54 protein-coding genes (2 of these 54 only partly in view) are annotated in these 56918 nt (G+C 71.6%); 40 read left to right on the forward strand and 14 right to left on the reverse strand.

Annotated elements, in window-relative coordinates; genetic code table 11:
* On the reverse strand, window positions 1–100 hold the 5' portion of the coding sequence (locus AAH979_RS15155) for an ATP-binding protein (protein ID WP_346258737.1). Its footprint begins 1118 nt before the window's first position; 100 of the gene's 1218 nt are visible here — the first part of the coding sequence; it begins with the start codon at window positions 98–100; the stop codon falls past the left edge of the window.
* Window positions 100–759, reverse strand: coding sequence for a response regulator transcription factor (locus AAH979_RS15160; RefSeq protein ID WP_346258738.1), 660 nt, complete (start codon window positions 757–759; stop codon window positions 100–102). Before AAH979_RS15160 ends, AAH979_RS15155 begins: the two co-directional genes overlap by 1 nt.
* 116 nt (window positions 760–875) lie before the next feature.
* Between AAH979_RS15160 and AAH979_RS15165 the strand changes: the two genes are divergently transcribed.
* The 7 genes from AAH979_RS15165 (at window position 876) to AAH979_RS15195 (ending at window position 8760) form a co-directional block, all read left to right on the forward strand.
* Window positions 876–1457, forward strand: coding sequence for a hypothetical protein (locus AAH979_RS15165; protein WP_346258739.1), 582 nt, complete (start codon window positions 876–878; stop codon window positions 1455–1457).
* Between the two features lie 113 nt (window positions 1458–1570).
* Window positions 1571–2746: a peptidoglycan-binding protein gene (locus tag AAH979_RS15170; RefSeq protein WP_346258740.1), complete on the forward strand. Its 1176-nt coding sequence runs from the start codon at window positions 1571–1573 to the stop codon at window positions 2744–2746.
* Window positions 2743–3477: an ABC transporter ATP-binding protein gene (locus tag AAH979_RS15175; RefSeq protein WP_346258741.1), complete on the forward strand. Its 735-nt coding sequence runs from the start codon at window positions 2743–2745 to the stop codon at window positions 3475–3477. The genes AAH979_RS15170 and AAH979_RS15175 overlap by 4 nt, the downstream gene beginning before the upstream one ends.
* Window positions 3474–4688, forward strand: coding sequence for an ABC transporter permease (locus tag AAH979_RS15180; protein WP_346258742.1), 1215 nt, complete (start codon window positions 3474–3476; stop codon window positions 4686–4688). The genes AAH979_RS15175 and AAH979_RS15180 overlap by 4 nt, the downstream gene beginning before the upstream one ends.
* Window positions 4689–4828: 140 nt before the next feature.
* Complete coding sequence (locus AAH979_RS15185) at window positions 4829–5257, forward strand: hypothetical protein (protein ID WP_346258743.1); 429 nt, start codon at window positions 4829–4831, stop codon at window positions 5255–5257.
* A 15-nt stretch (window positions 5258–5272) separates the two neighbouring features.
* Complete coding sequence (locus tag AAH979_RS15190) at window positions 5273–5569, forward strand: DUF4229 domain-containing protein (RefSeq protein WP_346258744.1); 297 nt, start codon at window positions 5273–5275, stop codon at window positions 5567–5569.
* Window positions 5570–6180: 611 nt separating this feature from the next.
* Entirely contained in the window at window positions 6181–8760 is a 2580-nt protein-coding gene (locus AAH979_RS15195; protein ID WP_346258745.1) for a PEP/pyruvate-binding domain-containing protein, read from the forward strand.
* A 53-nt stretch (window positions 8761–8813) separates the two neighbouring features.
* On the opposite strand, the gene AAH979_RS15200 is transcribed toward AAH979_RS15195, so the two are convergent.
* On the reverse strand, window positions 8814–10172 hold the full coding sequence (locus AAH979_RS15200; protein WP_346258746.1) for a C39 family peptidase: 1359 nt from the start codon (window positions 10170–10172) through the stop codon (window positions 8814–8816).
* 211 nt (window positions 10173–10383) lie between these two features.
* On the opposite strand from AAH979_RS15200, the gene AAH979_RS15205 reads away from it, so the two are divergent.
* Complete coding sequence (locus AAH979_RS15205) at window positions 10384–12294, forward strand: M14 family zinc carboxypeptidase (protein WP_346258747.1); 1911 nt, start codon at window positions 10384–10386, stop codon at window positions 12292–12294.
* A 45-nt stretch (window positions 12295–12339) separates the two neighbouring features.
* On the opposite strand, the gene recQ is transcribed toward AAH979_RS15205, so the two are convergent.
* On the reverse strand, window positions 12340–14178 hold the full coding sequence (gene recQ, locus AAH979_RS15210) for a DNA helicase RecQ (RefSeq protein ID WP_346258748.1): 1839 nt from the start codon (window positions 14176–14178) through the stop codon (window positions 12340–12342).
* A 396-nt stretch (window positions 14179–14574) separates the two neighbouring features.
* Here recQ and AAH979_RS15215 point away from each other — a divergent pair, with 396 nt between their 5' ends.
* Genes AAH979_RS15215 through AAH979_RS15225 form a run of 3 tightly spaced genes read left to right on the forward strand, consistent with a single transcriptional unit; the run spans window position 14575 to window position 17458 of the window.
* A complete protein-coding gene (locus AAH979_RS15215) occupies window positions 14575–15507 on the forward strand; it encodes an ABC transporter substrate-binding protein (RefSeq protein WP_346258749.1) in 933 nt (310 codons plus the stop codon).
* A gap of 35 nt (window positions 15508–15542) precedes the next feature.
* Window positions 15543–16628 (forward strand): iron ABC transporter permease, encoded by a 1086-nt coding sequence (locus tag AAH979_RS15220; RefSeq protein WP_346258841.1) that lies wholly within the window; start codon window positions 15543–15545, stop codon window positions 16626–16628.
* On the forward strand, window positions 16625–17458 hold the full coding sequence (locus AAH979_RS15225) for an ABC transporter ATP-binding protein (protein ID WP_346258750.1): 834 nt from the start codon (window positions 16625–16627) through the stop codon (window positions 17456–17458). The genes AAH979_RS15220 and AAH979_RS15225 overlap by 4 nt, the downstream gene beginning before the upstream one ends.
* Window positions 17459–17717: 259 nt before the next feature.
* Here the strand turns inward: AAH979_RS15225 and AAH979_RS15230 are convergent, their stop codons facing one another.
* The 6 genes from AAH979_RS15230 to AAH979_RS15255 all read right to left on the reverse strand — a co-directional run bounded on the left by AAH979_RS15230 (window position 17718) and on the right by AAH979_RS15255 (window position 24156).
* The gene (locus AAH979_RS15230) at window positions 17718–18455 is read right to left on the reverse strand and encodes an ABC transporter permease (protein ID WP_346258751.1); all 738 of its coding nucleotides are present in this window, start codon (window positions 18453–18455) and stop codon (window positions 17718–17720) included.
* Between the two features lie 14 nt (window positions 18456–18469).
* Window positions 18470–19396, reverse strand: coding sequence for an ABC transporter ATP-binding protein (locus tag AAH979_RS15235; protein WP_346258752.1), 927 nt, complete (start codon window positions 19394–19396; stop codon window positions 18470–18472).
* On the reverse strand, window positions 19393–19713 hold the full coding sequence (locus tag AAH979_RS15240; protein ID WP_318400914.1) for a transcriptional regulator: 321 nt from the start codon (window positions 19711–19713) through the stop codon (window positions 19393–19395). Before AAH979_RS15240 ends, AAH979_RS15235 begins: the two co-directional genes overlap by 4 nt.
* A complete protein-coding gene (locus AAH979_RS15245; RefSeq protein WP_346258753.1) occupies window positions 19710–20444 on the reverse strand; it encodes a transporter in 735 nt (244 codons plus the stop codon). Before AAH979_RS15245 ends, AAH979_RS15240 begins: the two co-directional genes overlap by 4 nt.
* Window positions 20445–20580: 136 nt before the next feature.
* On the reverse strand, window positions 20581–22578 hold the full coding sequence (locus AAH979_RS15250; protein WP_346258754.1) for an AAA family ATPase: 1998 nt from the start codon (window positions 22576–22578) through the stop codon (window positions 20581–20583).
* A gap of 162 nt (window positions 22579–22740) precedes the next feature.
* On the reverse strand, window positions 22741–24156 hold the full coding sequence (locus AAH979_RS15255) for an ATP-binding protein (protein ID WP_346258755.1): 1416 nt from the start codon (window positions 24154–24156) through the stop codon (window positions 22741–22743).
* A 128-nt stretch (window positions 24157–24284) separates the two neighbouring features.
* On the opposite strand from AAH979_RS15255, the gene AAH979_RS15260 reads away from it, so the two are divergent.
* The 3 genes from AAH979_RS15260 to AAH979_RS15270 all read left to right on the forward strand — a co-directional run bounded on the left by AAH979_RS15260 (window position 24285) and on the right by AAH979_RS15270 (window position 27099).
* On the forward strand, window positions 24285–24866 hold the full coding sequence (locus AAH979_RS15260; protein WP_346258756.1) for a helix-turn-helix domain-containing protein: 582 nt from the start codon (window positions 24285–24287) through the stop codon (window positions 24864–24866).
* Window positions 24867–24928: 62 nt separating this feature from the next.
* Entirely contained in the window at window positions 24929–26254 is a 1326-nt protein-coding gene (locus AAH979_RS15265; protein WP_346258757.1) for an MFS transporter, read from the forward strand.
* A complete protein-coding gene (locus AAH979_RS15270) occupies window positions 26248–27099 on the forward strand; it encodes a menaquinone biosynthesis protein (RefSeq protein WP_346258842.1) in 852 nt (283 codons plus the stop codon). The genes AAH979_RS15265 and AAH979_RS15270 overlap by 7 nt, the downstream gene beginning before the upstream one ends.
* Before the next feature lie 22 nt (window positions 27100–27121).
* On the opposite strand, the gene AAH979_RS15275 is transcribed toward AAH979_RS15270, so the two are convergent.
* The gene (locus AAH979_RS15275; protein WP_346258758.1) at window positions 27122–28078 is read right to left on the reverse strand and encodes a hypothetical protein; all 957 of its coding nucleotides are present in this window, start codon (window positions 28076–28078) and stop codon (window positions 27122–27124) included.
* Complete coding sequence (locus AAH979_RS15280; protein WP_346258759.1) at window positions 28078–29037, reverse strand: hypothetical protein; 960 nt, start codon at window positions 29035–29037, stop codon at window positions 28078–28080. The genes AAH979_RS15275 and AAH979_RS15280 overlap by 1 nt, the downstream gene beginning before the upstream one ends.
* A 392-nt stretch (window positions 29038–29429) precedes the next feature.
* Between AAH979_RS15280 and paaA the strand changes: the two genes are divergently transcribed.
* The 7 genes from paaA to AAH979_RS15315 all read left to right on the forward strand — a co-directional run bounded on the left by paaA (window position 29430) and on the right by AAH979_RS15315 (window position 35036).
* Window positions 29430–30500 (forward strand): 1,2-phenylacetyl-CoA epoxidase subunit PaaA, encoded by a 1071-nt coding sequence (gene paaA, locus AAH979_RS15285; RefSeq protein WP_346258760.1) that lies wholly within the window; start codon window positions 29430–29432, stop codon window positions 30498–30500.
* Window positions 30497–30799 (forward strand): 1,2-phenylacetyl-CoA epoxidase subunit PaaB, encoded by a 303-nt coding sequence (gene paaB, locus AAH979_RS15290; protein ID WP_346258761.1) that lies wholly within the window; start codon window positions 30497–30499, stop codon window positions 30797–30799. The genes paaA and paaB overlap by 4 nt, the downstream gene beginning before the upstream one ends.
* The gene (gene paaC / locus AAH979_RS15295) at window positions 30796–31542 is read left to right on the forward strand and encodes a 1,2-phenylacetyl-CoA epoxidase subunit PaaC (RefSeq protein ID WP_346258762.1); all 747 of its coding nucleotides are present in this window, start codon (window positions 30796–30798) and stop codon (window positions 31540–31542) included. Before paaB ends, paaC begins: the two co-directional genes overlap by 4 nt.
* A complete protein-coding gene (paaD, locus tag AAH979_RS15300) occupies window positions 31539–32027 on the forward strand; it encodes a 1,2-phenylacetyl-CoA epoxidase subunit PaaD (RefSeq protein ID WP_346258763.1) in 489 nt (162 codons plus the stop codon). Before paaC ends, paaD begins: the two co-directional genes overlap by 4 nt.
* Window positions 32024–33136: a 1,2-phenylacetyl-CoA epoxidase subunit PaaE gene (paaE, locus tag AAH979_RS15305; protein WP_346258764.1), complete on the forward strand. Its 1113-nt coding sequence runs from the start codon at window positions 32024–32026 to the stop codon at window positions 33134–33136. The genes paaD and paaE overlap by 4 nt, the downstream gene beginning before the upstream one ends.
* Window positions 33137–33317: 181 nt before the next feature.
* Window positions 33318–33593, forward strand: coding sequence for a hypothetical protein (locus AAH979_RS15310; RefSeq protein ID WP_346258765.1), 276 nt, complete (start codon window positions 33318–33320; stop codon window positions 33591–33593).
* 177 nt (window positions 33594–33770) lie between these two features.
* Window positions 33771–35036 (forward strand): phospholipase D-like domain-containing protein, encoded by a 1266-nt coding sequence (locus AAH979_RS15315; RefSeq protein WP_346258766.1) that lies wholly within the window; start codon window positions 33771–33773, stop codon window positions 35034–35036.
* A 44-nt stretch (window positions 35037–35080) separates the two neighbouring features.
* On the opposite strand, the gene AAH979_RS15320 is transcribed toward AAH979_RS15315, so the two are convergent.
* Window positions 35081–35215, reverse strand: a complete 135-nt coding sequence (locus tag AAH979_RS15320) for a hypothetical protein (RefSeq protein ID WP_346258767.1) — start codon at window positions 35213–35215, stop codon at window positions 35081–35083.
* 21 nt (window positions 35216–35236) lie between these two features.
* On the reverse strand, window positions 35237–36001 hold the full coding sequence (locus AAH979_RS15325; protein WP_346258768.1) for a GNAT family N-acetyltransferase: 765 nt from the start codon (window positions 35999–36001) through the stop codon (window positions 35237–35239).
* A gap of 198 nt (window positions 36002–36199) precedes the next feature.
* Between AAH979_RS15325 and AAH979_RS15330 the strand changes: the two genes are divergently transcribed.
* The 19 genes from AAH979_RS15330 to nuoN all read left to right on the forward strand — a co-directional run.
* Entirely contained in the window at window positions 36200–36346 is a 147-nt protein-coding gene (locus tag AAH979_RS15330; protein WP_346258769.1) for a hypothetical protein, read from the forward strand.
* Window positions 36343–37533 (forward strand): cyclic dehypoxanthinyl futalosine synthase, encoded by a 1191-nt coding sequence (gene mqnC, locus AAH979_RS15335; protein WP_346258770.1) that lies wholly within the window; start codon window positions 36343–36345, stop codon window positions 37531–37533. Before AAH979_RS15330 ends, mqnC begins: the two co-directional genes overlap by 4 nt.
* Window positions 37534–37993: 460 nt before the next feature.
* Window positions 37994–38704, forward strand: coding sequence for a demethylmenaquinone methyltransferase (locus AAH979_RS15340; RefSeq protein WP_346258771.1), 711 nt, complete (start codon window positions 37994–37996; stop codon window positions 38702–38704).
* A gap of 67 nt (window positions 38705–38771) precedes the next feature.
* Window positions 38772–39599 carry a hypothetical protein gene (locus AAH979_RS15345; protein WP_346258772.1) on the forward strand — a complete coding sequence of 276 codons (828 nt, stop codon included), beginning with the start codon at window positions 38772–38774 and terminating at the stop codon, window positions 39597–39599.
* A gap of 191 nt (window positions 39600–39790) precedes the next feature.
* Complete coding sequence (locus tag AAH979_RS15350) at window positions 39791–41068, forward strand: geranylgeranyl reductase family protein (protein WP_346258773.1); 1278 nt, start codon at window positions 39791–39793, stop codon at window positions 41066–41068.
* Window positions 41069–41188: 120 nt separating this feature from the next.
* Window positions 41189–41554, forward strand: a complete 366-nt coding sequence (locus tag AAH979_RS15355) for an NADH-quinone oxidoreductase subunit A (protein WP_346258774.1) — start codon at window positions 41189–41191, stop codon at window positions 41552–41554.
* 13 nt (window positions 41555–41567) lie between these two features.
* Window positions 41568–42242: an NADH-quinone oxidoreductase subunit B family protein gene (locus tag AAH979_RS15360; RefSeq protein WP_346258775.1), complete on the forward strand. Its 675-nt coding sequence runs from the start codon at window positions 41568–41570 to the stop codon at window positions 42240–42242.
* A 76-nt stretch (window positions 42243–42318) separates the two neighbouring features.
* The gene (locus AAH979_RS15365; protein WP_346258776.1) at window positions 42319–43062 is read left to right on the forward strand and encodes an NADH-quinone oxidoreductase subunit C; all 744 of its coding nucleotides are present in this window, start codon (window positions 42319–42321) and stop codon (window positions 43060–43062) included.
* Window positions 43059–44393 carry an NADH-quinone oxidoreductase subunit D gene (locus AAH979_RS15370; protein WP_346258777.1) on the forward strand — a complete coding sequence of 445 codons (1335 nt, stop codon included), beginning with the start codon at window positions 43059–43061 and terminating at the stop codon, window positions 44391–44393. The genes AAH979_RS15365 and AAH979_RS15370 overlap by 4 nt, the downstream gene beginning before the upstream one ends.
* Window positions 44393–45505, forward strand: coding sequence for an NADH-quinone oxidoreductase subunit NuoE (gene nuoE, locus AAH979_RS15375; RefSeq protein WP_346258778.1), 1113 nt, complete (start codon window positions 44393–44395; stop codon window positions 45503–45505). Before AAH979_RS15370 ends, nuoE begins: the two co-directional genes overlap by 1 nt.
* Complete coding sequence (gene nuoF, locus AAH979_RS15380) at window positions 45502–46821, forward strand: NADH-quinone oxidoreductase subunit NuoF (protein WP_346258779.1); 1320 nt, start codon at window positions 45502–45504, stop codon at window positions 46819–46821. The genes nuoE and nuoF overlap by 4 nt, the downstream gene beginning before the upstream one ends.
* A gap of 111 nt (window positions 46822–46932) precedes the next feature.
* A complete protein-coding gene (locus tag AAH979_RS15385) occupies window positions 46933–49425 on the forward strand; it encodes an NADH-quinone oxidoreductase subunit G (RefSeq protein WP_346258780.1) in 2493 nt (830 codons plus the stop codon).
* Window positions 49426–49427: 2 nt separating this feature from the next.
* Window positions 49428–50807 (forward strand): NADH-quinone oxidoreductase subunit NuoH, encoded by a 1380-nt coding sequence (gene nuoH, locus AAH979_RS15390; protein WP_346258843.1) that lies wholly within the window; start codon window positions 49428–49430, stop codon window positions 50805–50807.
* Between the two features lies 1 nt (window position 50808).
* Window positions 50809–51399 carry an NADH-quinone oxidoreductase subunit NuoI gene (gene nuoI, locus AAH979_RS15395; RefSeq protein WP_346258781.1) on the forward strand — a complete coding sequence of 197 codons (591 nt, stop codon included), beginning with the start codon at window positions 50809–50811 and terminating at the stop codon, window positions 51397–51399.
* Window positions 51396–52166, forward strand: a complete 771-nt coding sequence (locus tag AAH979_RS15400) for an NADH-quinone oxidoreductase subunit J (protein ID WP_346258782.1) — start codon at window positions 51396–51398, stop codon at window positions 52164–52166. The genes nuoI and AAH979_RS15400 overlap by 4 nt, the downstream gene beginning before the upstream one ends.
* Before the next feature lies 1 nt (window position 52167).
* Window positions 52168–52485 (forward strand): NADH-quinone oxidoreductase subunit NuoK, encoded by a 318-nt coding sequence (gene nuoK / locus AAH979_RS15405; RefSeq protein WP_199187664.1) that lies wholly within the window; start codon window positions 52168–52170, stop codon window positions 52483–52485.
* Between the two features lie 13 nt (window positions 52486–52498).
* On the forward strand, window positions 52499–54415 hold the full coding sequence (gene nuoL / locus AAH979_RS15410) for an NADH-quinone oxidoreductase subunit L (RefSeq protein WP_346258783.1): 1917 nt from the start codon (window positions 52499–52501) through the stop codon (window positions 54413–54415).
* A 46-nt stretch (window positions 54416–54461) separates the two neighbouring features.
* Window positions 54462–55997 carry an NADH-quinone oxidoreductase subunit M gene (locus AAH979_RS15415; protein WP_346258784.1) on the forward strand — a complete coding sequence of 512 codons (1536 nt, stop codon included), beginning with the start codon at window positions 54462–54464 and terminating at the stop codon, window positions 55995–55997.
* 37 nt (window positions 55998–56034) lie between these two features.
* On the forward strand, window positions 56035–56918 hold the 5' portion of the coding sequence (gene nuoN / locus AAH979_RS15420) for an NADH-quinone oxidoreductase subunit NuoN (protein WP_346258785.1). 673 nt of this gene lie beyond the right edge of the window; only the first 884 of its 1557 coding nucleotides appear in the window; its start codon is at window positions 56035–56037; its stop codon lies beyond the right edge, outside the window.

A 56918-nucleotide genomic window follows, 5' to 3' on the forward strand; every position in this document is an offset into this window, starting at 1 on the left:
CCCGCACGGTGAGCCGGAGCCGCCACCCCCGGCCGGCCACCTCGGGCCGGGCCGTGCTCCGGGCGCCCACGATGCGCCGGGCCGCGCTTCGGCCGGCCATCACGGAATCCGGTAGCCGGCGCCGACCACGGTGTCGATCACACCGGGTTGGCCCAGTTTCTTGCGCAGCGTCCCGATGGTGGTCCGCATGGTGTTGGTGAACGGGTCCGCGTTCTCGTCCCAGGCCCGCTCCAGCAACTCCTCGGCGCTCACCACCGCACCCTCGGCGGAGAGCAGGACGTAGAGCACCGCGAACTCCTTCGGAGCCAGCCGGACGTAGCGGGAGTCCCGGGTCACCACCCGCTGCGCGGGGTCGAGCCGGATGCCGGCCCGCTCGATCACCGGCGGCCGGGCCGGAGCGACCCGGCGGAGCAGCGCGTGCACCCGGGCGACCAGCTCGGCGAAGGCGAACGGCTTCGGCAGGTAGTCGTCGGCGCCGAGGTTCAACCCCTCGACCCGGTCGGCCAGCGTCGACGCGGCGGTGAGCATCAGGATCCGGGTCTGCTGGCCGCCGTCGTGCACCAGCCGCCGGCACACCTCGTCGCCGAGGACCTCCGGCAGGTCCCGGTCGAGCACCACCACGTCGTACCGGGTGGTGCCGGCCCGCTCCAGCGCCTGCGCCCCGTCCAGGGCCACGTCCACGCTCATCGCGTGCTGCCGCAGCCCTCGGGCGATCGCGTCGGCCAGTATCTCGTCATCCTCGGCAACCAGAACCCGCATGTCGTCGAGTAAACGCCCCCTGGCTTAAAGACGACCTCAAGAATTCCGCGCATCTCCTGTTGACACCCCGGTCCCGATGCTGGCCCGGACGGATCTCGAACGGAAGGAACCAGCGGATGCGGACCAGAATCGGCGGCGTACCGGCCGCCGCGCTCGCCCTGCTGATCGGGCTGGCACTGCCCGGCTGCGGCGGCGGCGACGGGCCGGACCCGGGTGGCGGCGCGGGTACGGGCACCTCGGCGGCGTCCGGCGGAGCCGACCCGGCCGGCGAGCTGCGGGCCGCCGCGCTCCAGTTCAGCTCGTGCATGCGCGAGCGTGGCTACGACGTACCCGATCCGGTCTTCGACGAGCGGGGCTTTCCCGGCTTCGCGGAGCCGGAGCTGCGCGGCGACCAGCGGTACGAGGCGGCCCGTGCCGAGTGCCGGGTGGCGCTGGACTCGGCGGCGGTGGCGGCCGGCGCACCGACGAAGGACGAGATGGCCGAGCAGTTGCTCGCGTTCGCCCGGTGCATGCGGGAGCGGGGCGTCGACATGCCCGACCCGCCGGCCGACGGCGGACTCCGGTTGGACGGCGACCTGCTCTCCGCGCCGAACTGGCGGCCGGCCGCGCATGCCTGCCGGGAACACCTGCCGGCCAAGTACGCCGACCTGGTCAACGGAATGCCGGCCGGGCCGAAGGGAACGGGGCAGACGAAGTGACCGCACCTGTGCCGGCCACGCCCCACCGACGCGCGGCGGCGGTCCCCGCCGAGCCGGCGCCCGTCCCCGGCGCGGTAGCTCCTGACGAACCGTTCCCGGCGCCCGTCCCCGGCGTGGTAGCCCCTGACGAGCCGGGCCCGCCGCCTGGCTCCGGGCGGCGCTGGCCGCGCCGGTTGGCCGGCGCCGCCGCGATACTGCTGCTGGCCGCCACCGGACTGGTCGGCTACCGGTACGTCGGCCGCCAGCCCACCGAACCCCGCCCGGCGGCGGCGACCCTGCCGACCCGGCCGGTGACCCGGTCCGATCTGGTCTCCTCGGTGCAGGCGACCGGCCGGCTCGGCTTCGCCGGCGCGTACCAGCTCGTCGGGCAGGTGGCCGGGACGGTGACCTGGGTGCCCCGGCCCGGCCAGGTGGTCGAGCGCGGGCAGCGCATCCTCGGCGTCGACCTGCGCCCGATCCCGCTGCTGTACGGCTCGGTGCCGTTCTACCGGCCGCTCGCCCCGGGCAGCAGCGGCGCCGACGTACGGCAACTGGAGCGGAACCTGGTCGACCTCGGGCACGCCGATCCTGACCGGCTGACCGTCGACGACTCCTACACGGCGGCGACCGCCCGGGCGGTGCGGCGCTGGCAGGACGACCTGGGAGTGGACGAGACCGGCGAGCTGGCCCCGGGAGACGTACTGGTGACACCCGGGGCGGTCCGGGTCGGGGCGGTGCAGCCGCTGATCGGCCAGCGGATCCAGCCGGGCGAGACGGTGCTGACCGGGACAGGCACCGGGCACAGTGTCCAGCTCGACCTGCGGCTGTCGTACCGGGCGCTGGTCCGGGTCGGTCAGGCGGTCCGGGTGCAACTGCCGACCGGCCGTACCGTCGACGGCACGGTGGCCACGCTGGGCAGCGCCGCGCAGACCTCGTCCAGCCAGGGTCAGAGCCTGCCCGGCGGTACGGCGGCACAGGCCGGTGGGCAGCCGACCGGGTGCCAGGGGAACTCCTGCCCGCAGACGGTGCCGGTCGAGGTGCGGATCACCGCACCGGAGAGCCAACTCGGCGGGGTCTCCGAGGGGACGGCCACGGTCACCTTCCCGGCCGAGACCCGGCGCGGCGTACTCAGCGTGCCGGTGGAGGCGCTGACCGTCGGACCCGACGGGGCGTACGCGGTGGTCGTGGTGGGCCCGGAGAGCGGCCGGCGGAGCGTACCGGTGCGGACCGGGATGTTCACCTCCGGCCGGGTCGAGGTCTCTGGGGCGGGACTCGCCGAGGGCGACCAGGTGGAGGTGCCGACGCTGTGAGCGGACCGAGCGGCGGACCCGTCCTCGAACTGCGCGCCGTCTCCCGGCGGTACGGCGACCTGCCGGTACTGCGCGACGTCGACCTGCGCGTCGACCGGGGCGAACTGCTGGCCGTGGTCGGCCCGTCCGGCTCCGGCAAGACCACCCTGCTCCAGTTGATGGGCACCCTGGACCGGCCCACCGGCGGCACCGTCTACGTCGACGGCCGGGACACCGGGCGGATGCGGGAAGCGGAGCTGGCCGCGCTGCGGGCGTACCGGATCGGTTTCGTCTTCCAGCAGTTCTTCCTGACCCCGACGCTCTCCGCCGTCGACAACGTCGCCACCGGCCTGCTCTACACCGGCCTGCCGGCGGCCCGGCGGCGGGAGCGGGCGGTGGCGGCGCTGCACCGGGTCGGGTTGGCGCACCGGCTACGGCACCGCCCCGGCCAGCTCTCCGGCGGCGAGTGCCAGCGGGTGGCGATCGCCCGCGCGGTCGTCGGCGACCCGGCGGTGGTACTCGCCGACGAGCCCACCGGAAACCTCGACTCGCGCTCCGGCGCGGCCGTGCTGGCACTGCTGCGCGAGCTGAACGGTGACGGCACCACGGTCGTGGTGATCACCCACGACCCGGGGCTGGCGGCCGCACTGCCCCGCCGGATCGGCATCCGGGACGGCCGGGTCGTCTCCGACCAGCGCACCGCCGAGCCGCCGCTAGCGCACCGCGCCGAGCCGACGGGGGTGGCCGGATGACCGGCGCGGGATTCGCGGGCCGGCTGCCCCGGTCCCGGCTGCGGGCGGCCGACGTGCTGCCGCTCGGCCTGCTCGGCATCCGGGGCCGGCCGGCCCGGGCGGCCCTCTCCGGCCTCGGCATCGCGATCGGCATCGCCTGCGTCGTCGCGGTGCTCGGGATCTCCGCGTCCAGCCAGGCCGGGCTGCTGGCCCAGATCGACGCGCTCGGCACCAACCTGCTCACCGTGCAGCCGGGCAAGTCGCTCACCGGTGAGGACGCCCACCTGCCGGCCGAGGCGCCGGCCATGATCGCCCGGCTGCCCGGGGTGCGGGCCACCGCGCACGTCGGCCGGGTCGACGGCGGCGTCTACCGGCACGACCGGATGCCGGCCGGCAACAGCGGCGGCATCGCGATCCTGGCGGCCAGCCTCGGCCTGCCGGCGACCCTGGAGGTGCCGGTGGCCTCCGGAAGCTGGCTCAACGCCGCCACCGAGCGGTACCCGGTGGCCGTGCTCGGCTCCGCCGCCGCGCGCCGGCTGGGCATCACCGAGGTACGCAGCAGCCCGCAGATCTTCCTCGCCGGTCAGTGGTTCACCGTGGTCGGAGTACTCGGGCCGGCGGTCCTCGAACCGGCCGTCGACTCGGCGGTGCTGGTCGGGGTACCGGTGGCAATGGAGCGGCTGGGCTTCGACGGGTTGCCGACCCGGATCTACCAGCGGTCGGCCGAGGAGGCCGTGCCGAGGGTCCGGGAGCAGTTGCCGATGGTCGCGAACCCGGCCAGTCCGAGCGAGGTCGAGGTGAGCCGGCCGTCGGACGCGCTGGTCGCCAGGGCGGCGGCCGAGGCGGCGTACACCGGGTTGTTCCTGGGGCTCGGCGCGGTGGCGCTGCTGGTCGGCTGCGTCGGGATCGCCAACGTCATGGTGATCGGGGTACTGGAGCGGCGGGGCGAGATCGGGCTGCGCCGGGCACTGGGCGCGACCCGGGCGCACGTACGGCGGCAGTTCCTGACCGAGTCGGTGCTGCTGTCCGTCTCCGGTGGTGCGGCCGGAGCCGTGATCGGGGCGGGAATCACGATCGGCTACGCCGCCGCCCGGGACTGGGCGGTGGTGGTACCGGTCGACGCGCTCACCGGCGGGTTGCTCGGCAGCCTGCTGGCCGGCGCTCTCGCCGGGCTCTACCCGGCGGCCCGGGCCGCCCGGATGCTGCCGACCAAGGCGCTCCGGGCCGGGTAGCGGCGACCGCCGCCGGTGCGGGGGCGTGCGGGGCGCCACGGTCGGCGCGGTCCGCGCCGCCGGGCACCGCTACGGCGTCCTCCCGGCGGGTACCGCCTGCGGAGGAGGTTCCGGGCCCGCTCACGTACCCTCGATAGGTCATGAGCGAGCGAAGCGAACGCGCACCCTTTCCCCGGCGGGACGACCAGGGCCGGATCGTGCTGCTGGCCGACCTGCTCGGCGTCGCCCTGGTCGGGGTGGTCGTCGGGCTGGTGGCGCTGCTCGTCATCGACCTCGGCGCCTCCCTGGTCGGGCTGGGCGAGTTCGGCCGGGCGAGCGGGTGGCTGGCGGTGGTCCTGCCGGCCTGGATCTTCGTCGAGGAGTTCCGGGCCTGGCGGTTCGGCCCGGCCCGGGTCGCGGCGGCGCTGGTGGCCGCCGCCGTCGGGGTCGCCGTCGGGCTGCTCGCCGCCGGCCTGGCCGCCTCGACCCCGCCGCTGGTCTCGGGCGGGCTGGCCGCGGCGGTCTTCGCCACGGCGTACGCGTTGGTCTGGTTTGTCGGCGTCCGCTGGCTCGCCGGCCGGACGAGCTGATCGGAGTTGGCGGAGATGAGTCCCGCGGTGAAGTACACGCTGGGCCGGATCGGGCTGTTCGTGGCGGTCGCCCTGGCGCTCTGGCCGGTCGAGATGAACATCTTCCTCAAGCTCATGCTGGCGGTGGCGTTCTCCGCCGCGCTGGCGTTCTTCCTGCTGCGCGGCTGGCGGGACGAGATGGCCCAGCAGTTGGCCGGGGCGGCGGAGAAGCGCCGGGCCGAGAAGGAGCGGCTGCGCTCCGCGCTGGCTGGCGAGGATCAGTCCCCCGACGCAGCGAAGAAGCCAGCGGACAAGTCTGACGACGCGAGGTAAGGAAGGCAGGGGAAGGGCCCGTTCTATCGTCTTTGGGTAGAGGAGGGGCCCCTTCTTGACCTTGCCAGCCTGCCGAGGCTGCGCATGGCTGGGCGCGAACGTTCAGTCGCCTCACCGTTTCCTGTGGCGCCAGGGTGACAACCGAGGTGGATTCAGGTCTGTCGAGGCGGTGTGCGTTTTTGCTCGATCGCCGAAAGCCGCCAGAAATGCGACTTGTTGTCGTCATAGATGTGTTCTATTCTGCCAACGTCGGGCGTCGCAACGTATTCGATCGACGCTTGGGTGGCGGGGCGATTGCCTCACGAAGGAGTATCAGGTTCTCACTGGACCGTCGCATGAGATCGTAGAAACGGTGCCGGCGATTGTGGTTCTGGTTCGTTTATTCGGCAGTTTCGGAGTATACCTCGTGTCGAGTGACAGGCGACGGTGAGCGGTCAGCCGCGGCGGATTCGCGGCTTGGCCAGCACCGCCTCGGCGGCGGGGTGGCCGTGGCGGCGCGGTTCACGCACCTGGGCGTGTTGGCGTAGCAGCCGACACATCGTCGACTTCTCAACGCGATGGAGGAGGTCGCTGCTTTAGCTCGCGGCCTCGCTGGGCACTGAGGAGCGTGCGTGGTGAAGCTGGTGCTACCGCTCGACAGCGTGGCGGCCGACCTGGGCACTGTTGGTGGCAAGGGCGCCTCGCTGGCCCGGCTGCTCCGGGCCGGGTTGCCGGTCCCTGGCGGGTTCCACGTCACGACCGAGGCGTACCGCGTCTTCGTGTCGGCCTTCCGCGACGAGATCGACCCAAGTGATCCGGTGCGGACCACGGCGGTGTTCGCCCGTCACGACGTGCCCGCGCGCATCGCTGACGAGATCCTGTCCGCCTACCGGACTCTCCGCGCGGATGTGCCGGTCGCCGTCCGCTCGTCCGCCACCGCAGAGGATCTGCCGGAGATGTCGTTCGCAGGCCAGCAGGACAGCTATCTCAATGTTCGTGGCGACGTCCTGCTGGACGCGGTCAAGCGGTGCTGGGCCTCGCTGTGGAACGCGCGCGCCGTCGCCTACCGGGAGCGGCACGGTGTGTCCCACCACGACGTGGCGCTGGCGGTGGTGGTGCAGGAGCTGGTGTACGCGGACGCGGCGGGCATCCTGTTCACCGCCAACCCGGTCAGCGGTGCCGGCGAGGAGACGGTGATCAACGCCTCGTGGGGGCTTGGGGGGGCGGTGGCCGGTGGGCGGGTCACCCCGGACACGATGGTGGTGTCGGGCGGTACGGTCACCAGGGCGAGCACGGGCGACAAGACGCTCATGACGGTGCGGGTCCCCGGAGGTACCGAGGACCGGCCCGTGCCCGACGATCTGCGCCGCCAGCCGGTCCTGAACGAGGCGCAGGCGCTGGAGTTGGCCGCCTTGGGTGCCCGGGTGCAGCAGTTGTACGGCGTGCCGATGGATGTGGAGTGGGCCAGGCGCGACGGCGCTTTCGTGATCCTCCAGGCCCGGCCGATCACCTGTCTCAAGCCACGGGTTGAGGTGTGGAACGACAGCCTCAAGGGCGAGTATTTGTGGACCAGAGGCAACTTTGGGGAGGCCATCCCGGACGTCATGACCCCCATCACCTGGTCGTTCGTACGGCTGTTCATTCACCATGCCATGTCCGAGTCGGCCCAGCCCGGCGTTGATTTGGTGGGCAACATCGGCGGGCGCTGCTACATGAATCTCAGCCCCGTCTACTCCGTGGCCGCGGTCTTTCGAGCGAAGAGATGGCTCGATGCGGTCGAAGACGTCTTCGGCAGGATTCCGCCCGGCCTCGACGTACCGAAGGTGAAGCTCCTCCGTTGGAAGGCCGTGAAGAGCGGTGTGCGTATGGCGATCCGCGCCCGGCGCAATGTGCGGAGGAATGTGAAGGGCCTGCGGGCGTTCCTGGCTACCGCCCGACAGCGGTGCGAGGACCTGCATCCACGGATTGCCGCCGCCCGCTCCGGGCCGGAGCTGGCCGACCTGTACCAGCGGGAGATCGAGCCGCACCTGGTCACCGCGTCCCGCATGCTGGAGGCCGCGAACCGTCAGGGCGGCAGAATCCTGGTCTTCACCCGGGACAGGCTACGCAGGACGATGGGCGAGAGCGACGCCGAGGCCATGCTCACCGGGGCCAACGCCAGCGGCGAGCTGGCCAGCCTGGGCCTGCTGATCGGCCTGACCCGGCTGGCGCACGGGGAGATCACCCGGGACGAGTTCGTCCGCACGTACGGGCATCGGGGCCCGCACGAGTTCGAGGTGTCGATCCCGCGGCCCGGCGAGGACCCCGGCTGGATCGACGCCCAGCTGGCGGGCCTGCGTGAGCTGCGTACCGACGCCGAGACGCTGCTCGCCCGGCAGGACAGGGCTAGAGAGGACGCCTGGGCGCGCTTCGCCCAACGCTACCCGCGCAAAGAGGCCAGGACACGCGAGCGGGTACGGCGCTGGAACGACGTCGTACGCGATCGTGAGCGCGTGCGTTCGGAGATCATCCGGGCGTTCTGGGTGCTGCGTGCGTTCGTCCTCCGGGCGGGTGAGCTGACCGGGCACGGTGACGACGTGTTCTACCTCCGACTGGAGGAGTTGCTCGACCTGCTACGCGGCAACCCGGCCGGGCTGGAGCGGGTGCCGGTACGCCGAGCGACCCACGAGCAGTACGCCGCACTGCCGCCGTACCCGGCGCTGATCGTCGGTCGGTTCGATCCCGTACGCTGGGCCGCCGAGCCCGATCGGCGGGCCGACCTGTACGACGCGCGCGGAGCCGCCGTCCCGGTGAGCGACACCGTGAGTGGCTTCCCCGGGGCTCCCGGCGTGGTGGAGGGCATCGCCCGAGTGATCTCCGTCCCGGAGCAGGGCGATCGGCTTCAGCCCGGCGAGATCCTGGTGACCACGTTGATCAACGTGGGCTGGACCCCGATGTTCCCGCGCGCCGCCGCCGTCGTGACCGACATGGGTGCGCCGCTGTCACACGCCTCCATCGTGGCCCGGGAACTGGGCATCCCGGCGGTGGTCGGCACCGGCAACGCCACCCGGCGGCTGCGTGACGGCGACCGCGTCCGGGTGGACGGCGCGCGCGGCACGGTCGAGTTGCTGACGGGCGATCCGGCCCCGACGGGCGATCAGCCTCGGACGGGCGATTCGGCCCAGGTCCCTCCGGCCCGGAATGCGCCGGCCCCGTACTCCGGTCGCCGTTGACCGGGTACGGGCCCGGCGGTCCTCCCCAGGAGGTCTTACCGGTCGGCCTGGGCCTACCAGTTGGTCGACCCGGACACCCTCGGCCAGGGCTTCCCGCACGGCTTCATCAGGTACGCGATCCCGCCCGACCCGCCGGAGACCCCGCCGCTGGCGTTGATCCGCTTGGTCCGCAGCCAGATCTGCTCGAACTGGTCCCGCCGGTAGACATTGCGCACCGCGTCGTTGGCCGACGACGCCGGGTCGTTGACCACCACGTCGCCGTCGGCGGTGAAGCCGACCACCACGAACAGGTGCCCCGAGGTGCCGTAGTTGGCCCCCTCCAGCTCCTCGGCCAGGAAGGACTGGCTGGTCACCACCGGGATCCCGGCGTTGATGAAGTGCTCCACCTCGTCCAGCGAGTGCAGTCGGGTCACCTTGGCGTCCAACCCGTACGAGGCGGCGTACGCGGTGTTGAACGGCCAGTTGCCGCAGCCTTCGTACGCGTAGTCGTAGGTCATCCGGGCGGCGTGGTTGACCGACGGGTCGGGGTAGCTGGGGTCGACCCAGGAGGTCTGCTCGGCCGACGGCTTCCGGCCCCAGTACTCCAGCACCATGGTGGTGGAGGTCGGCGAGCACCAGGCCTGGCCGCCGCCGTTGTACTCGGGGTAGTGCCCGGCGTGGATGTTCTGCGAGTAGCGGGGCACCGCCAGCTCCCGGCCCCAGGCGATCCGGCCGGTGCTCGCCGGCACGGTGAACCGGTCCGGCACCAGCGAGCTCATCGCGCCGAGCAGCCAGACCCGGGGGGAGCGGCGGCTCTCCGGCGCGCGGTAGAGGGTCAGCCGCAGTTGGTACGCCCGCAGTAGCACCCCGGTCGCGACGTCGTCGATCGAGAAGGTGTCGGTCCAGATCGTCGAGTACGGGTCGCCCTGCCGGTTCACGCTGGTACGCCGGATGTCCTGGTCGCCGGCGGCCCACCGGCCCATGACGTACCACGGGGTCAGGGCGCCGGTGTTGTAGGTGCCCTGGAGTTCGACCTGGATCCAGGTGCCGGCCGGGGTCTCGGCGTTCCACGAGGCGACCAGTTCGCTGGCGTCGAAGCCGACCGGGGTGACCGGCGAGGTCCAGGTGGCGTACGACCAGGTGCGGGTGGTGCCGGTGTGCGGATCGGCGTATTCGGTGCTGCCGGCCGGGCGCAGCATGGTGATCCCGGTCCGCGCGCCGGGAAGGGCGACGGTGCCCTGGTGGGTGCCGCGCCGCCAGTCGGCGTAGCTGGAGAAGCCCTGCCAGGTGATCTGCTCGTCGTGCGGTGCCGGGCGGGGGCGGCCGGTCGCGGCGCCGGCCCGGGCCGGCACGCCGGTGCCGAGCAGGGCCAGGCCGGAGAGGCCGGCGAGGGTGAAGGTGCGTCGGCTGATCTGGTTCGGCGAACTGGCCATCGATGCTCCGCAGGGGGACGAAGGTCGGGGTCCTGTCGCCACTATTCCGCTCGGCAGGAACTTTCGCCAGATGTTCAAGCTAAGAAAATCTTTGCCGGGAGAAGGGCCCAACTGGCATGGGACGCCAAGTGATCCATATTGATATGACCATGGTACGGATGGTGCAGTGTGCACTACCCAGCGGAGTCCTCCCTACCCCCAGGAGGTTTACATGCTCTTCCGCACCTGGACGTCCGGGCCGTCGATCCGGCACCGGGCCCGGGCCGGCGCGCTCGCCGGCACCGTCGTGCTTGGACTCGTTGTGGCCGGCATCGGCCCGGCGGCCGGCGCCGCCAGCGCTCGACCGGACCGGGCCGAGGCCGGATCGGCGACCAGCGCCGAATACCGGGTGACCGGCCCACGCACCCTGGCCGACCGCAACGCGGTGGCCGCCACCGGCACCAGCATCGACTACGTCGAGCACGGCACGCTCTACGTCACCGCCACCGCCGCCGAGGTGAAGGCGATCACCGCGCTCGGCTTCCAGGTGGCGGCCGTACCGGCGGCGCCGGACCGCGGCCAGCACGAGCACGGCGACGTGGGAGTGCTCGACTTCCCGCCGGCCGACTCGGCGTACCACAACTACGCCGAGCTGAACGCGGTGCTCAACCAGGTGGTCGCCGACCATCCGACCATCGCCCGCCGGTCCAGCATGGGCACCTCCTACGAGGGGCGCGACCTGCCGGTCATCAAGATCTCCGACAACGTCGGCACCGACGAGAACGAGCCGGAGATCCTGTTCAACTCGCAGCAGCACGCCCGCGAGCACCTGACCGTCGAGATGGCTATCTACCTGCTCAACCTCTTCACCGACAACTACGGCTCCGACTCCCGGATCACCAACATCGTCAACAGCCGGGAGATCTGGATCGTCCCGACGGTCAACCCGGACGGCAGCGAGTACGACATCGCCACCGGTTCCTACCGGTCCTGGCGGAAGAACCGGCAGCCGAACAGCGGGTCGTCGAACGTCGGCACCGACCTGAACCGGAACTGGGGCTACAACTGGGGCTGCTGCGGCGGCTCGTCCGGCTCGACCTCCTCGGAGACCTACCGGGGCCCGTCGGCGTTCTCCGCGCCGGAGACCGCCCGGCTGCGCGACTTCGTCAACAGCCGGGTCGTCGGCGGTACCCAGCAGATCAAGGTGAACATCGACTTCCACACCTACTCGGAGCTGGTGCTCTGGCCGTACGGCTACACCACCGCGAACACCGGGCCGGGGCTGAACGCCGACCAGGAGCGGACCTTCCGAACCCTCGGCCAGCAGATGGCGGCCACCAACGGCTACACCCCGGAGCAGTCCAGCGACCTCTACATCACCGACGGGGACAGCCTGGACTGGATGTGGGCGACCCACAACATCTTCGCGTACACCTTCGAGATGTACCCGGGCTCGGCCGGTGGCGGCGGCTTCTACCCGCCCGACGAGGTGATCCCGGCGCAGACCTCCCGCAACCGGGAGGCGGTGCTGATCCTGAGCGAGTACGCAGACTGCCCGTACCGGGTGGTCGGGCTGCAGGCGACGTACTGCGGCACCGGCGGCGGCACCACGGTCTGGTCGGACACCTTCGAGACCGCGACCGGCTGGACCGTCAACCCGGCCGGCACCGACACCGCCACCTCGGGGGCGTGGGAACGGGGTACCGCGCAGGCGACCACCTCCAGCGGCGCCAAGCAGCTCGCCCCGTACGCCGGCAGCAACGACCTGGTCACCGGCCGGCTGGCCGGCGCGGCGGCCGGTGACCACGACGTGGACGGCGGCCTGAGCACCGCCCAGTCACCGGCGATCACGCTGCCCGGCAGCGGGACGTTGACGCTCTCCCTGGCCTGGTATCTCGCGCACGGGTCGAACGCCTCGTCCGCGGACTACCTGCGGGTGAGCGTCGTGCACAGCGGCGGGACCAGCCAACTGCTCAACCAGGCCGGCGCGGCCAGCAACCGCAACGGCAGTTGGACGACCGCCACCGCCAACCTGTCGGCGTACGCCGGGCAATCGGTGCGGCTGCTGGTGCAAGCCGCCGATGCCTCCGGGGCCAGCCTGGTGGAGGCGGCGATCGACAACGTGACGATCACCAGCTCGTAGCGGTCCGACCCCCCGAGCCCGCTCGGTGGCGGGCTCGGGGGCGCCTCATCCGGCGAGGGCGTCCAGGATCTGCTGCCCGTACTTCGCGAGCTTGTTCTCCCCGACGCCGTTGACCCCGGCCAGCTCGGCCAGGGTCGTCGGCGGCTCGGCCGCGATCTGCCGCAGCGTCGCGTCGTGGAAGATGACGTACGCCGGCACGCCCTGCTCCTTGGCGGTGGCCGCACGCCAGGCCCGGAGCCGTTCGAAGACCGGCTCGGCGTCCGGCGGCAGCGCGACGGCGGCGGCCCCGGCGGCCCGGGGCTTCGCGGCCCGGCCGGTGGACGCGGCCCGGGGCGCCTCGCGGCGCATCATCACCTCGCGCCGCTTGCCGAGGACGTCTGCGCTGGTCTCGGTGAGCACCAGCGTGCCGTAGTCGCCCTCGACCGCCAGTAGCCCCTGGGCGAGCAGTTGCCGGACCACGCCGCGCCACTCGGACTCGGTCAGTTCGGTGCCGATGCCGAAGACGCTGAGCGTGTCGTGCCGGTGCTGGGTGACCTTCTCGGTCTGCCGGCCGAGCAGGATGTCGATGGACTGGCCGGCGCCGAACCGCTGGTCGCGCTCGCGGTGCAGGCGCAGCACCGTGGAGAGCAGCTTCTGCGCCGCGATGGTGCCGTCCCAGGACTCGGGCGGGCTCAGGCAGGTGTCGCAGTTGCCGCACGGCCCGCTCTGCTGGCCGAAGTATCCGAGCAGTTGGATCCGCCGGCACTGGACCGTCTCGCAGAGCGCCAGCATGCCATCGAGGTGTGTGCCGAGCACCCGGCGCCGGGCCAGGTCGCCGTCGGAACCCTCGATCAGCTTGCGCTGCTGCACCACGTCCTGCAACCCGTACGCCAGCCAGGCGGTGGAGGGCAGGCCGTCCCGACCGGCCCGGCCGGTCTCCTGGTAGTAGCCCTCGATCGACTTCGGCAGGTCGAGATGGGCGACGAAGCGTACGTCCGGCTTGTCGATCCCCATCCCGAAGGCGATCGTCGCGACCATCACCAGCCCGTCCTCGCGGAGGAACCGCTGCTGGTTGGCGGCCCGGGTCGGCGCGTCCAGCCCGGCGTGGTACGGCAGGGCCGGTACGCCGTTCTGCACGAGGAACTCGGCGATCTTCTCCACCGAGGCCCGGGACAGGCAGTAGACGATGCCGGCGTCACCGGGATGCTCGGTGCGGAGCAGGTCGAGGAGCTGCTTCTTCGGCTCCCGCTTCGGCACGATCCGATACTGGATGTTGGGCCGGTCGAAGCTGGCGACGAAGTGCCGGGCGTCCTTGAGGTTGAGCCGGGCCGCGATCTCGGCATGGGTGTCCGGGGTGGCGGTGGCGGTCAGCGCGATCCGGGGGACCGCCGGCCACCGCTCGTGCAGCATCGACAGGGCGAGGTAGTCGGGGCGGAAGTCGTGGCCCCACTGGGCGACGCAGTGCGCCTCGTCGATCGCGAACAGCGCGATGGTGCCGCGGTCGAGCAGTCGGAGCACGTGTTCCGAGCGCAGCGCCTCGGGGGCGAGGTAGAGCAGGTCGAGGTCACCGGCGAGGAAGGCCGTCTCCACCAGTCGGCGGGCCTCGAAGTCCTGAGTGGAGTTGAGGAAGCCGGCGCGTACCCCGAGGGTGGTCAGGGCGTCGACCTGGTCCTGCATCAGCGCGATGAGCGGCGAGATCACCACCCCGACCCCGTCCCGGACGAGCGCGGGGATCTGGTAGCAGAGCGATTTGCCGCCGCCGGTCGGCATCAGCACCAGCGCGTCGCGGCCGTTCACGAGCTGGTCGATGATCTCGCGCTGCTCGCCTCGGAAGCTGTCGTAGCCGAAGACCCGGCGCAGCACGTCGAGGGCGTCGCCGGTCCGCTGGTCGGTGGGGAGGGCCATTCGGCGGATTCTACGAGGCTCACCCGACGGAAACCCGTCCCCGGCCACGTGCCGCCGGAAAGGTCCGCCCGTCCTGAGCGGCCGCCCGGACAGCTTCTGATCAGCGGGAACGGTGTACGGATGGCGCTATGCCGCTGCCGGGTCACGGAGCGGATGCGCTACCGTTGCCCCGACCACCCCGCAGCGAAGCCGGTGTGAAACCGGCGCTGTCCCGCAACTGTGATGCCTCCCGCACCCGCTCGCCGCCCTCGGGCGGCCCCGAGCCCGGCATGCGGAGGATGAGCCAGGTCGCCTGCGGTGCGGTCGCGGAAAGCGCCTTCGAGGAAGGGCGCCCCGTGGGCGGGGGGCACAGGCACCTGTCGGCGGAGCACCAGACCTCACCCGACAGGAGGACCGATGACCCGACGTACGCCCCGACTGCTGGCCGCGCTGCTGGCCGGCGCGGCGCTGGCCCTGACCGGCTGCGCCGCCGACGACCCCGGGCAGGAGGCGGCGCCGAGCGCCAGCGGCGCCAGTTATCCGGTGACCGTCGGCACCCTCACCCTCGACAAGCGCCCCGAGAAGATCGTCGTACTCGGCCCGACCGCCACCGAGATGCTCTTCGCGATCGGCGCGGGGGGCCAGGTCGCCGCCGTCGACGACAACTCGAACTATCCGGCCGAGGCGCCGAAGACCGAGTTGTCGGCGTTCACCCCGAACGCCGAGGCGATCGCGGCGAAGAACCCCGACCTGGTGGTACTCACCAACGACCTGAACAAGATCGTGGACCAGCTCGGCCAGTTGAAGATCCCGTACTACCTGGCACCGGCGGCGAAGACGCTGGACGACACGTACCGGCAGCTCACCGACCTCGGCACGCTCACCGGGCATCCGGCCGAGGCGGCCGACCTGGTCGGCCGGATGAAGGGCGAGATCGAGAAGCTGGTGGCGGACGTGCCGCAGCGGCCGGCGAAGCTGAGCTACTTCTACGAGCTCGGCCCGGAGTACTACTCGCTGACCAGCAAGACCTTCGTCGGTTCGCTGTTTGCGATGGTCGGGTTGGAGAACATCGCCGACCCCGCCGACGCCGACGGCTCCAAGGGCGGCTATCCGCAACTCGGCGAGGAGGCGATCATCAAGGCCGACCCGGACCTGGTATTCCTGGCCGACACCAAGTGCTGCCAGCAGTCCGCGCAGACGGTCTCGGCCCGCAAGGGCTGGTCCGGGATGACCGTGGTGAAGAACAACCAGGTCGTCGGGCTCGACGACGACGTCGCGTCCCGGTGGGGCCCCCGGGTGGTCGAGCTGCTCCGGGTGATCGTGGACGCGGTCGCCAAGGTGCCCGCTTGAGCACAGCCGGTGCCCCGGCCCGCCCCGCCGCCCCGATCGTGCCCGGTCGTGCCGCCCGGGGCGGCCGGCCCACCCGGCCCGCCGGGCTGCGTCGCCGATGGCTGGTCGCGGGCTTCGCGGCGGTACTGGCCGCAGCGGTGGCCGGCATCGCGTTCGGGCCGGTCAGCCTGCCGCCCGGCGGCGTCGCGATCGAGCTGCTCAACCTCGTGCCCGGGGTGCACCTGCACAGCGGCCTGAACGAGCGCGAGATCGCCATCGTCACCGAGCTGCGGCTGCCCCGGGTGGTGCTCGGCCTGCTCGTCGGCGGGATGCTGGCCCTGGCCGGCGGCTGCTACCAGGGCGTCTTCCGCAACCCGCTGGCCGACCCGCACCTGCTCGGCGTCGCCGCCGGAGCCGGTCTCGCGGTGACCGCCGTGATCGTGGTGCGCGGGGTCACCGGCGCCGACGTCACGGTCGGGCTGCCGGTCACGGTGCCGCTGGCCGCGTTCGTCGGGGCGCTCGGCGCGGTGCTGCTGACCTACCTGCTCGGCGCGGCCGGCGGCCGGGACCGCTCCCCGGCCACGCTGATCCTGGCCGGGGTGGCGGTCTCCGCCTTCCTGGCCGCCGGCCAGACCTACCTGCTGCAACGCAACGCCGAGAGCATCCAGGAGGTCTACTCGTGGATGCTCGGCCGGCTCGCCACCGCCGGCTGGCACGACGTACTGGTGGTGCTGCCGTACGCGGTGTTCACCACCGCCGTGGTGCTGGTGCACCGGCGCGAACTCGACGTACTGGCGCTCGGTGACGACGAGGCGAGCAGCCTCGGGCTGCACCCGCAGCGCTCCCGGCTGCTGCTGGTCGCCGCCGCCTCGCTGGCCACCGCCGCCGCGGTCTCGGTCTCCGGGCTGATCGGCTTCGTCGGCGTCATCGTCCCGCACGTCGTACGGATGCTGGCCGGGGCGAGCTACCGGGCGGTGCTGCCGCTGTCGGTGCTCTTCGGCGGCGCCTTCCTGGCCCTGACCGACCTGGCTGCCCGGACCGTCGCCGCACCGGCCGAGATCCCGATCGGCGTGGTGACCGCGCTGCTCGGCGGCCCGTTCTTCGCGATCGTGCTGCGCACCACCCGGCGGGTGGCGGAATGACCGCCTCGACCCGGACGACCGTCCCGAACGGCGTCCCGAACGGCGTCGCCGTCGAGGTGACCGACCTCGGCATCACCCTCGGCGGGGCACGCATCCTGACCGGGGTCAGCCTCTCGGTCCGGACCGGGGAGTGGGTCACCGTGATCGGACCCAACGGCGCCGGCAAATCCACCCTGCTCCGCGCGGTCGGCGGGCTGCTGCCGGCCAGCACCGGGTCGGTCTCCCTCTTCGGTACGCCGATCGCCCGGCTCCGCCGCCGGGACCGGGCCCGGACGGTGGCGACGGTGCCGCAGTCCCCGGTCGTGCCGGCCGGAATGGCGGTACTCGACTACGTGCTGCTCGGCCGTACCCCGTACGTGCCGCCGCTGGGCCGGGAGTCCGCCGCCGACCTGGCGGTCGCGTACGACGTACTGGACCGGCTGGACCTGACCGGGTTCGCCGCCCGGCCGCTGGCGACCCTCTCCGGGGGTGAACGGCAGCGGGTCTTCCTGGCCCGGGCGCTGGCCCAGGGCGCCCCGCTGCTGCTGCTCGACGAGCCGACCAGTGCGCTGGACATCGGTCACCAGCAGGAGGTGCTGGAACTCGTCGACCAGCTCCGCACCGACCACGGACTGACGGTGCTGGCCACCATGCACGACCTCTCGGTCGCCGGCGAGTACGCCGACCGGATGGTGCTGGTCGCAGCCGGTGCGGTGGTCGCCGACGGCCCGCCCCGGGCGGTGCTCACCGACGACCTGCTCGGTACGCACTACCGGGCCCGGGTCCGGGTGATCGAGGGGGAACACGGCCCCCTCGTGGTCCCGGTCCGGACCCGCCGCGCCGCCGACTAACTGAGGCGAGGAGTCGCGGTGGTCACCGGGAACAGGCCGCTCGATCTCGTCCCGGACCTTCGCAGAGCAGTCGAGCCGGCATCCGCACGCCGTCAGACCCTCGATCCCGGCCCGGGCCCGGTGTGCCGCTGACCACCGGCTCCGGGATCTGGCTGGCCAGCAGCCATATGCCCTTCGAGCGTGATACCACGGTGTCATCAGGATGACTCCGTGGTATCACCGTGCAGCGGGAAGTGCTCGCCCGGCGGGCGACACCCGACTAGCTGAACCGGCGCCCCTCGTCCCGCCGGTACGCCCAGCCGGCGATCGTGGCCAGCAGCACGATCCAGACGGCGAGCATCACCAGCGAGAGCCGGTCGACCGGGAAGTCGCCGACGGCCGCCCACATCAGCTCGACCGCGCCCCGGGTCGGCAGGTAGGGAGCGATCGCCTCGATGAACCCGGGCGAGTCGCCGGGCGGGAAGAGCAGCCCGCCGCCGAAGGCCAGCGGGAAGAAGACGACCTGGGCGACCACGATCGCCGCCTTGCTCGGCAGGGAGTAGCCGATCGCGAGCCCCATCAGGGTGAACGGCACCGCGACCACCACGACCGTACCGAGCGCGGCCAGGAAGGCCGGGCCGGTCAGCCGGGCCTCGGTGGCCACCGCCGCGATCACCACCACCGGGAGCAGCGAGATCAGGGTCAGGATCAGGCCGGCGAGGATCCGCCCGGCGAACCGGGGTGCGGCCCCGGCGGGCAGCGTCCGCAGGTACGGGTCCCAGGGCTGCGCCCGGTCCTCGGCCACCCCGATGCCGTACTGGAAGATGTTGGTGCTCATCACCGAGAAGGTGACCATCGAGGCGGTGGCGTAGGTGGCGATCACCGGATCGTCGCCGCTGAACGGGACGACGAAGAAGAGCATCGAGGCGGCCGGGAAGAAGGCGCTGCCGACCAGCGCGATCGGGATCCGGACCGTCTCCAGCAACTGGTATCTGGCGTGCACGAGCGAGAGTCGCACGATCGGTTCCTCCGTCACACGTCGGCGGGCTGGGGGGCGGGCTGTGGCTGCGGCTCGGACTGCGCCCGGCGGTCGGACGGCGCCTCGGTGATGGCCAGGAAGGCGTCCTCCAGGCTGCTCGGCCGGATCTCCAGGTCGGCGAAGGGGACACCGCTGCGCACCAGGTCCCGGACGAGTTGGTCCGCGTCGGTGGTGAGCAGGTGGGTGACGCCGTCGACCCGCTCCACGGCCCGTACCCCGGGCAGTGCCGGCAACTCCGGGGCGACCAGGCTGACCCGGCGTACCCCGACCAGGTCGCGGATCGCGCTGACGCTGTCGTCGGCGAGTACCCGGCCGTGGCCGAGCACCACCACCCGGTGCGCCAGCGCCTCGATCTCCTCCAGGTAGTGGCTGCTCAGCAGCACCGTGCCGCCGTCGGCGTGGAACTGTCGGATGCCGTCCCAGAGTTCGCGGCGGGCGGTCACGTCCAGTCCGGTGGTCGGCTCGTCCAGGAAGACCAGCCGGGGACGGCCGACGAAGGCGAGCGCGACCGCCAGCCGGCGCTTCTGCCCGCCGGAGAGGCCACCGGTCTGCCGCCGGACCAGGTCGTCGATGCCGAACCGGCCGAGCAACTCGGCCCGGGGGACCGGGTCGGCGTAGTGCGCGGAGACGAAGTCGACCACCTCGCCGACCCGCAGGGTGGGCGGCAGCCCGGTCTCCTGCGGCGTCATCCCGATCTGCCGGCGGCACGCCGGGTCGCGGGGGTCGCCGCCGAAGAGTTCGACCCGGCCGGAGCTGACCCGGCGCAGCCCGACCAGCAGGCTCAGCAGGGTGCTCTTGCCGGCGCCGTTCGGGCCCAGCAGGCCGACCAGTTCACCGGCCGGAAGTTCGAGGTCGACCCGGTCGAGGGCGGTGACGTCGCCGTACCGGCGGGTGGCCTGGACGGCGCGGGCGAGAATCATGGCTTCTCCTCCGTCTGGGGCGGATCGAGCAGGGCACGTACCGCCAGGGTGTATTCCTCGAAGGCGAACCGGCCGCGCTGGGTGAGCCCGACGAGCGTGGTCGGGGTGCGGCCCTGGTGGGTCTTGACGATCTCGACGTAGCCGGCCTCTTCGAGCTTGCGCAGGTGCACCGAGAGGTTGCCGGCGGTCATCTGGAGGATGTCCTGGAGCCGGGGGAAGGTGATCCGGTCGCCGCCCCGCAGGGTGGCGAGGGTCGCGGTCACCCGTAACCGGGCCTGTGCGTGGATCACGGGGTCGAGTTCGGGAAGGCCGGTCACGAGACGCTCCGGGCGCTCCCGCTCGGGGTGCCCGGCATGCCGGCGGCGAGGTTCCGGCTGCGAACCCGGTCGCGGAGCAGGAAGTGGACCCCGGCCACCAGCATCCCGCCGCCGCCGAGGACCGAGATCACCAGGGCGTGCCAGCCGGAGCCGGCGATCAGCCCGGCGATGTTGATGACGCTGATCCAGACGCCGAGCCGGAACAGGTTGCGGTCCAGCCAGATCGCGCCGCCGGCCATGTGCAGGGCGCCGGTGAGCCCGACGGCCACGCCGGCCCAGAGCAGTCCGGCGACGTCCTCGGGCAGGTGGTCGGAGACCCGGCCGAGCACCGTGCTGATGCCGCTGAACCCGAGACCCCAGGCCAGGCCGTACCACAGGCCGCGCCGGTTGGAGTCGCCGGTGACCTGCCCGTACGTCCGGCCGCCGACGATCCCGGAGATGATCCCGGCGGCGACCAGCAGGGTGAGCAGGGTGAGCAGTGGCAGCCAGGTGGGCAGGTCGACGAAGACCCGGCCGTCCGGCCCGAAGCGCAGGAAGAACAGGCCGAAGCCGATCAGCCAGGCGAGCCCCCAGGGCCAGTAGTACCAGAGCAGGTTGGGGCTGAGCCTGCGGGCCGCCTCGGCCTGCTGCTCGGCGATCAGCCGCAGCGCGGCGGCCGGGTCGGGGGGCGGCAGTTCGTCGCGGTCGTCGGTGGGGCTTCCGGTGCGGTCGTCGTCAAAGTTCCCGGTCACGTAAACGAGTTTACAATACAAAGTCCATTACCGCACGAAGTAGTTTTCGAGCGGTCCAACGGGTCGCCAGCCGGCCAGGCGGATGCTGGTGTTCCCCCTCGAACTCTGGCCCGGCCGGGCGGCGCCCCGCCTCCGGTCAGAGGGGTGCGGGCAGCGGTTCGCTGTGCAGCACGGCGAGCCGGGAGACCGCCCGGGTCAGCACCACGTAGAGCCGGTGCAGGCCGCGCGGTTCCGCCGCCACGATCCGGGCCGGCTCGACCACGATCACGTGGTCGTACTCCAGACCCTTGGCCAGGGTGGCCGGCACCACGGTGACCCGGGCCGCCGCCTCGACCTCGTCGGCGCTCGCCGTCGGGATGCCGGCACCGGCCAAGGCGGTGCGCAGCCCGTCCGTCTCGGCCTCGGCGGCGATCACCGCGATCGAGCCGTCGTGGGCCAGCGCCGCCCGCACCTCGGCCACCGTCGCCGCCGGCAGGTCGGTCACGGTACGGATGTCCAGCGTGCCGTCGGAGCGCAGCGACTCGGCCGGCGGTACGTCCACGGCCAGCGCCGGCAGCAGCCGGTTGGCCAGCGCCACCACCGCGGCCGGTACCCGGAACCCCATGGTCAGCGGCACCACCGAGGCGTCCGGCTTGCCGAGGTGTCGCAGCGACTCCCGCCAGTCGGTGGCGGCCCACGGGGCGGTGCCCTGGGCGAGGTCGCCGAGGAGCGTGATCGAGCCGTGCTCGCTGCGCCGGGCGATCACCCGGCACTGCATCGGGGAGAGGTCCTGGGCCTCGTCGACCACCACGTGCCCGAAGCTGGGCAGCCGCTCGACCAGCCCGGCCGCCTCGTCGACCAGTACGGCGTCGGCGGCGGTCCACTTCGTCGCCTTCGGGGTGCGCGGCGGCTTCGACCAGGTCAGCAGGGCCTGCTCGGCCTCGGTGAGCAGTCCGTCGGCGGCGGCCGCCAGTGCTTCGGGGTCGGCCAGCAGGCGGTGCACCAGCCCGTCCGGGGTGACCGCCGGCCAGCAGTGGTCGAGGAACTCGGTGACCGGCTTCGACCGGCCCATCCGGCGCAGCCAGCTCTCGCCGGGTGAGTCGCCCCGGCGGGCCTCCGACTGCCGTTGCAGCAGCCCGACCACCCGGACCCGGACCCGCTCCCGGCCGGTGGCGTACGGCAGCCCCTCCCGGCGGGCCTCCTCGACGATCCGGCGCAGCGCCTCCGCCGTCACCCGCCACCGGTACGAGCCGTCGGAGACCACGATCGGCTCCTCCGGTGCCCGCAACTGCCCGGCCAGCGCCCGGCGCAGCACCTCGGCCATCCGGGGATCGTGCTTCAGCCCGGCGGTGGCCGGGGGGTCCACGGCACGTACCGGGGTGCCGAGCAGGTCCTCCACGGTCGTCTGGGTCACCTCGACCTCGCCCAGCGCCGGCAGTACCGCCGAGATGTACGACAGGAACGCCCGGTTCGGCCCGACCACCAGTACCCCGGACCGGCGCAGCCGCTCCCGGTGCAGATAGAGCAGGTACGCGGCCCGGTGCAGGCCGACCGCCGTCTTCCCGGTCCCCGGCGCCCCCTGCACGCAGATCGAGTCGGCCAGCTCGGCCCGGACCAGCTCGTCCTGCTCCGGCTGGATGGTGGCGACGATGTCCCGCATCGGCCCGACCCGGGGGCGTTCGATCTCGGCGGTCAGGATCCGGCTGGCGGTGCCGTACTCCTCGCCCCGGTCGAGGTGTTCGTCCTCGAAGCTGGTGAGCTGGCCGGCGCCGAAGCCGAACCGCCGCCGGACCCGTACCCCCTGCGGGTCCCGGACGGTGGCCCGGTAGAACGAGCGGGAGATCGGGGCCCGCCAGTCCAGCACCATCGGCTCGCCGGCCGGGTCGGTGACGTGCCGCCGCCCGATGTGGTGGCTGGCGTCGGCGAAGTCGAGGCGGCCGAAGAAGAGCGGGGTGCCCGGATCGTCGGCGAGTTCGGCGACTCGCCGGGAGAGGGTCCGGCCGAGCGTCTCGGCCGCGTACGCGTCACCGGCGACGTCCTGGCCGGTCCGGAAGAGCGACTCGGCGTGCTCCCGCATCCGCCGCAGGGCGGCCCGGGAGGCGGCCAGGTGTGCGCGTTCGTGATCCAGGTCGGTGTCGAGGTCCTGTGCGGGCATGCTGGTTTCCCATCGGCGCGTCAGCGCGTCGGCTGCTCGCTCGCGTATCCGGGGGCGGATGGCCGGCACCCGGCGCGGGGACGTCCGCTGCGGTGCTTTCTCACCTCGGCCGTCAAGCGGGCAGCAAGCCTACCTGCGGCTCAGCTCCCGCTCCACCGAATTTCACCCGCCGCGCCGGCCGGACCGCCGGCCGGGTGTGCTCGCCAGCATGTCGGCCGGGGTGAAGGTGCGGACCTCCGGGTGGCCGGCCAGCGTCTCGTCGCCACCGCCGCGCGACCAGAGCCCGAAGGTCAGGCCGGCCGGTCCGGGCGGCGGCAGGTGGCCGGCCCGGCGCCGCAGGTCGGTCAGGTCGCGCAGGGTGAGCGGTCTGGTCTGCCAGCGGGCCTCGCCGACGAGTACGGGATCGTCGCCGGCCAGGCCGAGCACGTCGATCTCGACGGTCTCGTCCTTCCACCACCGGCCGACCACCGTCTCGGCGGGCAGCGCACCCGTGGCCACCAGACGCTGGGCGTGCTCCCGGGCGGCCGCCTCGAACACCCGGGCGAGGTGGGTCTGCCACCGCCCCCAGGTGCGTCGCCGGACCGCGGGCCCCTGCCCGCCGTCGATCAGGTCGGCGTCGTCGCGCAGCACGGCGAACCAGTACGCGAGGTAGTCGTCGGCGATCTCGTACATCGGGTCGGCCGAGCCGCCCGCGCCGACCGGGCGTACCGCCCGGACGTAGCCGGCCCGGCGCAGCCGGTCAAGGGTGTAGTCGATCCGCTGCTGGGCGCGGCCAGCGATCCGGGACCGCCGCCGGGCGCCGCCGGCCATCGCGGTCAGCACCCGCTCGTAGCCGCCCCGCCAGTCGAGGTCCTCGGAGAGGATGTCCGGCGCGTCGCGCAGCAGCAGGCCGCCGGGGGTGAAGGCCAACTCGTCGAGGTTCTCCTCGGTGGAGCGCCGCGCCGACCAGCGGCTCAGATGCAGCGGGTAGCCGCCGCAGGCCGCGTACGCCTCCAGGAACTGCTCGGGAGCCAGGTCGGGCAGGAAGGCCCGGGCGTCCAGCAGGGGAAACGGGTCCATCCGGCGCTCGACGCCGGCCCGGCGGTGCAACCCGCCCTGCGGGCCGAGCATCTGCTCCATCACCGCGACCGCCGACCCGGAGAGCACCAGCAGTAGCCGCTGGTCGCGGACGTGGTTCTCCCAGACCGCGGAGACGGTGTCGGCGAAGTCGGCGTGCCCGCCGGTCAGCCGGGGCGCCTCGTCGAGCACCACGAGCAGCGGGTCGGTGCGGGCCAGCCGGGCGACGAACCGCAGCGCGGCCTCCCAGTCGGGGAAGGTCGCCGGGGCCAGGTCGGTCACCTCGTCGCCGAGCTGCTCGCGCAGCGCCTCGGCGAACCGGCGGAGCTGCCGGTCGTCGGCGTCCTGCCGGGTGGCGGTGAAGTAGACGGCCCGCTTGCCCCGGGCGAAGTGGGTGAGCAGGTAGGTCTTGCCGACCCGGCGGCGACCCCACACCACCGCCAGCTCCGGGTTGCCCCCGGCGGCCCGCTGCCAGGCCGAGGTCAGCTCGGCCAGCTCGGCCACCCGCCCCACGATCGGCATGGAGGCAGCGTACTACAAACTGTTTGTATCGCCGGCTGGTTGTACTACAAACAGTTTGTGCCACTCGCTCGTCCCTCCTGCGGCTGGGTCGCTGCCGCCGGGCGTCCGGGAGGCGGAATCATGGGCGCATGACCGAGCAGCCCGTCGAGCAGCGGCCGATGATGATCAGCGACCCGCAGGTGATGCGGGCCCTGGCGCATCCGGCCCGGCTGGAGATCATGGAGCACCTGACCACCACCGGGGCGGCGGTCACCGCCACCGAGTGTGCCGAGATCGTCGGGCTCTCGCCGAGCGCGGTCAGCTATCACCTGCGGGAGCTGGCGAAGTACGGGCTGGTCGAGCAGGCGCCGAGCCGCGGTGACGCCCGCGAGCGGCTCTGGCGCAGCAGCGTCGGCTCCTGGGGGGTGGAGGTCGGTCAGGACGCCTCGCCGGAGGCGCGGGCCGCCGAGGAGACCCTGATCGAGGTCTACGCCGCCCGCGACATGGACCGGATCCGGAACTGGGCCCGGCGGGCCGGCGAGGAGCCGAAGGAGTGGTACGACGCGGCCCGGTACGGCGGTGCGGTGCTGATGCTGACCGCCGAGGAGTTGGTGGAGCTGAACGACCGGATCCGCGAGCTGATGCGGCCGTACCGGCGGCGGGAGCGGGTCGACCCGCCCGAGGGTTCTCGCCCGGTGATGGTGCACTACGCGGCGCTGCCGATGGAGTGAGCTGACCGGCTCGGGCGGGGCGGCGGTTGCGTACGGCAGTTGTGAAGGATTACTTTCGAAATATGTCCTTCATAACTGCCGGTCCCGGCGTACCCGACGACGACGGCACGCCGACGGTCTCCCGCTGGCGGGACGTCTACCTGGCCGCCGGTGCCCGGGCGGTGTCGAGCTGCGGCGACTTCCTCGCGGCGACCTCGCTGGCGCTCGCCCTGCAATCCGCTGGCGCCGGTGGGCTGGCGGTTTCCGGGGTGATGCTGGCCGCCACGCTGCCGCTGGTGTTGCTCGCCCCGCTGACTGGTCGACTGGCCGACCGGGTGGACAGCCGCACCCTGCTGATCTGGGCCGGTGCCGGCCAGGCGGTGGTCTGCGCCGCACTCGCTTTCGCCGGGAACACCGCCGTGATCCTGTTGCTCGCCGCGCTGCTTGCCTGCGGGCTGGCAGTGACCCAACCGACCCTGGCCGCCCTGCTGCCCGAGATGGTGCGCCGGGACGACCTGCCCCGAGCCAGCGCGATCAACCTGACCGCCGGCTCGGTCGGCATCCTCGTCGCGCCGGCCCTGGCCGGGCTGCTGGTCGGCCAGTTCGGTGCCCGGATCCCGCTGCTGCTCGACGCCGGTAGCTATCTCGCGCTGATCGCGGCCGGGCTGCTGCTGCGTACCCGACGGGGTGGGCGACGGCCGACGGGAGCGGCCGGCGGGGCGAGCCCGGCACCGACGGCCCCGGCCTGGCGGCTGCGCCGCGACCCGCTGCTCTGGACGATGGTGGCCGCGATCGCCGCGACGGTGGCCGGGGTGGGCGCGGTCAACGTGATCGAGGTCTTCTACGTACGCGAGACCCTGCGTTCCTCGACCACGATGTTCGGCCTGGTCAGCGCGGTCTGGACCGCCGGCATGCTGATCGGCGCCTGGCTGCTGGCCGGCACTGCCCGGCGGGCCCGGGACGACGGTGCCCGGGTCAAGGGCGTGCTGGGCATGCTCGGCGCGGCCTGCCTGCTGGTCGGGCTCGGCGCCACCGTGCCGGCCGCCGGCTGGCTGGTGCCGCTCTGGCTGGTCGGCGGCGTCGCGAACGGCGGGCTGAACGTCTTCAGCAACCTGGTACTGGCCAGCCGGGTGCCGCCGGCGGCGCGCGGCCGGGCCTTCGCCGCGCAGGGCGCCGCGATCCAGGGCGCCGGGATGTTCGGCTACCTGGCCGGTGGCATCCTGCTCGCCGGCTTTTCACCCCGGCCGCTGGTCGCGGTGACCGGGCTGGCCGGGCTGGCCGTGGTCGGCGCGGTGACGCCGGTGGTGCTGCGGGCCGCCCGGCGGGAGCGGGCCGCGATGCGTCCTGGGCCACTTCCGCCCCGGTCGGCCGAGCGGCCGGCCGAGCCGGCGGCTACGGTCGGATCATGAGCGAGCTGCGGCGACCCCGGGTAGGCCATATCCAGTTCCTCAACTGCCTGCCGATCTACTGGGGGCTGATGCGCTCCGGTGCACTGATCGACGTCGAGCTGCACAAGGACTCGCCGGAGCGGCTCAGCGCCTCCCTGGTCGCCGGTGACCTCGACATCGGGCCGATCACGCTTGTCGAATATCTCAAGCACGCCGACGAGCTGTTGCTGCTGCCGGATCTCGCGGTCGGCAGCGACGGCCGGGTGCTCTCGGTCAACATCGTCTCCACCCGACCGCTGGCCGAGCTGGACGGCGCCAAGGTCGCCCTCGGCTCCACCTCCCGGACCGGGGTGCTGCTCGCCCGCATGCTGCTCGCCCAGCAGTACGGCATCGACCCGGAATACTTCACCTGCCCGCCCGACCTGACCACCATGCTGCTGGAGGCCGAGGCAGGGGTGCTGATCGGCGACGTGGCGCTGCGCGCCCTCTACGAGGCGCCCGGGCGCGGGCTGGCCGTCACCGACCTCGGCCTGGCCTGGCGGGAGTGGACCGGGCTGCCGATGGTCTTCGCCGTCTGGGCGGTACGCCGGGACTTCGCGGCCAGCCATCCCGGCCAGGTCAAGGACGTGCACCAGGCGTTCCTGCGCTCCCGGGATCTCTGCCTGGCCGAACTGGACGAGGTGGCCGAGGCGGCGGCCCGGTGGGAGCCGTTCGACGCGGCGACCCTGGCGTCGTACTTCCGGACGCTGGACTTCTCGCTCGGCGAGCGCCAGGTGGCGGGGCTGCGGGAGTTCGCCCGCCGCGCCGTCGACCTGGCCGGCGTACCGCCGCTGCCGGCGGGCGGGCCGGTCTTCTTCTCCGCCTGACCGGCCGCTGCCCGGAGCGGACTCAGGTGGCGTCGGAGGCGGCGCGGAGCTGCCGGGCCACGTCCTCGCAGATCTTCGCCCCATAGGTGTAACCGAGGTCGATCGCGTACCGGGTCTCCACCGCCATCGTCCAGCCGTCACCGATGGCCAGGCAGTTCACCGTGTACCTCTGCTCGCGCTGCCGGTCCACCCAGCCGTTCTTGACCGCGATGGTCTTCTGCTCGGCGGCCGGGAACGCCTTGCGGATGCCGAAGTTGCCGACCCCGCGTACCGCGCGCATCTCGTCGAGCAGCCACTCGGTCCACTGCGGCCCGGCGGCCCGGCCGTCGGCGATGCAGGCGCCCATCCGGGCGGTGTCCCCGGCCGAGAGCGCGGTACGGCTCCAGCCGCCGTCGGCGGCCGGGCTGCTGTCGGTCAGGTCGCAGATGCTGATCAGCCGCTTGATCGACGCCGTGCCGCCGTTGAGTTCGTAGAGGGTTTGCGCGGCGTTGTTGTCGCTGTCCCGGATCATGATCGACACCTGGTTCATCCGGGTGTCGCTCGGGGTGTCACCCTTCTCGTCGGCGCGGCGCAGGAAGTCCGCCCCGATCCACGCCTTGATCATCGAGGCGGTCGGGTTGGTCTCGTCCATGTTGGCCGAACCGGAGATCTTGCCGGTCCGGGTGTCCATCAGCGCCCAGTTCCACCAGCCGGCTTTGTCGATCTTCACGTTGGTCGGCGCCACCGGCAGCGGCGGCAGTTCGGGGCTGGGCGTCGGGGTGGGCGTGGCCGGCCTGCCCGGGGTGGTGGCGGTGGGTCCGGCCGGGCCGGACGGTTCCCCCCACTTGGCGGCGGCGGTACTCGCGAGCGGTGAGCCGGGCATCAGCCGCAGCCCGACCAGCACCAGCACCAGCAGTACGCCCGCGATCAGGGTCAGCCGCAGCAGGGTGGACCGGTTGGACCGGGCCCGCCGCTCGGCGGCGCGTTCCTCGGCGCCCATCAGGAGTTCCTCACGGTGAGCGGCTGCGGCACCCTGAGCACGGCGCCCGGCTGTTCGGTGACCAGTTGGCTGGCGACGCTGGCGCAGACGTCGGCGCCGAAGTCGAGCCCCTTGGCGCCGGAGTAGCGGGTCATCACGGAGAGCACCCAGTCGTCGGTGATCGCGAGGCAGTTCAGGTGCCACTTCCCGTCAGCGTTGATCAGCGTCCAGCCGTTCTTGATGCTGACCGGCCCCTGCGCAAGGATTCCCTGCGGCAGGCCGTCGATGATGCCCCAGCGACCGCCGCCCTGCCGAGCCCGCTGATCCTTCGCGGCGGTCGTACCGCGTACCTTGGTCATCTCGTCCAGCACCCACTTGGTCCACTTCGGTCCGGCTGCCGTGCCGTCCTTGACGCACTCTCCCATCCGGACCGCGTCCCGGGGGGACATACTGGTGTAACTCCACCAAATGCGGTTCTCGCCGGCAGGAATCTCCTTGGCGGTCTCGGTGAGGTTGCACATCTTGATCAAGCGGTCCAGGGTGCTCGCGCCGCCAGCGGCGCTGTACAGGGCGTTCGTGGCGTCGTCGTTGCTGTCCCGGATCGCCGTGCTCGCCATCTTGAGGTACGCCGCGGACGGCGTCTTGTCCCCGAGGCGGCGGAGGTAGTCCGAGACGATCCAGACCTTGATCATCGATTCGGTCGAGTTGGTCGAGGTCATGTTCTTGGAGCCGGAGATCTTCCCGCTCTCCCGGTCCAACAGGGCCCAGCCGAGGAAGCCGTCCACCCCCTTCACCGTCACCGGCGCGGCGGCCAGGGTCGGCGGCGGCGGCGCGGACGGCTCGATCCCGACCGGCGCCTCCTCGGTCGAGGAGGTACTTCCGCCGGAGTCGGCCAGCCGGGCGTACGCGGCGGGCACGAGCAGCAGGCCGCCAAGCACGACTGTCGTGATGGCGAGCACCAGGGTCACGCGGGGACGCATGAGGATGGGGCTCCAAGGGTGAAGGCCGGGGGGCCGCTGTGTCCAGGGCGCTGTGCGTCTTGCGGTGTGTCGGCGGCGCCTCCGCCAGCCCCACACCGGCGGTCTGCTCCGCGCCCGAACTGCCGGGGGAGGTGGCAGGTCGGAACGGGGGAAAGTTTACGTGGCTCGGTCCAATCCGCCAGATAGCGCAGGCCGGGAGTTCGCTGGTGCCGACCGGAAATGACCACTTATGTCGGTATAGATGATGAATATTTGGGCCGATGTGACCAGGCTCATTCACCCATCAGTCCGGACATTTGGTGCCGGTCGGCTGACCAGCTCACGGCCGGGTCTGGGCGGCATTTCTATTACACGTCTTGGTTACTGGCTAGTTGAGCTGTAACACTTGCTGCGTGGACGGACATGACTTCCCGGTCCCGGATGACGGACCCGCCGGCGGCCTGCTCGATCAGGTCGAGGCGGCGGAGGCGGCGCTGCGGGCGGCCGCCGACCGTGGCCGTCCCGGGGAAGACCCGGCCGCCGACACCGACCCGCAGGACTACTTCACCGCCCTGATCGACGCGGATCAGAAGATCGAGCCCCGGGACTGGATGCCGGAGGCGTACCGGAAGACCCTGATCCGGCAGATCGCCCAGCACGCCCACTCCGAGATCATCGGCATGCAACCGGAGGGCAACTGGATCAGCCGGGCACCCTCGCTCAAGCGCAAGGCGATCCTGCTCGCCAAGGTGCAGGACGAGGCCGGGCACGGGCTCTACCTCTACGCGGCCGCCGAGACCCTCGGGGTGACCCGGGACGAACTGGTCGAGCTGCTGCTCGCCGGCCGGCAGAAGTACAGCTCGATCTTCAACTACCCGACGCTGACCTGGGCCGACGTCGGCGCCATCGGCTGGCTGGTGGACGGTGCCGCCATCGTCAACCAGGTCCCGCTGTGCCGGTGCTCGTACGGGCCGTACGCCCGGGCGATGATCCGGATCTGCAAGGAGGAGTCCTTCCACCAGCGGCAGGGCTACGAGATCCTGCACACCCTCGCCCACGGCACCCCGGAGCAGCACGCGATGGCCCAGGACGCGGTGGACCGCTGGTGGTACCCCTCGCTGGCGATGTTCGGCCCGCCCGACGGCGACTCCACGCACAGCCAGCAGTCGATGGCCTGGAAGATCAAGCGGTTCTCCAACGACGAGCTGCGGCAGCGCTTCGTCGACATGTGCGTGCAGCAGGCCGGCGTGCTCGGCCTCACCCTGCCCGATCCCGACCTGCGGTGGAACGAGTCCCGGCAGGCGCACGACTACACCCAGCCCGACTACGCCGAGCTGATGCGGGTGATCGCCGGGGACGGGCCGTGCAACCGGCAACGGATCGCGCACCGCCGCCGGGCGGACGCCGACGGTGCCTGGGTACGCGAGGCCGCGCAGGCGTACGCGGCCAAGCGGGCCGCCGCGCGTACGGCGGTGCCGGCGTGACCGCCCCGAGCCAGGGCCGGGCCGGCTGGCCGCTCTGGGAGGTCTTCGTCCGGGCCCGGCGCGGACTGTCGCACACCCACGTCGGCAGCCTGCACGCCCCCGACGCCGAGCTGGCGCTGCGCAACGCCCGGGACCTCTACACCCGGCGGCAGGAGGGGGTCTCGATCTGGGTCGTACCGGCCCAGGTGATCACCGCCTCCAGCCCGGACGAGAAGGACGCCTTTTTCGAGCCTGCGGCCGACAAGGTCTACCGGCACCCGACGTTCTATCCGGTGCCGGACGGGGCGGCGCACCTGTGAACACCCCGGGCACACCCGTGCACACCACCGTCGACTACCTGCTCGGGCTCGGCGACGACGCCCTGGTCGCCGCGCAGCGGCTCGGCGAGTGGGTCACCGCCGCGCCCGAGCTGGAGGAGGACGTCGCGCTGGCCAACATCGCCCTGGACCAGCTCGGCGCCGCCCGACTGCTGCTGAGCTACGCCGGGGAACTGGAGGGCGCCGGCCGGGACGAGGACGCGCTGGCGTACCTGCGCTCGGACCGGGAGTACCGCAACTGCCTGCTGGTCGAGCTGCCGAACGGCGACTTCGCGATGACCATGGCGAAGCTGCTCTTCCTGTCGGCGTACCAGCTCCCGCTCTACACCGCGCTGAGCGGCTGCGCCGACGAACGGCTCGCCGCCACCGCCGGCAAGGCCCGCAAGGAGGTGGCCTACCACCTCGACCACGCCAGCCTCTGGACGGTACGCCTCGGCGACGGCACCGCGGAGTCACACCGGCGGATGGCGGCGGCGGTGGACGAGCTGTGGCCGTACACCGGCGAGCTGTTCGCGGCCGACCCGGCCGCACCGGTCGACCCGGCCGGGCTGCGCTCCGCCTTCCTCGCGAACGTCGAGCCGGTGCTGGAGACCGCCACGCTGGAGCGTCCGGCCGACGGCTGGGGGCCGACCGGTGGCCGGGCCGGGCTGCACACCGAGCACCTCTCCTACCTGCTCGCCGAGCTGCAGGTGCTGCACCGGGCGCATCCCGGAGCCCGCTGGTGAGCGCGGGCCGATCCGGGCGGGCGCGCCGGGCCGCGGCGGCGGTGGTCGACCCCGAGCTGCGGGTGCTGACCATCGAGGACCTCGGCGTGCTGCGGGAGGTGACCGAGGACCCGGCGACCGGCCGGGTCACCGTGACCATCACCCCGACCTACACCGGCTGCCCGGCGATGGACGTGATCCGGGCCGACATCCGGGCCGCGCTGGCCGCCGCCGGGCATCCGGACGCCGAGGTCGTCACCGTCTTCGCCCCGGCCTGGACCACCGACTGGATCTCCGAGGCCGGCCGGGTCAAGCTGGCCGCCGCCGGGATCGCCCCGCCGGGGCCGGCGGGCCGGCGCCCGGTCCCGGTCACCCTGAGCGTCCGCTGCCCGCACTGCGGTGCCGCCGACACCGAGCAGGTCAGCCGGTTCGGCTCGACCGCCTGCAAGTCGCTGTGGCGGTGCCGGGCCTGTCGGGAACCCTTCGACCATCTGAGGGCGTTTTGAGCGTAACCATCAACCGGCCGGTCCGGCGCCGGCCGGTCTTCCACCCGCTGCCGGTCCGGGCGGTCGACCGGCTCACCGAGGACGCGGTCGCGGTCACCTTCGAGGTACCGGAGCAGTTGCGGGAGACCTTCGCCTTCCGGGCCGGGCAGCACCTCACGGTCCGGCGGATCCTCGCGGACGGGGCGGAGGTGCGGCGGTCGTACTCGATCTGCTCGACCCCGGCCGAGCTGGCCGCGACCGGAGAGCTCCGGATCGGAGTGCGGGAGGTGCCGGGCGGCGCCTTCTCCAGCTTCGCGGTCTCGACGCTGCGGGCCGGCGACACCGTGCAGGTGCTGCCGCCGCTGGGGACGTTCGGCACGGCGTTCACGCCGGACCGGGTCCGGCACTACGCCGGGGTGGTCGCCGGGTCCGGCATCACCCCGGTGCTGTCGCTGGTCGCGACCGCGCTGGCCGTCGAGCCGGCCAGCACCTTCACCCTGGTGTACGGCAACCGTTACGGCCGCACCGTGATGTTCGTGGAGGAGCTGGCTGACCTGAAGGACCGCTATCCGGAACGGCTGCACCTGGTGCACGTGCTGTCCCGGGAGCCGGGCGAGTCGCCGTTGCTCTCCGGCCGGGTCGACGCCGACCGGCTGGGCCGGCTGCTCGACACCATCGTGCCGACCGCGCGGATCGACGAGTGGTTCCTCTGCGGCCCGTACGGGATGGTGCTGGACGCGCGGCGGGTGCTCGCCGAGCGCGGGGTGCCGGAGCGGGCCGTACACGCCGAGCTGTTCCACGTGGACGCGCCGCCCGCGCCGCCGGTCCGGCTGGCCGACACGGCGGCGGACGCCGGCACCGAGGTGACGATCCGGCTGGACGGCCGGGCGTCGAGTTTCCGGATGGGCCGGGACGAGCGGGTGCTCGACGCGGCCCTGCGGGTCCGGGGCGAGCTGCCGTACGCCTGCAAGGGCGGGGTCTGCTCGACCTGCCGGGCGAAGGTGGTCGCCGGCGAGGTGTCGATGGCCCGCAACTACGCCCTGGAGCCGGACGAGGTGGCCGCCGGGTACGTGCTGACCTGCCAGGCCAGCCCGGTCACCGACACGCTGGTGGTCGACTACGACGGCTGAGGCGGGTTGTCCCGGGTCCGTTGTGGTGCGGGCGGACATAGATCGCCATCGGTGGGTTCGACGCGTTGCGCGGATGACGGAAACCTTGTCGCGCGCGGCTCGCAACAGATAGGCCGATCTCTATCTTGAGTCGGTAGCGCCGCCGATGACTCGGTGGTGCCGCGGATCACGAGGAGAACCTATGCGTCGAGTTCGGACTGTCGTGGCGCTCGTCTTCGCCGGCGCGGCGTTGCTGGTCGGAGCCGGTGCGCCGGCCCAGGCCGCGGTGTCGGTCGAGCGTCAGGCCATGGCCAGCAACCCCTCCCCCTACCCCTTCGGTTCCTACTACACCTACGAGGCCTGTCGCTACTACGGGGAGAGCCTCGTCGCGGGTGGCGCGTGGCGTTACTACAACTGCGTCTACGAGTGGCGCAGCGGCCAGCCGCAGGGCTACTACTACCTCTACATGTACAACTGAGGTCGTCGCGGCCGACGGATTCGGCGGAGCCGGGGCAGCATGGCGGCACAGCCTGTCGGGCTGCCCCGCTTGCGCGCCCGCCTGGCGGTGCGGCGGCGGCGGAGTCGGCCGCGTGAGGTTGAAGAAATTCTTCGCCACCCGTTGCTCCATTGAAGGACGTGTACTACCAAGGTATCCATGAGGATGCTCCGTACGCGTCGCGCCCGGGCCGGACTCGCGTCCTTCGCGGCGCTCGGCCTGCTGGCCACCAGCCTGCTCACCCCGCCCGCCGTGGCCGCCGGCCCCACCCCGGCGGACGCCGGTGACGGTGCGGCCGCCGCGGCTGATCCCTTCCCGGCGTACACCCGGTTCAACATCCCGGCCGAGGACGGCGCCCGGGACCGGACCATCGAGGACGAGCTGGTCCGGCTGGCCGACGGCGCACCGGCCGGCGGCTACATCCGGGGCATCATGTACAGCTGGAGTTCCCCGGTGGTGGCCGAGGCGCTGAAGCGGGCGGCGGCCCGGGGCGTGATCGTCCGGATCGTGCTGGACGAGACCGGTGGCGGGGTCAACACCGGGGCCGACAACGCCGCGATGGCGGTGCTCAACTCGGCCAACCTCGACGACCTGGTGATCTGCGGCAAGACCTCGTCAACGGTGGCCGGCTCGACGGCGTGCATCGGCAACAAGAGCAACTCGATCAACCACAACAAGGTCTTCACGTTCTCCACCAGCGGCACCATGAAGCGGGTCGTCTTCGTCAGCTCGCAGAACCTCACCTTCAGCCAGAACAACCTCTTCAACAGCGCGCTGATCGTGCACGAGGACTACGACCTGTACGACCACTTCACGGCGTACTTCAACGACATGCGGGCGCAGCGGAAGAACAACGACTACTTCAACGCCGCCAACGGCTACTACAAGTCGCCGAATACCGCCGTCACCGTCTACCACTCGCCCCGGGCCGACAGCGACACCCTGGCGAACCGGCTGGCCGAGGTGAGCGCGTACGAGAGTGGCTGTGCGGTGGACGTGGCGCACGCCCAGTTCACCGACGCCCGCCCCGAGGTCGCCACCCAACTGCGCCGGATCGGCCGGCTGGGTTGCCGGGTCCGGGTCGTCTACGGCTCGATGGGCAGCACCGCGTACGCCACCCTGAACGGGCAGCCGAACGTCTCGCTGAAGAAGTACCACGACGCCGAGGCCAGCAACTACGACGGCCGGGTGGTCACCGTGCACTCCAAGAACATCATCATCAGGGGCACCTTCGCCGGGGTCGCCGGGCGCAGCGTGGTCTTCACCGGCTCGCACAACGTCACCGACCCGGCGTTGACCGACCACGACGAGACCCTGGTGAAGATCGAGCACCCGACGGTCTGGAACGACTTCCACAACAACTTCGAGACGCTCTGGAGCCGGGCCAAGTGCGTCAACCCGGACAACGGCAGCTGCACCACCTGAGACGTACCTGGCCTACCTCGCGTCGGTCTGGCGCGGATGGTTGGTCAGTACGTCAGGTCGGAGCGGTGCTCGACCAGGGTGACCGGCGTATCGCACATCTCCGCGATGTAGTCGGCTGCCTCTTCGAGGTCGACCGGAGTCTCGTCGCGGTAGGCGTCCTGGTAGATCCGGAGTCCCACGTCCGTGATCCACGCGCCTGGCTAGGGCAGGGCTACGGAGAACATCCGGGTGACCGGGCGGAAGCCGGCCTTGTCATACAACCTGCGGGCGGGATTCTGGTCGACCACCGACAGGTCGAGGGTCGGTAACCCGGCAGCGTGGGTGCCCCGGAGGGCATGCGTCAGCAGCGCCCGGCCCAGCCCACTGCCCTGGGCGTGTGGGGCGACGGCGATGTTCAGGATCCAGCCGCAGGTGTTCGTGGTCCAGGGCACCGGACCGGCGCAGAGGACGTGCCCGGCGCTGCGTCCGTCCGGACCGACCACCCGCGCGGACGCGCTGAGTAGTGGCGGGACTGGCTCGGCATCGTCGAACATCGCTCGGATCTCCCGGGTGTCGGCGGCCTGCCATTCGCCGTCCGGGTGCTCCGGCCCGTACGCCGAGGCACACGCCACCGCGAGGTCGTCGTCCCAGCCGGCGTGGACCAACGACCATCCGTCGGGCAGTGCCGCCGGTGGCGGCAGCTCGGCCAGGTCGTGTCGCAGCCCGGTAGCGGCCCGGTGGAGCGTGAGGCCATCCGCCAACAGGGCCGCCACCAGGCCCTCGTGCGTGGTCTTCAGCATCCTGCCGGCGAGGTCCCGGCGCAGTTGCGCGGCAACCTTCGCCGGGGCTGCCCCGGGCAGCGGCCGAACATCCTTGACGGCCGGCTCACGGCCGTCGTCCTCCAGCCGTAACCTGGCGAGCGTGGCGCCGTCGTCGGCGAGCAGCAGTGAGTCGACTGCGCTCTCGGGGTCCGGGCGTACGGGCATGAGCCGGACACTAGCCGCGCCAGCCGTACGACAGTCAACGCAATTTCCGCAGCGCAGTGAATTGCGACGCTCGGCGAGTCGTCGCGGCCGGGCCTACTCGTTGCGCGGCTGGCAGCTACAGCGACAGCAGGTTGACGGGGACGCTGGCGTAGCGTGCCGGGGGTCAGGCGCCGTCATGTCCGCCGATCCTACGCGTGGGTGCCGACACTCATCTGGGACACGACGTGCCAGCAGGTGCCGATCCACTGCTGCGGACGTACGTCCGACGGGTGTCGACTACGGATCACATTGCTCGGGGTGGTGGTCGAGGTGGGGCGGGCCGGCGACGTACCCTCGGGTACGTGACGGTGAGCCGGGAGATCGACAGCATCCTGCAACGTGGCGCGGACGGCGGGCGGATCACGCCCGAGGAGGCGCTGCTGCTCTACACCGACGCGCCGCTGCACCCGCTGGGTGAGGCGGCCGACGCGGTACGGCGGCGGCGGTATCCGGACAACATCGTGACGTACCTGATCGACCGCAACATCAACTACACCAACGTCTGCGTGACCGCCTGCAAGTTCTGCGCCTTCTACCGGGCGCCGAAGCACCGGGAGGGCTGGACGCACCCGACCGAGGAGATCCTGCGGCGCTGCGCCGAGGCGGTGGAGCTGGGTGCGACCCAGGTGATGCTCCAGGGCGGCCACCACCCCGACTACGGCGTGGAGTACTACGAGGAGCTCTTCTCCTCGGTCAAGCGGGCGTACCCGCAGCTCGCCATCCACTCCATCGGGCCGAGCGAGATCCTGCACATGGCGAAGGTCTCCGGGGTCGGCCTGGAGGAGGCGATCAGCCGGATCAAGGCGGCCGGGCTGGACTCGATCGCCGGTGCCGGCGCGGAGATGCTGCCCGAGCGGCCCCGCAAGGCCATCGCTCCACTGAAGGAGTCCGGCGCGCGCTGGCTGGAGGTGATGGAACTCGCACACCGGCAGGGCGTCGAGTCCACCGCCACCATGATGATGGGGACCGGGGAGACCAACGCCGAGCGGATCGAGCACATGCGGATGATCCGCGACGTGCAGGACCGCACCCGGGGCTTCCGCTCCTTCATCCCATGGACCTACCAGCCGGAGAACAACCACCTCAAGGGCCGTACCCAGGCGACCACCCTGGAGTACCTGCGGCTGATCGCGGTGGCCCGGCTCTTCTTCGACACCGTGCCGCACCTCCAGGCGTCCTGGCTGACCACCGGCAAGGACGCCGGACAGCTCGCCCTGCACATGGGGGTGGACGACCTCGGCTCGATCATGCTGGAGGAGAACGTCATCTCCTCGGCCGGTGCGCGGCACCGCTCCAACCTGCACGAGTTGATCTGGATGATCCGCTCCGCCGGCCGGATCCCCGCGCAACGGGACACCCTCTACCGGCACCTGGCGGTGCACCGCACCCCGGCCGACGACCCGACCGACGACCGGGTGGTGTCGCACTTCTCCTCCATCGCGCTGCCCGGTGGCGGCGCGGGCCGGAGTCTGCCGCTCGTCGAGGCCCGCTGAACTACCCTCGTCCATTCGGCCACCGCCGGCTGGGCGAGGGGCCGGTCCTTGGCTCCGATCCGGCGGCAAAACGTCGAGCGCGCCGGATAAATGGCCTCTGACCAGGACATTCTTGGAAGCCGGGCGGGTCCGGGCGGTCATAACGGTTGGATCAAGGGGAGCGCGACCAGGCCGGTCGAACCGATAGCGTGCCGGCACACGTACCCGCTGACCGTCGTGGACGGACCGGCCTCCGGGTCGGGACGCGGCGCACCGGGGTCGTCCTCTATCGGTCCATGAGGGCCGTTCACATAACGCACGGCATCGCGGGCGGGGTGGGAGACCACCTCGCCCGCGGTGTGTTCCGGCTCGGGCACGGCAGGCGCCGGACTGTCGCCCGGAGCCCCCGGCCGCGCTCCAGCAGGGTGCCGGCCCGCCCCGGGCCGACCGGCCAGGCCGGTGGCTGGCAGACTGTTCCGGCGTGACCCGTACCCCGTCCGGACGCCGGGCCAGCCTGGACAAGCAGCCGCACGAGGTGGCGGCGATGTTCGACGAAGTGGCGTCCCGGTATGACCTGACCAACACCGTGATCTCGTTCGGGCAGGACCGGCGGTGGCGCCGGGCCACCCTGGCCGCCCTCGACCTGCGTCCCGGTGACCGGGTGCTCGACGTGGGCGCCGGCACCGGGGTCTCCACCGCCGAGCTGGCCACCTCGGGGGCGTACGCGGTGGGGTTGGATCTCTCCATCGGGATGCTCCGGGCGGGCCGACGGAGCCGGCCCGAGGTGCCGTTGCTGGCCGGTGACGCACTCCGGCTGCCGTTCCCGGACGAGACCTTCGACGCGGTCACCATCTCGCTGGCGCTGCGCAACGTGGTGGACACCGAGGCGGCGCTCCGGGAGATGGCCCGGGTCACCCGGCCGGGCGGCCGGCTGGTGGTCTGCGAGTTCAGCACCCCGACCAACCCGGTCTTCCGGACGGTCTACCTCTCCTACCTCATGCGCTCGCTGCCGGCGGTGGCCCGGGCGGTGGCGAGCAACCCGGACGCGTACGTCTATCTGGCCGAGTCGATCCGGGCCTGGCCGGACCAGGCCGGGCTGGCCGGGCAGATCGGCCGGTCCGGATGGCACCGGGTCGGCTGGCGGAACCTGACCGGCGGCATCGTCGCGCTGCACCGCGCGATACGTCCCTGATTTTCCGGCTCATACTGCTTTAGCCGGTTTTGATCCGCGAGCGGCTTTCCGGCCGTAGGCTGCGCCCATGGCGGGGGCAGACCGGCGGGTCGACGGCGACGAGCAGCCGGCCGAGGAGACGCCGGCGGTCGCGGGCCCGCCGGACGCGCGGCACCGGAGCGACGACGCACCGGACCGCGACGCCGCCGAGCCGGCGCGCGGTGCTGCCACCGACCCGAGCCGCGACACCGCCGAGCCGGCGACCGAGGATGTCGATCCGGAGGCCGAGGCGGCCGAGTTGATCGCGCAGATCCGGGAGCTGGCCGGGCCCGACCCGGTCGCGGTCCGGACCGTGGTCGCCGAGGTACTGGCCGCGCTCGACCGGGTCAGCGGCGGCACCCTGCGGGAGCAACTGCCGTACGAGCACGAGCGCACCCCGGACGGCGACCCGGCGCCGGCCGGCAGCTATCCGAGCGAGCGGCCGACGGCGACCGGCGACCATCCGGTGGAGGGGATGTCGGAGAACGGCGGTGCGGCGGCGGGCGGTGCTCCGGCCGGGCGGCTGTCGGGAAACGGTGCCGGGCCGGCCGAGGGTCATGCCGCAGCCGCCGGTTACCCGGTGGAGCCGCATCCGGTGGAGCCGCATCCGGTCGAGCCGCATCCGGTCGAGCCGAACCCGCCGGAGCCGCATCCGGCACAGCCGCAGCCGGGGCAACCCCAGCCGGGGCGGCCCGGCCCGGCCGACCCGCATCCGCCGGCACCCGGGCCGGGACAGCCGCATCCGGCCGATCCGCACCCCTCCGATCCGCACCCGGTGCGGCCCCCGACCGATCCACATCCGGCGGAACCAGGGCCGGTCACCCCGGGTCCGATCAAACGCCGTCCGGCGCAACGCAGCGGCGAGGACCGGACCTGAGGTGAGGCATGCCCGACCGGCCGGAACGACGGGCCGCGACCGGGGCCGGAACGGGCCCGGGAAGGTAGCCAACACGCCTACCTCGGCAACTTAGGGTCGCCTAACCGGTCGCCGGCCACTTCGCGGTTCTAGACTCCTCCCCGGACGAGGCTTGTGAAGCATTTCACGAGCGATCGGGAGGGGAGGCGCGGATGACCACGATCGACTACGACGCGGACGTCATCGTCGTCGGCGCCGGTCCAGGTGGATCGACAACCGCCTATCACCTGGCCCGACACGGCGTACGCGTGCTGCTGCTGGAGAAGACCGAGTTCCCCCGGGAGAAGGTCTGCGGCGACGGGCTGACCCCACGGGCCGTCAAGCAGCTCGTCAAGCTCGGCGTCGACACCTCGCCCGAGGCGGGCTGGCTGCACAACCGGGGACTGCGGGTCATCGGCGGCGGCGTACGGCTCGAACTCGACTGGCCCGAGCTGGCCAGCTTCCCCAACTACGGACTGGTGCGTACCCGGCTCGACTTCGACGACCTGCTGGCCAAGCGGGCGGTCGAGGCCGGCGCGGAGCTGCGTACCGGGGTGAACGTCACCGGCCCGGTGCTCGGCGAGGACGGCCGGGTGGTGGGGGTCACCGCCGAGAGCGGCCCGGACAAGGCTCCGGCCCGCTTCTCCGCCCCGCTGGTGATCGCCGCCGACGGCGTCTCCGGGCGGCTCCCGATCGCGCTGGGCCTGAACAAGCGGGAGGACCGGCCGATCGGCGTCGCCGTCCGCCGCTACTACCGCTCGCCGGCCAAGCACGACGACAACTACCTGGAGTCGTGGCTGGAGCTGCGCAGCAAGGAGCACCCCGACAAGCTGCTGCCCGGGTACGGGTGGATCTTCGGGATGGGAGACGGCCGGGTCAACGTCGGGCTGGGCGCGCTGAACTCCTCGGCCGCGTTCGGCAAGACCAACTACCGGCGGCTGCTGGTCGACTGGCTCGCCGGCACCCCGGCCGAATGGGGCATGACCGACGAGACCAACGCGGACGGGCCGATCCTCGGCGCCGCCCTGCCGATGGGCTTCAACCGGGTGCCGCACTACACCCGGGGCGTGCTCCTGGTCGGCGACTCCGGCGGCATGGTCAACCCGTTCAACGGCGAGGGCATCGCGTACGCGATGGAGTCCGGCGAACTCGCCGCCGAGATCGTGGTGCAGGCGCTGGCCCGCCCGGCGGGTGCCGATCGGGAACGCGCGCTGGCCGGCTACCCCGCCGAGCTGAAGGCCCGGTACGGCGGCTACTACCGGCTCGGCAACATCTTCGTGAAGATGATCGGCAATCCGCACGTGATGCGGATCGCCACCAAGCACGGCATGCCGCATCCGACCCTGATGCGGTTCGTGCTCAAACTGCTGGCGAACCTGACCGATCCGCGCGGCGGGGACGCGATGGACCGGGTCATCAACGCGATGACGAAGGTGGCTCCGGCCGTGTGAACCGCCGCCGGCCCCGGCAGGGGGCGCCAGTGGCACCCCGGGCAGCGTCGCCCGGACGACTGTGAATAGTGTGAATTTGGAAATTGACCGAGGGCCGGGAAGGACGAGCAGGGGAAAACAATGTCGCTCTCGCCGTACGTACCCATCATCGGGCTGTTCGCCCTCGCCGCGGCGTTCGCGCTGTTCTCCGTCGCTGCGGCGCGCTTCGCCGGCCCCCGGCGCTACAACAAAGCCAAGCTCGAGGCGTACGAGTGCGGCATCGAACCGAGCCCGCAGCCGGTCGGCGGCGGCCGGTTCCCGATCAAGTTCTACCTGACGGCGATGCTGTTCATCGTCTTCGACATCGAGATCATCTTCCTGTACCCGTGGGCGGTCAACTTCGACATGCTCGGGCTCTTCGGCTTCGTGGAGATGGTGCTGTTCATCGTCGCGGTCTTCGTCGCGTACGCCTATGTCTGGCGGCGTGGCGGCCTGGACTGGGACTGAGGGAGGTCGTCAGATGGGTATCGAGGAGAAGCTCCCGTCCGGGATCCTGCTCACCTCGGTCGAGAAGCTGGTCAACTGGTCCCGGAAGTCGTCGTTCTGGGGCGCCACCTTCGGCCTGGCCTGCTGCGCGATCGAGATGATGGCGGCCGGTGGCTCCCACTACGACCTCGGCCGGTGGGGCATGGAGGTGTTCCGCGCCTCGCCGCGACAGGCGGACCTGATGATCGTGGCCGGCCGGGTGAGCCAGAAGATGGCCCCGGTGCTGCGCCAGATCTACGACCAGATGGCCGAGCCCCGCTGGGTGCTCTCGATGGGCGTCTGCGCCAGCAGCGGCGGCATGTTCAACAACTACGCGATCGTGCAGGGCGTCGACCACGTCGTACCGGTCGACATGTACCTGCCCGGCTGTCCGCCCCGGCCGGAGATGCTGATCGACGCGATTCTCAAGCTGCGCGAGAAGATCGGCCACGAGCCGCTCGGCCCGAACGGCCGCAAGATGCTCGAGGCACGCCAGGCGCGCGGCGCCGTACCGCTGGTGACGCCCGGCTCGATGCCCTCGTCGTACCGCAACGACAAGGCGCGGCGGGCCGAGTGGACCCGGGCGGTTGCCGAGGGGCGCGAGGAGCAGCTCCGGATCGAGAACTGGATGAAGGCGCAGAACCACCTGGTGGGAAGGGCCGAGCGATGAGCGAGCGGAGCGAACGGACCGGCCGGCTCAGCGCGAACGTGCCTCATGTCGGCCCGGAGCGCAGCGGAGGGACGGCATGAGCGAGCCCAACAAGACCAGCGAGCAGCCGGGCGGCGGCGTGCCGGTGGCCCGGCCGCCGATCGGGGCGACCAGCGGGGCGCCGGCCGAACTGCCCCCGGCCAGCCCGGCCGGGCGGGGCATGTTCGGCATCCACGGCAGCGGCGACACCTCCGGCTTCGGCGGCCTGGTCCGGCAGCGGGTCGGCGTGGAGAGCAGCCCCCGGCCGTACGGCGGCTACTTCGACGAGGTCGCCGACGCGCTGGAGGAGGCGTACCCGGGCTTCGCCGACGCGATCGAGAAGGTCGTGGTCGACCGGGGCGAGCTGACCCTGCACATCCGCCCCGAGCGGATCGTCGAGGTCTGCCAGGTGCTCCGGGACGACCAGGCGCTCCGCTTCGAGCTCTGCTCCTCGGTCTCCGGGGTCGACTACCTCGGCTCCGACGCCCGCCGGCTGCACGTCGTCTACCAGCTCACCTCGATGACCTACCGCCGGCAGCTCCGGCTGGAGGTCGCGGTGACCGCCGAGGAGCCCCGGGTGCCGAGCGTCACCTCGGTCTACCCCACGGCGGACTGGCAGGAGCGGGAGGCGTACGACATGTTCGGCGTCGTCTTCGACGGCCACCCCGGCCTGACCCGGATCCTGATGCCGGACGACTGGGAGGGCCACCCGCAGCGCAAGGACTACCCGCTCGGCGGCGTGCCGGTCGAGTACAAGGGCGCCGAGATCCCACCGCCCGACCAGCGGAGGTCGTACCAATGAGCACCTCGACGAACCCGAGCTACGCCGAGTCCCGGGAGACCACCGAGGGCCGGGTCTTCACCGTCACCGGTGGCGACTGGGACCAGGTGGTCAGCGGGCACGACCCGATCAACGACGAGCGGATCATCGTCAACATGGGTCCGCAGCACCCGTCGACGCACGGCGTGCTCCGGCTGATCCTGGAGCTGGAGGGCGAGACCGTCCGGGAGGCCCGGGCGGTGGTCGGCTACCTGCACACCGGGATCGAGAAGAATCTCGAATACCGCAACTGGGTGCAGGGCAGCACGTTCGTCACCCGGATGGACTACCTCTCGCCGCTGTTCAACGAGACGGCGTACAGCCTGGCGGTGGAGAAGCTGCTCGGCATCACCGACGAGGTGACCGAGCGGGCCACCACCATCCGGGTGCTGATGATGGAGCTGAACCGGATCTCCTCGCACCTGGTCTGGATCGCCACCACGGCGATGGAGCTGGGCGCGGTCAACGTGATGCTCTACGGCTTCCGCGAGCGCGAGTACGTGCTGGAGATCTTCGAGCTGATCACCGGCCTGCGGATGAACATGGCGTACGTCCGGCCGGGCGGGGTCGCCCAGGACATCCCGGACGAGGCGATCGTCAAGATCCGCGAGTTCCTGAAACTGCTGCCGAAGCGGCTCAAGGAATACGAGGACATGCTCTCCGGCCAGCCGATCTGGCTGGAGCGGACCAAGGACGTGGGAGTGCTCGACGTCACCGGCTGCCTGGCGCTCGGCGTCACCGGCCCGGTGCTTCGCTCGGCCGGGCTGGCCTGGGACATCCGCAAGACCATGCCGTACTGCGGCTACGAGAACTACGAGTTCGACGTGCCGACCACCTCCAGCGGTGACGTCTGGGGCCGCTACCTGGTCCGGATGGCCGAGATGCGGGAGTCGCTCAAGATCGTCGAGCAGGCTCTCGACAGGCTCCGCCCCGGCCCGATCATGGTGGCCGACAAAAAGATCGCCTGGCCCGCGCAGCTCGCCATCGGCGTCGACGGGATGGGCAACTCGCTGGAGCACGTCGCCAAGATCATGGGTCAGTCGATGGAGTCGCTGATCCACCACTTCAAGCTGGTCACCGAGGGCTTCCGGGTGCCACCGGGCCAGGTCTACGTCGGAATCGAGTCGCCCCGCGGCGAGCTGGGCGTGCACGCGGTCTCCGACGGGGGCACCCGGCCGTACCGGGTGCACTACCGCGAGCCCAGCTTCGTCAACCTCCAGGCGCTGCCGGCGATGGCCGAGGGCGGCCTGATCGCGGACGTGATCGCGGGCGGCGCGTCGCTGGACCCGGTGATGGGTGGGTGTGATCGCTAGTGACTCAGTCTCAGTTTGGCAACGCGGCGTCCCGGCTCGACGGTCTGGTGACCGGGCCGGGCGAGGTGCCGGCACAGCGCAACGGCGGCGGCTCGCGCAGCGCCGACCTGCACGCGAAGCTCGACGAGCGGGCGCGGGAGATCGTCGCCCGCTACCCGGCCGACCGGTCCCGTTCGGCGTTGCTGCCGCTGCTGCACCTGGTGCAGTCCGAGGAGGGGTACGTCTCCCCGGCCGGCGTGGAGTTCTGCGCCGACGTACTCGGGCTGAACAAGGCGCAGGTCGGCGCCGTGGCCACCTTCTACACCATGTACAAGCGCCGGCCCACCGGCGACTGGCTGGTCAGCGTCTGCACCAACACCATGTGCAACGTGCTCGGCGGGCAGCAGGTCTACGACGCGCTGACCGAGCACCTCGGGGTCGGGCACGACGAGACCACCCCGGACGGCAAGATCACCCTGGAGCACGCCGAGTGCCTGGCGGCCTGCGACTACGGCCCGGTGATGACCGTCAACTACGACTTCTTCGACCAGGTCGACCCGGACGCGGCGGTCGCGGTCGTCAACGAGCTGCGCGCGGGCGGTCGTCCGCAGCCCAGCCGGGGCGCCCGGCTCTGCACCCTCAAGGAGATGTCGCTGCAACTGGCCGGCTTCGCCGATCCGCGCGAGGAAGCGGTGGCCGACGGGCTGGCCGGCGACCCGACGCTGGCCGGGCTGCGGCTGGCCCAGCAGCACGGCATCTCGGTGGCCGGCTACGACCCGAACACCCCGATCAAGGGCAGCCAGACCGGTGACAAGCCGGCCCCGGCGACCACCCGGCCGGCCGCCGCCACCGGCAGCACCGCGCCGGACGTGAAGTCGCCGGACAACAAGTCGCCACAGGTGCGTACCGCCGAGACCCGGAACCCGGACGCGAAGACCGCGGTCCCGGACGCGCCCGGGACGACGCCGCCGGTCGACGGCGTACCGGCCGGACCGGCCGACGCGAAGTCCGCCGAGGCGGCCGGCACCGCCGCCAACAAGCCGGCCAGCGACGCCAAGCCGGCCGGCGACGGTACGGAGGCGCAGGAGCGCTCGCTGCAGTCGGCCGCGAGCGAAGAGGAGGCTGAGAAGTGACCACGACGCCTCGGCGGGAGACGCTGGAGAAGCTGACCCCGGTGCTCACCAAGCGCTGGCTGTCGCCGGACGCCTGGCGGCTCGACGTCTACCAGCGGCTGGACGGCTACGCGGCGCTGCGCAAGGCGCTCGCCGCCCACCCGGACGACCTGATCCAACTCGTCAAGGACTCCGGCCTGCGCGGCCGGGGCGGTGCCGGCTTCCCGACCGGACTCAAGTGGGGCTTCATCCCGCAGGGCGACGGCAAGCCGCACTACCTGGTGGTCAACGCCGACGAGGGCGAGCCGGGCACCTGCAAGGACCTGCCGCTGATGACCCACGACCCGCACTCGCTGGTCGAGGGCGTGATCATCGCCTCGTACGCGATCCGGGCCAACCGCGCCTACATCTACATCCGGGGCGAGGCGGTGCACGCGGCCCGGCGGCTGCGCAACGCCGTGCAGGAGGCTTACCGGGCCGGCTATCTCGGGGAGAACATCCTCGGTACCGGCTTCGACCTGGACCTGGTGGTGCACAGCGGGGCCGGGGCGTACATCTGCGGCGAGGAGACGGCGCTGCTGGACTCGCTGGAGGGGTTCCGGGGCCAGCCCCGGCTGCGCCCGCCGTTCCCGGCGACCCACGGCCTGTACGCCTGCCCGACCGTGGTCAACAACGTCGGCACCATCGCCAGCGTGCCGTACATCGTGCTGGGCGGGGCGGCCTGGTGGAAGAGCATGGGCACGGAGAAGTCCTCCGGGCCGATGATCTACTCCCTCTCCGGCCGGATCAACAACCCGGGGCAGTACGAAGCCGGGCTCGGCATCACGCTGCGCGAGCTGATCGAGCTGGCCGGCGGCATGCAGCCCGGGCACAACCTGCGATTCTGGACCCCGGGCGGCTCCTCGACCCCGCTGCTCACCGCCGAGCACCTGGACGTGCCGCTGGACTTCGAGGGGGTGGCGGCGGCCGGCTCGATCCTCGGCACCACCGCGACCCAGATCTTCTCCGACCAGGACTGCCCGGTCTACGCCACCTACCGGTGGCTGGAGTTCTATCACCACGAGTCGTGCGGAAAGTGCACGCCGTGCCGGGAGGGCAACTACTGGATGGTCCGCACCTACCGGCGGATCCTGGCCGGGCAGGGCACCCACGAGGACCTGGACACCCTGCTGGACACCTGCGACAACATCCTCGGCCGCTCGTTCTGCGGTCTCGGTGACGGCGCGACCAGCCCGGTGACCTCCTCGCTGCAGTACTTCAAGCAGGACTACCTCGACTACATCGAGGGCCGGACGGCTCCCAAGCTGTCGGAGAAGACCCTGGTAGGAGCGCACTAATGGTGAGCGCGAGGAGCGAGTGTTCCGGGGCGGCTCGCGTGGGACGCGGTCGCGCCGGAACACGAGTTGAGCTTGCGAGCCCCGCAGTCGCGAACGGAAGGCGGCTCTGACATGACGGACGTTGCGAAGCAGACCGAGACCGTCACGCTCACCATCGACGGCATCGAGGTGACGGCGCCGAAGGGTGCGCTGCTGATCCGGGTCGCCGAACAGCTGGGCATCGAGATCCCCCGGTTCTGCGACCACCCGCTGCTCGCCCCGGCCGGTGCCTGCCGGCAGTGCCTGGTCGAGGTGGAGGGGCAGCGCAAGCCGGTCGCCTCCTGCACCCAGACCGTCGCCGACGGCATGGTGGTACGCACCCAGCTCACCTCTCCGGTCGCCAAGAAGGCGCAGGAGGGGATCATGGAGCTGCTCCTGGTCAACCACCCGCTCGACTGCCCGATGTGCGACAAGGGCGGCGAGTGCCCGCTGCAGAACCAGGCGATGTCCACCGGCCGGACCGAGACCCGCTTCCACGAGCCCAAGCGGGAGTACGAGAAGCCGGTCAACATCTCCAGCCAGGTCCTGCTGGACCGGGAGCGCTGCGTACTCTGCCAGCGCTGCACCCGGTTCTCCGAGGAGATCGCCGGGGACAAGTTCATCGACCTGATGGGCCGGTCCAGCGCCGAAGAGATCAACGTCTACCGGGACGAGTACTACGGCGAGGAGAGCGCCGAGGGCGACGTCCCGTTCAACTCGTACTTCTCCGGCAACACCGTTCAGATCTGCCCGGTCGGCGCGCTGACCGGTGCGCAGTACCGGTTCCGGGCCCGCCCGTTCGACCTGGTCTCCACCCCGAGCGTCTGTGAGCACTGCTCGGCCGGCTGCGCCCAGCGCACCGACCACCGGCGCGGCAAGGTGATGCGCCGGCTGGCCGGCGACGACCCGGCGGTGAACGAGGAGTGGAACTGCGACAAGGGCCGCTGGGGCTTCCGGTACGCCACCGCCAACGAGCGGATCACCAAGCCGATGGTCCGGGACGCCAAGACCGGTGAACTGCGCGAGGCGTCCTGGAGCGAGGCGTTCGCCGTCGCCGCCGACGGGCTGCGCGAGGCGCGCGACTCCGCGCGCGGGGTCGGGGTGCTCACCGGCGGCCGGCTCACCGTCGAGGACGCGTACGCGTACGCGAAGTTCGCCCGGGTGGCGCTGCACAGCAACGACATCGACTTCCGGGCCCGGCCGCTCTCCGCCGAGGAGGCCCAGTTCCTGGCCAGCACGGTGGCCGGGACGACCGAGGTGACCTACGCCGACGTCGAGCGGGCGCCGGCCGTGGTGATCGCCGGGCTGGAGCCGGAGGAGGAGTGCCCGATCCTCTTCCTGCGGCTGCGCAAGGCGTACAACAAGCGCGGGCTGAAGGTGCTGGCGCTGGCCCCGTTCGTTACCCGGGGGCTGGCCAAGATCGGCGCGACGGTGCTGACCGCCGCCCCCGGCGACGAGGCCAAGCTGCTCGCCGGGCACGCCTCGGTCGCCGAGGCGCTGCGCCAGCCCGGCGCGGTGCTGCTGGTCGGCGAGCGGCTGGCCACGGTGCCGGGTGGGCTCTCCGCCGCCGCCGAGCTGGCCGAGCGTACCGGTGCCAAGCTGGCCTGGGTGCCTCGCCGGGCGGGCGACCGCGGCGCGGTCGACGCCGGCTGCCTGCCGAACCTGCTCCCCGGCGGACGCCCGGTGACCGACGCGGCCGGCCGGGCCGAGTTGGCCGGCGCCTGGGATCTGGCCGCCGGGGTCATCCCGAGCCAGCCCGGCCGGGACACCGACGGCATCATCGCGGCCGCCGCCGAGGGCTCACTCGGCGCGCTGGTGGTGGCCGGGGTCGACCCGGCCGACCTGGCCGACCCGAGGCTCGCCGACGCGGCCCTGGAGAAGGTGCCGTTCCTGGTCAGCCTGGAGCTGCGGCACAACGCGGTGACCCGCCGCGCCGACGTGGTCTTCCCGGTCGCCCCGGTGGTGGAGAAGGCCGGCAGCTTCCTCGACTGGGAAGGCCGGCTGCGCACCTTCGAGGCGGTGCTGAACACCACCGCGATGACCGACGCCCGGGTGCTGGACGCGATCGCCGCCCAGCTCGACGTGCGGCTCGGCACCGGCGACGTGAACAGCGTCCGCCGCGAGCTGGGTGCGCTGCCGGCGACCAAGGCCAACCGGACCGCCGCCCCGGCCGTCGAGCCGGCCGCGCCGGTCCGGCCCGGCCCGGGCGAGGCGGTCCTCGCCACCTGGCACCAGCTCATCGACGCCGGCACGCTGACCGAGGGCGACCCGGCACTCGGCGGCACCGCCCGGCCACCGGTGGTCCGGCTCGGCAAGGCCGCCGCTGAGGCGCTGGGAGTGGCCGAGGGCGACGCGGTCACGGTCGGCACCGACCGGGGCGCGCTGACCCTGCCGGCGGCGATCACCGACCTGCCGGACGACGTGGTCTGGCTGCCCACCAACTCGCCCGGCGCGAGCGTCCGGCGCAGCCTGGGCGCCACGTCCGGCGCGGTCGTCCGGCTCAGCGCCGGCCCGGCCACCCCGGTCGCCGCAGACGCGGCGGGCAAGCCGGGGCCGCTGCTGAACAGCGCTGGAGGTACCCGATGAAGCTGGTCTACCTCGCCCAGGATCCGACGCTGCAAGACTTCGGCAAGGATCCGTGGTGGCTCGTCCTGATCAAGATCGTGGGGGCGTTCGTCTTCGCGGTGCTGGCCACCCTGCTCGGCGTCTGGTTCGAGCGTCGGGTGGTGGCCCGGATGGCCCAGCGGCCCGGCCTGAACCAGATCGGCCCGTTCGGTCTGCTCCAGACCCTCGCCGACGGTATCAAGATGGCCTTCAAGGAGGACATCCTGCCGAAGGCGGCCGACAAGGTCGTCTACTTCTTCGCGCCGACCATCTCGACGATCTGTGCGGTGACCGCGCTGTCGGTGGTGCCGTTCGGTCCGATGGTGAGCATCTTCGGTGAGCGGACCCCGCTCCAGGTCACCGACGTCTCGGTGGCCGTACTGGTGCTGCTGGCCTGCTCCTCGATGGGCGTCTACGGCATCGTGCTCGGCGGCTGGGCCTCCGGGTCGACGTACCCGCTGCTCGGCGGTCTGCGCTCCAGCGCCCAGATGATCTCGTACGAGGTGGCGATGGGCCTGAGCATCGTCGCGGTCTTCATGACCGCCGGCACGATGTCGACCAGCGGCATCGTCAGCCAGCAGGCCGACGGCACCCGGCTCAACCTCTTCGGCGTGGTCGACCTGCCCGCCCCCGGCTGGTACGCGATCCTGCTGCTGCCGAGCTTCATCATCTTCTTCATCTCCACCGTCGGCGAGACCAACCGGGCGCCGTTCGACCTGCCCGAGGCCGAGTCGGAGCTGGTCGCCGGCTTCATGACCGAGTACAGCTCGCTGAAGTTCGCGCTCTTCATGCTCAGTGAGTACGTCGCCATGGTGACGATGTCGGCGGTCACCACGACGCTCTTCCTCGGCGGCTGGCGGGCACCCTGGCCGATCACGCTCTGGGAGGGCGCGAACTCCGGCTGGTGGCCGCTGCTCTGGTTCATGGGCAAGGTCATCGGTCTGGTCTTCGTCTTCATCTGGCTGCGCGGCACGCTGCCCCGGCTCCGCTACGACCAGTTCATGCGGCTGGGCTGGAAGGTGCTGCTGCCGATCAACCTGGTCTGGATCCTGGTCCTGGCCGGCATCCGCACCCTGCAGAAGGAGGATCTCGGCGACTCCACCCGCTACTCGGTGATCGCCGGTGCGGTGCTGGTGGTCCTGCTGGTGACGCTGCTCTGGCCGAGTAAGAAGCGGCCGCCGCAGCGGACCCTCCAGGAGAAGGTCAACCGGCGGCCGGCCGGGAGCTTCCCGCTGCCGCCGATGGATCTACAGGTGCCGCCGAGCCCCCGGATGAAACGGGCGGTCGCCGAGCGGGAGCCCGCGAACGTGGGAGCCGGGCAGCCGGGCGACGCCGGTACCGGACACGACGAGAAGGAGGTGTGACGTGGGCGCGATCACCGGGTCGTTCAAGGGTTTCGGGGTCACCTTCTCGCACATGTTCAAGAAGGTCGTCACCACCGACTACCCGTTCAAGCCGCCGGTCTCCGCCCCGCGCTACCACGGGCGGCACATCCTCAACCGGCACCCCGACGGGCTGGAGAAGTGCATCGGCTGCGAGCTGTGCGCCTGGGCCTGCCCGGCCGACGCGATCTACGTCGAGGGTGGCGACAACACCGAGGAGCAGCGCTTCTCGCCCGGCGAGCGGTACGCCAGCACGTACCAGATCAACTATGCCCGGTGCATCTTCTGCGGGCTCTGCATCGAGGCCTGCCCGACCCGTTCGCTGACCATGAGCAACGAGTACGAGCTGGCCCGGGACAACCGGCAGGACCTGATCTTCACCAAGGAGCAGCTACTGGCGCCGCTGCTGCCGGGGATGGAGCAGCCGCCGCACCCGATGCGGCTCGGTGACACCGAGAAGGACTACTACGTCGGCGCGCTGACCAACCCGGGCACCTCGGCCGGCGCCGAGCGGGCGCCCTGGTCCGAGACCGGCACGGTCGACGGCTCCGGTACGACGGGAGAACGGCCGTGACGACATCAGCGGTGCTCGCCGCGGCGGGTGGGGTGACCGGCGGGGAACAGGTGACCTTCTGGATCCTGGCCCCGCTCGCCCTGATCGGGGCGATCGGCACGGTCTGGGCCCGCAACGCGGTGCACTCCGCGCTCTGGCTGGTGCTGACCATGCTCTGCCTGGGCGTCTTCTACGTGCTCCAGTCCGGGCCGTTCATCGGCATGGTGCAGATCATCGTCTACACCGGCGCGATCATGATGCTCTTCCTCTTCGTGCTGATGCTGGTCGGCCGGGACGCGTCGGACTCGCTGATCGAGACGCTGCGCGGGCAGCGGATCGCGGCGATCCTGCTCGGCCTCGGCTTCGGTGCGCTGCTCGCCAGCGGCATGTGGCGGGCGCTCGGCCAGGCGGACGCGGTGGGCCTGGAGCAGGCCAACGCGAACGGCAACGTGCAGGGCATCGCCGCGCTGCTCTTCACCAGGTACGTCTTCGCCTTCGAGGTCACCTCGGCCCTGCTGATCACCGCGGCGGTCGGCGCGATGGTGCTGGCCCACGTCGAGCGGCGCCGTCAGGACCGGATGGACCAGGTCGCCACGATGAAGGCCCGGTTCCGTCCCGGCAACTACCCGGGACCGAAGCCCGGCCCCGGCGTGTACGCCACCTCGTCCTCGGTCGCCACCCCGGCCCGGCTGCCGGACGGCGGGCTGACCGAGCGGAGCGTTCCGAAGATCCTGCCGCAGCGTGAACTCTCCGCCGAGGAGAAGGCGCTGAAGGGGACGGAGAAATAAGATGTCGGACTTCCTGTCGGTGTCGCCGAACCACTACCTGATCCTCGCCTGCCTGCTCTTCACGGTCGGCGCGGTCGGGGTGCTGATCCGGCGCAACGCGATCGTCCTCTTCATGTGCATCGAGCTGATGCTCAACGCGGCCAACCTCGCGCTGGTCACGTTCAGCCGGATCAACGGCGACCTGAACGGTCAGATCATGGCGTTCTTCGTCATGGTGGTGGCCGCCGCCGAGGTCGTGGTCGGGCTGGCCATCATCATGACGATCTTCCGGACTCGGCGCTCGGCGAGCGTCGACGACGCCAACCTGTTGAAGTACTAAGAGGGGCCCACCAGTGGAACATTCTGTGGAGTACGCCCACGCCACGGGGTTGCTGGGCAGCGTGTGGCTGCTGGTGGCCATCCCGCTGGTCAGCGCGGCGATCCTCCTGCTGCTCGGCCGGCGTGCCGACCGGTGGGGGCACTGGCTCGGCGTGGCCAGCGTCGGCGCCATCTTCGTGCTCGGCCTGAGTTACTTCTTCTCGCTGCGGGGACTGGAGAACCGCTCGGTCGAGCTGAGCCTCTGGGACTTCATCGCGGTCGGTGACCTGCACGTCGACTTCGGACTGCTCTTCGACCCGCTGGCCGCGGTCTTCGTACTGCTGATCACCGGCGTGGGCTTTCTGATCCACGTGTACGCGGTCGGCTACATGTCGCACGACGCCGGCCGGCGGAAGTTCTTCGGGTTCTTCAACCTCTTCGTCGCGGCGATGCTGCTGCTGGTGCTCGGCAACAACTACGTGATGCTCTACGTCGGCTGGGAGGGCGTCGGTCTGGCGTCGTACCTGCTGATCTCCTTCTGGCAGGACCGGCCGAGCGCGGCCACCGCCGGCAAGAAGGCGTTCCTGATGAACCGGGTCGGCGACGCCGGCCTGGCGATCGCGATCTTCATCATGTTCGCCACCCTGGGCAGCACCCAGTACGCCGACGTCTTCAACGGGGCCAGCCAGCTCGCCGGAGGCACGGTGCTGGCGCTCGGCCTGCTGCTGCTGCTCGGCGCGACCGGCAAGTCCGGCCAGTTCCCGCTCCAGGCGTGGCTGCCGGACGCGATGGAGGGCCCGACCCCGGTCTCCGCGCTGATCCACGCCGCCACGATGGTGACCGCCGGCGTCTACCTGATCGCCCGGTCCAACCCGATCTTCTCGCTCGACCCGACGCTCCAGACCATCGTGGTCAGCGTCGGCGCGCTCACCCTGCTGATGGGCTGCATCATCGGCGCGGCCAAGGACGACATCAAGCGGGTGCTCGCCTGGTCGACGGTGAGCCAGATCGGCTACATGTTCCTCGGCGTCGGGCTCGGCGGCGGGGCGTACGCGCTGGCCATCATCCACCTGCTGGCGCACGGCTTCTTCAAGGCCAACATGTTCCTCGGGGCCGGCTCTGTGATGCACGGCATGAAGGACCAGGTGGACATCCGCCGGTTCGGCGGGCTGGCGAAGTACATGAAGATCACCTGGGTCACCTTCGGGCTCGGCTGGCTGGCGATCATCGGCATGTGGCCGTTCTCCGGCTTCTTCACCAAGGAGCCGATCATCGTCGAGGCGTTCGCCCGGGACGACTGGACCGCCTGGCTGTACGGCGGCGCCGCGCTGCTCGGTGCCGGGCTGACCGCCTTCTACATGACCCGGCTCTTCGTGCTCACCTTCCACGGGCCGAAGCGCTGGACCGAGGACATCGAGCACCCGCACGAGTCCCCGGCGGTCATGACCGTGCCGCTGATCCTGCTGGGCCTCGGCTCGGTGGTCGCCGGTGGGCTGATGGCGACCCCGGTCGCCGACTGGTTGACCCCGGTGCTCGGGCACGGGGAGCACCACGAGCCGGTGCTCTCGCACACCGTGATCACCGTGCTCTCGCTGGTCCTGACCGTGCTCGGCGCCGGCCTGGCCTGGTTGCTGTTCCGCAACGGCACCGCACTGGTGGAGCAGCCGGCCGGCCCGGTGGTCCGGGCGGCCCGGCGCAACCTCTACACCGACGCGTTCAACGAGGCGGTCTTCGAGAAGCCGGGCATCTTCCTCACCCGGGCACTGGTCTTCCTGGACAACCGGGGCATCGACGGGCTGGTCAACGCGCTCGCCGCCGCGGTCGGCGGTGGATCGGGCCGGTTGCGCCGGCTGCAGACCGGCTTCGTCCGGTCGTACGCGATGTCCATGCTGACCGGCGCCGTACTGGTGGTGGCGGCGTTCCTGGCGGTCCAACTGGGGTGGTTCGCGTGACCGACGGATACCGATCGGGCACTGACGACGGAGGTAAGGCCGAATAATGTCCGACTTCCCCTTCCTCTCGGTGCTCACCGTCGCGCCGCTGGTCGGCGCGCTGGTGGTGGTCTTCCTGCCGGCCCGCCGTGGCGAGCTGGCAAAGCGGATCGCGCTCGGCTGGTCGCTGGCCGTGCTGGTGCTCTCCGTCTTCATGTGGATCGCCTTCGAGGCCGGCGGCGACCGGCTCCAGCTCCGCGAGTCGTACTCGTGGATCCCGCGCTGGGGGGTGAACTTCACCTTCGCCGCCGACGGCATCGCGCTGGTCATGCTGATGCTGATCGCCCTGCTGGTGCCGCTGGTGATCCTGGCCTCCTGGCACGACGCGGAGAAGTCGAAGCGCTCCGTGCCGGTCTACTTCGCGCTGCTGCTCTTCCTCGAGTGCACGATGATCGGCGTCTTCGCCGCCGCCGACGTCTTCCTCTTCTACGTGTTCTTCGAGGTCATGCTCGTCCCGATGTACTTCCTGATCGGCAGCTACGGCGGCCACCAGCGGCAGTACGCGGCGGTGAAGTTCTTCCTCTACTCGCTGGTCGGCGGACTCTTCATGCTGGCCGCGGTGATCGGGCTCTGGGTGGTCGGCGGCAAGACCTTCGACTGGCAGGCGCTGACCCAGATCGACATCTCCACCGGCACCGAGCGCTGGCTCTTCCTCGGCTTCTTCCTCGCCTTCGCGATCAAGGCGCCGTTCTTCCCGTTCCACACCTGGCTGCCGGACGCCGGTGGCGCCGCCCCGGCCGGAGCCGCCGCGCTGCTGGTCGGGGTACTGGACAAGGTCGGCACCTTCGGCATCCTGCGGTACTGCCTGCCGCTCTTCCCCGAGGCGTCGAAGTGGTTCGCCCCGTACGCCATCGCGCTGGCGCTGATCGGCATCATCTACGCCGCCCTGCTGGCGGTCGGGCAGAACGACCTGAAGCGGCTGGTGTCGTACACCTCGATCGCGCACTTCGGCTTCATCGGCGTCGGCCTCTTCGCCTTCACCACCCAGGCCGGCACCGGCGCGGTGCTCTACATGGTCAACCACGGCCTCGCCACCGGGCTGCTCTTCCTGGTGGTCGGCATGCTGGTGGCCCGGCGCGGGTCCGCGCTGATCACCGACTTCGGCGGCGCCGGCAAGCTGGTACCGCTGCTCGCCGGGGTGTTCTTCTTCGCCGGCCTCGCCTCACTGGCACTGCCCGGCACGGCACCGTTCATCTCCGAGTTCCTGGTGCTGATCGGCACCTACACGGTGAACAAGCCGGTCGCGATCATCGCCACCGTCGGGATCATCCTGGCCGCCGCGTACGTGCTGTGGATGATCCAGCGGACCACCCAGGGCACGCTGAACCCGGCGCTGTCCGGGGTGGAGGGGATGCGGCGGGACCTGTCGGTGCGGGAGAAGGTCGTGGTCGCCCCGCTGATCGCGTTGCTGCTGCTGCTCGGCTTCTACCCGAAGCCGGTCACCGACGTCATCAACCCCGCCGTCCAGGCCACCATGGAGCAGGACCTCGGCACGCAGGATCCGGCGCCGACGGTGGGCACCGTCCAGGAGGCACACCGGTGAGCGGGCCCTCAGTCGCGCACGTAAGGAAGGTCCGGTAATGGATCTGAAGCCACCGAATCTCGACTACGCGGCTCTCGCGCCGATCCTGATCCTGTTCGGGGCGTCGCTGCTCGGTGTCCTGGTCGAGGCGTTCGTACCCCGGAGGAGCCGGCACCTGACCCAGCTCGTCCTCGGCCTGCTGGCCGTGGTCGGTGCGCTGGTCGTGGTGGTGCTGAACGCGCACGACCGGCTGGTCACCGCCGGCTCGGCGATCGCGGTCGACGGCCCGACGCTCTTCCTCCAGGGCGCGATCCTGGTGCTCTCCGGAATGGCGCTGCTGCTGATCGGTGAGCGGTCGGTGCAGCGCGGCGGCGCGTTCGTGGCGCACGCCGCGGTCACCGTCGGATCGCCGGAGGACCAGCGGCAGGCCGCCGACGAGGGCGGGGCGACCGAGGTCTACCCGCTGACCCTGTTCGCCATCTCCGGCATGCTGCTCTTCGTCGCCGCGAACGACCTGCTGACGATGTTCATCGCGCTGGAGGCGTTCTCGCTGCCGCTCTACCTGCTCTGCGCGCTGGCCCGGCGCCGGCGGCTGCTGAGCCAGGAGTCGGCGCTGAAATACTTCCTGCTCGGCTCGTACGCCTCGGCGTTCTTCCTCTTCGGGATGGCGCTGGTCTACGGCTTCACGGTCGGGGCCGGCGGCACCGGCTCCGGTGGTGGGGTCGACTTCGGCACCATCCGGACCGCGGTCACCGACTCCGCCGCCAGCGAGGTGCTGCTCTTCGCCGGGCTCGCGCTGCTCTCCATCGGCCTGCTGTTCAAGATCGCCGCGGCGCCGTTCCACGTCTGGACCCCGGACGTCTACCAGGGCGCCCCGACCCCGATCACCGGCTTCATGGCCGCCTGCACCAAGGTCGCCGCGTTCGGTGGTCTGCTCCGGGT

Origin of the sequence: Plantactinospora sp. ZYX-F-223, assembly GCF_039649625.1 — a bacterium.
In the GTDB taxonomy this organism is placed as follows: Bacteria; Actinomycetota; Actinomycetes; order Mycobacteriales; family Micromonosporaceae; genus Plantactinospora.

What these genes read in the sequence shown, in the direction of transcription:
- AAH979_RS15190 (WP_346258744.1), top strand. Translation starts at nt 5,273, where the DNA reads ATGAGTCCCGCGGTGAAGTACACGCTGGGCCGGATCGGGCTGTTCGTG.
- AAH979_RS15280 (WP_346258759.1), bottom strand. Translation starts at nt 29,037, where the DNA reads ATGCGTCCCCGCGTGACCCTGGTGCTCGCCATCACGACAGTCGTGCTT.
- AAH979_RS15265 (WP_346258757.1), top strand. Translation starts at nt 24,929, where the DNA reads ATGTCCTTCATAACTGCCGGTCCCGGCGTACCCGACGACGACGGCACG.
- AAH979_RS15250 (WP_346258754.1), bottom strand. Translation starts at nt 22,578, where the DNA reads ATGCCCGCACAGGACCTCGACACCGACCTGGATCACGAACGCGCACAC.
- AAH979_RS15215 (WP_346258749.1), top strand. Translation starts at nt 14,575, where the DNA reads ATGACCCGACGTACGCCCCGACTGCTGGCCGCGCTGCTGGCCGGCGCG.
- nuoK (WP_199187664.1), top strand. Translation starts at nt 52,168, where the DNA reads ATGTCGGACTTCCTGTCGGTGTCGCCGAACCACTACCTGATCCTCGCC.
- AAH979_RS15310 (WP_346258765.1), top strand. Translation starts at nt 33,318, where the DNA reads ATGCGTCGAGTTCGGACTGTCGTGGCGCTCGTCTTCGCCGGCGCGGCG.
- AAH979_RS15360 (WP_346258775.1), top strand. Translation starts at nt 41,568, where the DNA reads ATGGGTATCGAGGAGAAGCTCCCGTCCGGGATCCTGCTCACCTCGGTC.
- AAH979_RS15370 (WP_346258777.1), top strand. Translation starts at nt 43,059, where the DNA reads ATGAGCACCTCGACGAACCCGAGCTACGCCGAGTCCCGGGAGACCACC.
- AAH979_RS15365 (WP_346258776.1), top strand. Translation starts at nt 42,319, where the DNA reads ATGAGCGAGCCCAACAAGACCAGCGAGCAGCCGGGCGGCGGCGTGCCG.
- AAH979_RS15200 (WP_346258746.1), bottom strand. Translation starts at nt 10,172, where the DNA reads ATGGCCAGTTCGCCGAACCAGATCAGCCGACGCACCTTCACCCTCGCC.
- AAH979_RS15355 (WP_346258774.1), top strand. Translation starts at nt 41,189, where the DNA reads ATGTCGCTCTCGCCGTACGTACCCATCATCGGGCTGTTCGCCCTCGCC.
- AAH979_RS15180 (WP_346258742.1), top strand. Translation starts at nt 3,474, where the DNA reads ATGACCGGCGCGGGATTCGCGGGCCGGCTGCCCCGGTCCCGGCTGCGG.
- AAH979_RS15255 (WP_346258755.1), bottom strand. Translation starts at nt 24,156, where the DNA reads ATGCCGATCGTGGGGCGGGTGGCCGAGCTGGCCGAGCTGACCTCGGCC.
- AAH979_RS15345 (WP_346258772.1), top strand. Translation starts at nt 38,772, where the DNA reads ATGGCGGGGGCAGACCGGCGGGTCGACGGCGACGAGCAGCCGGCCGAG.
- AAH979_RS15225 (WP_346258750.1), top strand. Translation starts at nt 16,625, where the DNA reads ATGACCGCCTCGACCCGGACGACCGTCCCGAACGGCGTCCCGAACGGC.
- AAH979_RS15385 (WP_346258780.1), top strand. Translation starts at nt 46,933, where the DNA reads ATGACGGACGTTGCGAAGCAGACCGAGACCGTCACGCTCACCATCGAC.
- AAH979_RS15415 (WP_346258784.1), top strand. Translation starts at nt 54,462, where the DNA reads ATGTCCGACTTCCCCTTCCTCTCGGTGCTCACCGTCGCGCCGCTGGTC.
- AAH979_RS15205 (WP_346258747.1), top strand. Translation starts at nt 10,384, where the DNA reads ATGCTCTTCCGCACCTGGACGTCCGGGCCGTCGATCCGGCACCGGGCC.
- AAH979_RS15160 (WP_346258738.1), bottom strand. Translation starts at nt 759, where the DNA reads ATGCGGGTTCTGGTTGCCGAGGATGACGAGATACTGGCCGACGCGATC.
- AAH979_RS15275 (WP_346258758.1), bottom strand. Translation starts at nt 28,078, where the DNA reads ATGGGCGCCGAGGAACGCGCCGCCGAGCGGCGGGCCCGGTCCAACCGG.
- AAH979_RS15165 (WP_346258739.1), top strand. Translation starts at nt 876, where the DNA reads ATGCGGACCAGAATCGGCGGCGTACCGGCCGCCGCGCTCGCCCTGCTG.
- AAH979_RS15350 (WP_346258773.1), top strand. Translation starts at nt 39,791, where the DNA reads ATGACCACGATCGACTACGACGCGGACGTCATCGTCGTCGGCGCCGGT.
- AAH979_RS15185 (WP_346258743.1), top strand. Translation starts at nt 4,829, where the DNA reads ATGAGCGAGCGAAGCGAACGCGCACCCTTTCCCCGGCGGGACGACCAG.
- AAH979_RS15315 (WP_346258766.1), top strand. Translation starts at nt 33,771, where the DNA reads ATGAGGATGCTCCGTACGCGTCGCGCCCGGGCCGGACTCGCGTCCTTC.
- AAH979_RS15235 (WP_346258752.1), bottom strand. Translation starts at nt 19,396, where the DNA reads ATGATTCTCGCCCGCGCCGTCCAGGCCACCCGCCGGTACGGCGACGTC.
- recQ (WP_346258748.1), bottom strand. Translation starts at nt 14,178, where the DNA reads ATGGCCCTCCCCACCGACCAGCGGACCGGCGACGCCCTCGACGTGCTG.
- AAH979_RS15260 (WP_346258756.1), top strand. Translation starts at nt 24,285, where the DNA reads ATGACCGAGCAGCCCGTCGAGCAGCGGCCGATGATGATCAGCGACCCG.
- AAH979_RS15325 (WP_346258768.1), bottom strand. Translation starts at nt 36,001, where the DNA reads ATGCCCGTACGCCCGGACCCCGAGAGCGCAGTCGACTCACTGCTGCTC.